General features: G+C 63.1%; 53 protein-coding genes, 1 tRNA gene and 1 pseudogene (1 of these 55 only partly in view). 29 read left to right on the forward strand and 26 right to left on the reverse strand.

The genetic code is table 11. From position 1 onward, the window contains the following. A pseudogene (locus ACODSR_RS14390) lies at positions 1 to 155 on the forward strand (IS5/IS1182 family transposase); the annotation flags it as partial. 538 nt (positions 156 to 693) lie between these two features. Here ACODSR_RS14390 and ACODSR_RS14395 read toward each other — a convergent pair. From ACODSR_RS14395 to ACODSR_RS14415, 5 genes are all read right to left on the reverse strand, one after another. Further along, a complete protein-coding gene (locus ACODSR_RS14395; protein WP_489077361.1) occupies positions 694 to 1,737 on the reverse strand; it encodes an acyltransferase family protein in 1,044 nt (347 codons plus the stop codon). Then, the gene (locus ACODSR_RS14400; RefSeq protein WP_489077362.1) at positions 1,734 to 3,206 is read right to left on the reverse strand and encodes a lipopolysaccharide biosynthesis protein; all 1,473 of its coding nucleotides are present in this window, start codon (positions 3,204 to 3,206) and stop codon (positions 1,734 to 1,736) included. Before ACODSR_RS14400 ends, ACODSR_RS14395 begins: the two co-directional genes overlap by 4 nt. 121 nt (positions 3,207 to 3,327) lie before the next feature. Then, positions 3,328 to 3,912 (reverse strand): sulfotransferase family protein, encoded by a 585-nt coding sequence (locus tag ACODSR_RS14405; protein WP_489077363.1) that lies wholly within the window; start codon positions 3,910 to 3,912, stop codon positions 3,328 to 3,330. A gap of 173 nt (positions 3,913 to 4,085) precedes the next feature. Then, positions 4,086 to 5,165 carry a glycosyltransferase family 4 protein gene (locus ACODSR_RS14410; RefSeq protein WP_489077364.1) on the reverse strand — a complete coding sequence of 360 codons (1,080 nt, stop codon included), beginning with the start codon at positions 5,163 to 5,165 and terminating at the stop codon, positions 4,086 to 4,088. A gap of 56 nt (positions 5,166 to 5,221) precedes the next feature. Further along, on the reverse strand, positions 5,222 to 7,162 hold the full coding sequence (locus ACODSR_RS14415; protein ID WP_489077365.1) for an acyltransferase family protein: 1,941 nt from the start codon (positions 7,160 to 7,162) through the stop codon (positions 5,222 to 5,224). Between the two features lie 392 nt (positions 7,163 to 7,554). Here ACODSR_RS14415 and ACODSR_RS14420 point away from each other — a divergent pair, with 392 nt between their 5' ends. Continuing rightward, the gene (locus ACODSR_RS14420; protein ID WP_489077366.1) at positions 7,555 to 11,301 is read left to right on the forward strand and encodes a putative Ig domain-containing protein; all 3,747 of its coding nucleotides are present in this window, start codon (positions 7,555 to 7,557) and stop codon (positions 11,299 to 11,301) included. A 281-nt stretch (positions 11,302 to 11,582) separates the two neighbouring features. Beyond that, positions 11,583 to 13,988, forward strand: coding sequence for a right-handed parallel beta-helix repeat-containing protein (locus ACODSR_RS14425; protein ID WP_489077367.1), 2,406 nt, complete (start codon positions 11,583 to 11,585; stop codon positions 13,986 to 13,988). A gap of 334 nt (positions 13,989 to 14,322) precedes the next feature. On the opposite strand, the gene ACODSR_RS14430 is transcribed toward ACODSR_RS14425, so the two are convergent. Beyond that, positions 14,323 to 14,397: transfer RNA gene (locus tag ACODSR_RS14430), tRNA-Gly, on the reverse strand. Positions 14,398 to 14,758: 361 nt separating this feature from the next. Here ACODSR_RS14430 and paoA point away from each other — a divergent pair. From paoA to ACODSR_RS14450, 4 genes are all read left to right on the forward strand, one after another. Next, positions 14,759 to 15,394, forward strand: coding sequence for an aldehyde dehydrogenase iron-sulfur subunit PaoA (paoA, locus tag ACODSR_RS14435; RefSeq protein WP_489077368.1), 636 nt, complete (start codon positions 14,759 to 14,761; stop codon positions 15,392 to 15,394). Next, positions 15,391 to 16,347, forward strand: coding sequence for an FAD binding domain-containing protein (locus ACODSR_RS14440; protein WP_489077369.1), 957 nt, complete (start codon positions 15,391 to 15,393; stop codon positions 16,345 to 16,347). The genes paoA and ACODSR_RS14440 overlap by 4 nt, the downstream gene beginning before the upstream one ends. Continuing rightward, positions 16,344 to 18,551 (forward strand): aldehyde oxidoreductase molybdenum-binding subunit PaoC, encoded by a 2,208-nt coding sequence (gene paoC / locus ACODSR_RS14445; RefSeq protein ID WP_489077370.1) that lies wholly within the window; start codon positions 16,344 to 16,346, stop codon positions 18,549 to 18,551. The genes ACODSR_RS14440 and paoC overlap by 4 nt, the downstream gene beginning before the upstream one ends. Positions 18,552 to 18,630: 79 nt before the next feature. Further along, positions 18,631 to 20,940: a TonB-dependent receptor gene (locus ACODSR_RS14450; RefSeq protein ID WP_489077371.1), complete on the forward strand. Its 2,310-nt coding sequence runs from the start codon at positions 18,631 to 18,633 to the stop codon at positions 20,938 to 20,940. Here the strand turns inward: ACODSR_RS14450 and ACODSR_RS14455 are convergent. Then, positions 20,924 to 21,874 (reverse strand): quinoprotein relay system zinc metallohydrolase 1, encoded by a 951-nt coding sequence (locus ACODSR_RS14455; protein WP_489077372.1) that lies wholly within the window; start codon positions 21,872 to 21,874, stop codon positions 20,924 to 20,926. The two genes, ACODSR_RS14450 and ACODSR_RS14455, sit on opposite strands and share 17 nt — an antisense overlap. After that, on the reverse strand, positions 21,871 to 22,668 hold the full coding sequence (locus ACODSR_RS14460; protein ID WP_489077373.1) for a quinoprotein dehydrogenase-associated SoxYZ-like carrier: 798 nt from the start codon (positions 22,666 to 22,668) through the stop codon (positions 21,871 to 21,873). The genes ACODSR_RS14455 and ACODSR_RS14460 overlap by 4 nt, the downstream gene beginning before the upstream one ends. A gap of 80 nt (positions 22,669 to 22,748) precedes the next feature. Here ACODSR_RS14460 and ACODSR_RS14465 point away from each other — a divergent pair, with 80 nt between their 5' ends. From ACODSR_RS14465 to ACODSR_RS14490, 6 genes are all read left to right on the forward strand, one after another. Then, complete coding sequence (locus tag ACODSR_RS14465; protein WP_489077374.1) at positions 22,749 to 23,291, forward strand: rhodanese-like domain-containing protein; 543 nt, start codon at positions 22,749 to 22,751, stop codon at positions 23,289 to 23,291. 78 nt (positions 23,292 to 23,369) lie between these two features. After that, a complete protein-coding gene (locus ACODSR_RS14470) occupies positions 23,370 to 23,828 on the forward strand; it encodes a pseudoazurin (RefSeq protein WP_489077375.1) in 459 nt (152 codons plus the stop codon). A 75-nt stretch (positions 23,829 to 23,903) separates the two neighbouring features. Further along, positions 23,904 to 25,424, forward strand: a complete 1,521-nt coding sequence (gene adh / locus ACODSR_RS14475) for an aldehyde dehydrogenase (protein ID WP_489077376.1) — start codon at positions 23,904 to 23,906, stop codon at positions 25,422 to 25,424. 156 nt (positions 25,425 to 25,580) lie between these two features. After that, the gene (locus ACODSR_RS14480; protein ID WP_489077438.1) at positions 25,581 to 25,931 is read left to right on the forward strand and encodes a DUF779 domain-containing protein; all 351 of its coding nucleotides are present in this window, start codon (positions 25,581 to 25,583) and stop codon (positions 25,929 to 25,931) included. Between the two features lie 64 nt (positions 25,932 to 25,995). Continuing rightward, a complete protein-coding gene (locus tag ACODSR_RS14485) occupies positions 25,996 to 27,138 on the forward strand; it encodes an FIST N-terminal domain-containing protein (protein WP_489077439.1) in 1,143 nt (380 codons plus the stop codon). Continuing rightward, positions 27,135 to 29,354, forward strand: coding sequence for a hybrid sensor histidine kinase/response regulator (locus ACODSR_RS14490; RefSeq protein ID WP_489077377.1), 2,220 nt, complete (start codon positions 27,135 to 27,137; stop codon positions 29,352 to 29,354). The genes ACODSR_RS14485 and ACODSR_RS14490 overlap by 4 nt, the downstream gene beginning before the upstream one ends. Before the next feature lie 17 nt (positions 29,355 to 29,371). Here ACODSR_RS14490 and ACODSR_RS14495 read toward each other — a convergent pair whose 3' ends face one another. The 4 genes from ACODSR_RS14495 to pedF all read right to left on the reverse strand — a co-directional run bounded on the left by ACODSR_RS14495 (position 29,372) and on the right by pedF (position 33,296). After that, positions 29,372 to 30,154: a response regulator gene (locus ACODSR_RS14495; protein WP_489077378.1), complete on the reverse strand. Its 783-nt coding sequence runs from the start codon at positions 30,152 to 30,154 to the stop codon at positions 29,372 to 29,374. Between the two features lie 13 nt (positions 30,155 to 30,167). After that, positions 30,168 to 31,913: a methanol/ethanol family PQQ-dependent dehydrogenase gene (locus tag ACODSR_RS14500; RefSeq protein ID WP_489077379.1), complete on the reverse strand. Its 1,746-nt coding sequence runs from the start codon at positions 31,911 to 31,913 to the stop codon at positions 30,168 to 30,170. Between the two features lie 98 nt (positions 31,914 to 32,011). Continuing rightward, a complete protein-coding gene (locus ACODSR_RS14505; RefSeq protein WP_489077380.1) occupies positions 32,012 to 32,881 on the reverse strand; it encodes a substrate-binding periplasmic protein in 870 nt (289 codons plus the stop codon). Continuing rightward, the gene (gene pedF / locus ACODSR_RS14510) at positions 32,871 to 33,296 is read right to left on the reverse strand and encodes a cytochrome c-550 PedF (RefSeq protein ID WP_489077381.1); all 426 of its coding nucleotides are present in this window, start codon (positions 33,294 to 33,296) and stop codon (positions 32,871 to 32,873) included. The genes ACODSR_RS14505 and pedF overlap by 11 nt, the downstream gene beginning before the upstream one ends. Before the next feature lie 142 nt (positions 33,297 to 33,438). Between pedF and ACODSR_RS14515 the strand changes: the two genes are divergently transcribed. The 11 genes from ACODSR_RS14515 (at position 33,439) to ACODSR_RS14565 (ending at position 41,328) form a co-directional block, all read left to right on the forward strand. Beyond that, on the forward strand, positions 33,439 to 34,404 hold the full coding sequence (locus ACODSR_RS14515) for a PQQ-dependent catabolism-associated beta-propeller protein (protein WP_489077382.1): 966 nt from the start codon (positions 33,439 to 33,441) through the stop codon (positions 34,402 to 34,404). 52 nt (positions 34,405 to 34,456) lie between these two features. Then, positions 34,457 to 35,086, forward strand: a complete 630-nt coding sequence (locus ACODSR_RS14520) for a nicotinate-nucleotide adenylyltransferase (RefSeq protein ID WP_489077440.1) — start codon at positions 34,457 to 34,459, stop codon at positions 35,084 to 35,086. A 12-nt stretch (positions 35,087 to 35,098) separates the two neighbouring features. Further along, entirely contained in the window at positions 35,099 to 35,488 is a 390-nt protein-coding gene (rsfS, locus tag ACODSR_RS14525) for a ribosome silencing factor (protein ID WP_006962280.1), read from the forward strand. A gap of 117 nt (positions 35,489 to 35,605) precedes the next feature. Continuing rightward, positions 35,606 to 36,028 (forward strand): 23S rRNA (pseudouridine(1915)-N(3))-methyltransferase RlmH, encoded by a 423-nt coding sequence (locus ACODSR_RS14530; RefSeq protein WP_489077383.1) that lies wholly within the window; start codon positions 35,606 to 35,608, stop codon positions 36,026 to 36,028. Positions 36,029 to 36,050: 22 nt separating this feature from the next. Next, positions 36,051 to 37,268, forward strand: a complete 1,218-nt coding sequence (locus tag ACODSR_RS14535) for a murein hydrolase activator EnvC family protein (RefSeq protein WP_489077441.1) — start codon at positions 36,051 to 36,053, stop codon at positions 37,266 to 37,268. Between the two features lie 4 nt (positions 37,269 to 37,272). Next, positions 37,273 to 37,623 (forward strand): hypothetical protein, encoded by a 351-nt coding sequence (locus tag ACODSR_RS14540; RefSeq protein ID WP_489077384.1) that lies wholly within the window; start codon positions 37,273 to 37,275, stop codon positions 37,621 to 37,623. A 116-nt stretch (positions 37,624 to 37,739) separates the two neighbouring features. After that, on the forward strand, positions 37,740 to 39,086 hold the full coding sequence (locus ACODSR_RS14545; protein ID WP_294137392.1) for a S41 family peptidase: 1,347 nt from the start codon (positions 37,740 to 37,742) through the stop codon (positions 39,084 to 39,086). 166 nt (positions 39,087 to 39,252) lie between these two features. Continuing rightward, a complete protein-coding gene (locus ACODSR_RS14550) occupies positions 39,253 to 39,738 on the forward strand; it encodes a disulfide bond formation protein B (protein WP_489077385.1) in 486 nt (161 codons plus the stop codon). Continuing rightward, the gene (locus ACODSR_RS14555) at positions 39,735 to 40,289 is read left to right on the forward strand and encodes a demethoxyubiquinone hydroxylase family protein (RefSeq protein ID WP_489077386.1); all 555 of its coding nucleotides are present in this window, start codon (positions 39,735 to 39,737) and stop codon (positions 40,287 to 40,289) included. The genes ACODSR_RS14550 and ACODSR_RS14555 overlap by 4 nt, the downstream gene beginning before the upstream one ends. A 13-nt stretch (positions 40,290 to 40,302) precedes the next feature. Further along, complete coding sequence (locus ACODSR_RS14560; protein ID WP_489077387.1) at positions 40,303 to 40,839, forward strand: hypothetical protein; 537 nt, start codon at positions 40,303 to 40,305, stop codon at positions 40,837 to 40,839. A gap of 72 nt (positions 40,840 to 40,911) precedes the next feature. Then, on the forward strand, positions 40,912 to 41,328 hold the full coding sequence (locus ACODSR_RS14565) for a hypothetical protein (protein WP_489077388.1): 417 nt from the start codon (positions 40,912 to 40,914) through the stop codon (positions 41,326 to 41,328). A gap of 4 nt (positions 41,329 to 41,332) precedes the next feature. On the opposite strand, the gene ACODSR_RS14570 is transcribed toward ACODSR_RS14565, so the two are convergent. The 12 genes from ACODSR_RS14570 to ACODSR_RS14625 all read right to left on the reverse strand — a co-directional run bounded on the left by ACODSR_RS14570 (position 41,333) and on the right by ACODSR_RS14625 (position 50,331). Beyond that, entirely contained in the window at positions 41,333 to 41,488 is a 156-nt protein-coding gene (locus ACODSR_RS14570) for a hypothetical protein (RefSeq protein WP_489077389.1), read from the reverse strand. Positions 41,489 to 41,576: 88 nt separating this feature from the next. Then, a complete protein-coding gene (locus ACODSR_RS14575; protein WP_489077390.1) occupies positions 41,577 to 42,383 on the reverse strand; it encodes a Rossmann-fold NAD(P)-binding domain-containing protein in 807 nt (268 codons plus the stop codon). 85 nt (positions 42,384 to 42,468) lie between these two features. Further along, on the reverse strand, positions 42,469 to 42,828 hold the full coding sequence (locus tag ACODSR_RS14580) for a HesB/IscA family protein (protein WP_489077391.1): 360 nt from the start codon (positions 42,826 to 42,828) through the stop codon (positions 42,469 to 42,471). After that, entirely contained in the window at positions 42,828 to 43,280 is a 453-nt protein-coding gene (locus ACODSR_RS14585) for an SUF system Fe-S cluster assembly protein (RefSeq protein ID WP_489077442.1), read from the reverse strand. The genes ACODSR_RS14580 and ACODSR_RS14585 overlap by 1 nt, the downstream gene beginning before the upstream one ends. Next, on the reverse strand, positions 43,280 to 44,458 hold the full coding sequence (locus ACODSR_RS14590) for a cysteine desulfurase (protein WP_489077392.1): 1,179 nt from the start codon (positions 44,456 to 44,458) through the stop codon (positions 43,280 to 43,282). The genes ACODSR_RS14585 and ACODSR_RS14590 overlap by 1 nt, the downstream gene beginning before the upstream one ends. 182 nt (positions 44,459 to 44,640) lie before the next feature. After that, on the reverse strand, positions 44,641 to 45,393 hold the full coding sequence (locus ACODSR_RS14595; protein WP_489077393.1) for a SufD family Fe-S cluster assembly protein: 753 nt from the start codon (positions 45,391 to 45,393) through the stop codon (positions 44,641 to 44,643). 128 nt (positions 45,394 to 45,521) lie between these two features. Further along, positions 45,522 to 46,265: a Fe-S cluster assembly ATPase SufC gene (sufC, locus tag ACODSR_RS14600; protein WP_489077394.1), complete on the reverse strand. Its 744-nt coding sequence runs from the start codon at positions 46,263 to 46,265 to the stop codon at positions 45,522 to 45,524. Positions 46,266 to 46,433: 168 nt separating this feature from the next. Then, complete coding sequence (locus ACODSR_RS14605; protein ID WP_489077395.1) at positions 46,434 to 46,889, reverse strand: hypothetical protein; 456 nt, start codon at positions 46,887 to 46,889, stop codon at positions 46,434 to 46,436. Next, entirely contained in the window at positions 46,890 to 47,294 is a 405-nt protein-coding gene (locus ACODSR_RS14610) for an endonuclease domain-containing protein (RefSeq protein WP_489077396.1), read from the reverse strand. Between the two features lie 104 nt (positions 47,295 to 47,398). Further along, positions 47,399 to 48,886 (reverse strand): Fe-S cluster assembly protein SufB, encoded by a 1,488-nt coding sequence (gene sufB, locus ACODSR_RS14615; protein WP_489077397.1) that lies wholly within the window; start codon positions 48,884 to 48,886, stop codon positions 47,399 to 47,401. Next, entirely contained in the window at positions 48,883 to 49,293 is a 411-nt protein-coding gene (locus ACODSR_RS14620; protein ID WP_489077398.1) for an RrF2 family transcriptional regulator, read from the reverse strand. Before ACODSR_RS14620 ends, sufB begins: the two co-directional genes overlap by 4 nt. A gap of 93 nt (positions 49,294 to 49,386) precedes the next feature. After that, entirely contained in the window at positions 49,387 to 50,331 is a 945-nt protein-coding gene (locus ACODSR_RS14625; protein WP_489077399.1) for a helix-turn-helix domain-containing protein, read from the reverse strand. 351 nt (positions 50,332 to 50,682) lie between these two features. On the opposite strand from ACODSR_RS14625, the gene ACODSR_RS14630 reads away from it, so the two are divergent. Next, entirely contained in the window at positions 50,683 to 51,726 is a 1,044-nt protein-coding gene (locus tag ACODSR_RS14630; protein WP_489077400.1) for a quinone-dependent dihydroorotate dehydrogenase, read from the forward strand. A 12-nt stretch (positions 51,727 to 51,738) separates the two neighbouring features. On the opposite strand, the gene yczR is transcribed toward ACODSR_RS14630, so the two are convergent. Further along, positions 51,739 to 53,202, reverse strand: coding sequence for a MocR-like transcription factor YczR (gene yczR / locus ACODSR_RS14635; protein WP_489077401.1), 1,464 nt, complete (start codon positions 53,200 to 53,202; stop codon positions 51,739 to 51,741). Positions 53,203 to 53,292: 90 nt separating this feature from the next. Between yczR and yczE the strand changes: the two genes are divergently transcribed. The 3 genes from yczE (at position 53,293) to ACODSR_RS14650 (ending at position 55,666) form a co-directional block, all read left to right on the forward strand. After that, a complete protein-coding gene (yczE, locus tag ACODSR_RS14640; RefSeq protein WP_489077402.1) occupies positions 53,293 to 53,892 on the forward strand; it encodes a membrane protein YczE in 600 nt (199 codons plus the stop codon). A gap of 69 nt (positions 53,893 to 53,961) precedes the next feature. Continuing rightward, a complete protein-coding gene (locus ACODSR_RS14645; RefSeq protein ID WP_489077443.1) occupies positions 53,962 to 55,143 on the forward strand; it encodes an NHL repeat-containing protein in 1,182 nt (393 codons plus the stop codon). Positions 55,144 to 55,159: 16 nt separating this feature from the next. After that, positions 55,160 to 55,666 (forward strand): DUF1993 domain-containing protein, encoded by a 507-nt coding sequence (locus ACODSR_RS14650; RefSeq protein ID WP_489077403.1) that lies wholly within the window; start codon positions 55,160 to 55,162, stop codon positions 55,664 to 55,666. A gap of 3 nt (positions 55,667 to 55,669) precedes the next feature. On the opposite strand, the gene ACODSR_RS14655 is transcribed toward ACODSR_RS14650, so the two are convergent. Continuing rightward, positions 55,670 to 56,152, reverse strand: coding sequence for a hypothetical protein (locus ACODSR_RS14655; RefSeq protein WP_489077404.1), 483 nt, complete (start codon positions 56,150 to 56,152; stop codon positions 55,670 to 55,672). A gap of 86 nt (positions 56,153 to 56,238) precedes the next feature. On the opposite strand from ACODSR_RS14655, the gene gyrB reads away from it, so the two are divergent. Then, a protein-coding gene (gene gyrB / locus ACODSR_RS14660; RefSeq protein ID WP_489077405.1) for a DNA topoisomerase (ATP-hydrolyzing) subunit B crosses the window boundary here: on the forward strand, positions 56,239 to 57,003 show its start. Its footprint extends 1,725 nt past the window's final position; 765 of the gene's 2,490 nt are visible here — the first part of the coding sequence; the start codon lies at positions 56,239 to 56,241; its stop codon lies off the right edge, out of view.

Consider the following 57,003-nt stretch of genomic DNA (forward strand, 5'->3'; position numbering starts at 1 on the left):
GCCTCGTCGAAACGAAAATGCACTGCTTCAAGCTGCTTGGTCAGCGCGTCATGGCGCGCACTTTCGATCGTCAGATAACCGAGCTCAAAGTCCGCGCTGCAATCCTCAATCGCTTCTCGCAAATCGGTACACCCAACACCATCCGCGTGGCGTAGTAATCTCAAATAAAGCCTGCATCAAACCCGTCAGGAGTTGTGCAACAAAGCCACTGCCATAAGACATCTCCTGTTGGTTTAATTTTGCTCAACTGCTGCGCCCGCGAATTTATTTCACTGCTTCAAGCGGTTATAGCCAGAGACGTTTGCTGCCTCATTGTCCGCGGGGCGTTAGTAACTTGGTAACTATAGCGCGTCAATGCTTCGCCATTACGCTATTGCGAGATTGCCTCTATTTGAGACAGTAAGCAGAAGAGCCTATAGTTTCCCCGACAAAGGCCCGCCCCTCCCCGACATCAGGCCTGTCGACTCGGCAGCAACAGCGTGGGACTGGATGATGATGTTGGAAACGGCCTTATAGGCGGGATATCAGGCAATGCCTAAGCCAAGCCTGGCCTGGCTTTAACCATGATGCACGACGCCTTGACTGTAACAATTCTGTATTTTTGGAGTTGTCAAGTCATTTCATGACTTTTCGCATCTGCAAAATTTACATGAAAAAAAAATTAACGCCGTTCTGAACTGCATCTTTTGCGCACTATGCCGACTGTACCGATCGCGACGAATCCTTGCCGAGTCCGGTAATAGCCAGCAGGTTGAGGCGAGCGGCGATAGCATAGCCGATCAGCGAAAAGACAAGGCCGGACGCCGACACAATCAGGATTCGCAGGTCCAGATTCAAATCCGGCGCGATTCGATGCAGCACGACGCGCGATGCCGTCATCGGCAAGATATGCAGGACATAAATCGGCATCGACCGTTGGCCGATCCACCCCAGCACCCGGCCCACGCCATGGCCCGCAATCCCCCTGGCCAGAGCCAGCAGCAGGATGATCCCGGCAAAGCCGCCCGGCACCAGCCAGCCGGAGTAAAGATCGATCCCTTTTTCAAAGCCCAGCCAGATCGTGACACCAAGCACGACCAGTGCGAACGGCCACCCCTTGCCTGTCATCTGCGAGCGGTTGGTGGACAAGATGACGCCCGCAATGAAGAATATCCCGAAATGACAGTAACGCGCGAAATTCTCCCGCATCGGAAAGACATCGACCAGGCCACAGGCCACAACAGCGATCAGCAGCCAGAAGGATATGTTCCTGGTTACCGCCATACACAGGAAGAACAGGAATAATGCTCCCAGAAACCAGAAATGCATCGCGGGGAAAATCAGGATACGCCACAGCCCGTCCATGGGGACAGTTTTGTTCACATAGGACGCCATGATGTTGTTGATCAGGATATAGATGAGCGACCAAAGCACGGCCGGCCACCAGGTCGTCGCCAGCTTGTCCAGCAGGTAGGCGGTCCGGCCTTTTTTCAACGCGCGCGGCACCCAATAGCCCGACGCTACGAAGAAAAAGGCCATGTGAAATATATAGACGCTATAGTCGAGCAGCGGCCAGAGCGATCCCGCGCCCGCTGTCCCGGCGTTCAGAAAACCACGATAGGCATGGAAGATCACGACAAGCAGGATCGCTATGCCCCGCCCGACATCCAGATGGGCCAGTCGCGGTCGCTCCGACGCGCTCCGGGCGGGGTTTGCCTCCCCTTGCTCCGCGGAGGCCTCAATCGCTGGGCCGCTCATTTGCCCGACTCCATATTACCGCTCTTTTTCCGACCGCCCCCCATAAGGTCCGCCAGATGGCCCCGCATCCACAACAGGAAAATCAGCGCGGTGGCAATGATAAGGTACAGCATCTTCGCGCCCTCCCATGTCCAGTCGAACGCCATGTCGGTTCGAAACGACATGGCCAGCGCCGGCAGGAACACGATCATGAGGCCGCACAGGGACGATGACAGGGTAAGTTCATTATCTTCATAGCGGTGCACGACCGCCCGCCCGGCCATAAGCCCGACGATGGAAACCAGCGCGACGGCCCAGGCGACGCCCTGTACGCCCCATTGGCCGCCCGCAAAATAGGCCGCGGCCAGGGAAGATGCGGACGTTGTGATGGTGACAACCGAAACAGCGACGGTCCGCTTGAGGAATAACAGCTGGCGTTGTTGGAACTGCGACTGGATCTGGACATAGGACGCCAGCAATAGCGGTCCCAAAATCGGCAATGTCGCCGAATAGCCTGGCGGCAGGACAAGGTGGATGATGTCGGGCAGGAACAGGATAGCGCCGATATAGACGGGCGTGACCACACCCAGCAACATCTGGCGAATCATATGCAGCCGCGCTTTGACATCGGCGCCCTGACTGGTCCTGAGCCGCATATATTGCGGATTGAGCCACATTTCGATCGAATCGGTGAGCATGGTCAGCATCGCGACCATCGAACTCCCCAGAAAGAACATGCCGACATCGGCCACCGACATGACGCTCGCAACGATCAGCCGCTGCGCGGGGATGCGCCCCCACTCCGCCAGCTCGCGCGGCAGAAGCGGCAAGCCATAGCTATACAGAGCCGTGATCTCCGATCGCCCCGATCGGCCCGACGCAGGCAACTGGTTGCGGAACAGATAGGAACGGATCGCCGCGCCAAAAACCGCCGACCCGACCGTTGCCAGCAAAGCCCCCTGCAAACCCCAACGAAACTGGAACACGAACAGGAACGACAACAGGATCAGCGCCGCCATCTGCACCAGGCGATAGGTCGCGAACATGCCCGGCTTGTCGAGCGTGCGCGCCACGATATCGAAAATCTTGCTGCTGCGCATGACATAGGCGTAAACCAGCATCAGCGGCAGATAGGGCCAGGTGGGCAGATGATTGCCGACCAGATGGTCCCACACCAACAGGCATATCAGGCCCGCCACGATGACCAGCGTGAACCCGATCAGCCGCGTCAGCCGGATGACCCGCGACAAAAAGGCCTTCCCCGCATCCCCGTCCTGCTTGAAATCGAAATATTGGCGCAGGATCGCCTGGGTGACGCCCAGATTGGTCACAACGTCGATCAACGCCGCGATCGTAATCAAAATGGCGTAGGAACCAAGTTCGCCGGGCGTCAGCCGATAGGCATAGAGCAGGGTCAGGACGCCGCTCGCGCCGCGCGTTACCACGTTGACGAAGCCATATGTCAATATGGACGCCAACCAATATGGCATCTGCCGTCGCCGCGCTGTCGTCATCGGATGTGCCCCTGCTACCCCTACACCGGCCGTGCAAAAGCCGGTTCATCCGATCGATTGACGACCCGCTATGCGGGCTGGCCGTGATCCTGCCGCCTCATGCGGCCTCATTCACATTCGCTTTGCCCCACCAGGCAAGCTCGACCCCCAGCCGTTCGCTCAATATCTGCGGCGCCTTGGGATCTTCAATGTCATATTCGAAGAAATTGGGGTCCGACCCCAACAGCCGGCGACAGGCGTCATAATGGCCCTCGATCCAGGTCAGCAATTCGCTGTCCTTGGCACCAAAGCCCTTGGGCAGGCCGGGAATGTCGGATGCGACGAAGCGCTTGCGCATGTCCAGCCAGCGATTCATGCTCGATACGACCTTGACCGGGTCACGATAGTTCAGCGCGAGCAGGCAATCGGGATGATAGCGCCGGATCGCCGCGATGATCTGGAAATCCAGGTTGGGCCAGTAATTCAGCTTGTGCCGCGGCAGGCACACGTCGGCCTGGGTGATGCAATCAATGTCCGCAAAGTCACGCAAGGGATCTTCGCCCGCCATATAAGCGTCATAGATCATCTTGCCCAAGAACTTCTCGCCCTGCCGCCAATGGAGCGTGGACATACCACTGGCTTCCAGCGCCTTGTTCAGCGTAGTCGTGCCCGACTTGGGAAAGCCAATGACGAACAGTTTCATAAAGCCGCTCCTGATTTCCTAGTGCTGCAATGTCGTACAGGCCTATGCAGCATCCCCCACCCATCTGCTATACGCACGCAGCGGTGCCATGCAATCGCCATTCATCCCTTCGCGGCGAATTTGATCTGCCGGAAGGCCGCATCGGATGAAGTGGAAGATGAGGCGACATGGAGTCACCGCGCCCGCAGCAACGCATTATAGGAACGCATCATTGCGGCGAAGGTAAACAGGGCGGCACGCTCCGCAATGACGGCATCCAGGTCATCGCCACCCCCGTCATTCGCCATCGCCCGCGCCCAGGCAGCCGGATCGTCGAGCGGGAGGACCTGCCCGGCAGCGCGGCCATCATCCCCGACGACGGTTTCCACCTGTTCTGCGATGTCGCTGACCAGGCAAGGCAGACCGGCATGTAGCGCTTCCAGCAACGCATTGCTTTGCCCTTCAAACCGCGATGGCTGGGCGAAAATATCGATCGCCGCCAGCAGATGCGGCACTTTTTCGCGCGGAACGTCGCCCAGCAGGTGCAGGCGATCCAGAACCCCCGCGCTGTCCGCCAATGCTACGACCCGTTCGCGCAGGCTGCCGCTGCCCGCCAGCACCAGATGGACATGGGCAGGGCATTGGGCGAGCGCCTCAACCAGCAGTTCGGGATTTTTCTGTTCCTCCAGCCGGCCAAGCGCGCCGACTAGCCGGCCTTGCGGCGGCAAGCCGAACAGCGCGCGCGCCGCGCCCTTGTCCATCGTGCTGCGCGGCCAGTCCTTCAGCCCATTATGGATGACGACGGCCCGATCGCGCAGCCATCGGGGGTAGGCCGCGCATCCCGCCAGCATCGCACGGGACACGCCCACGACATCGGTATAGCTGCCCACCCATGCCGACAGGCGGTCGGCCCCGCGCATGACCGGCGAATAAGTGGCGCGCGGCACGCGGAAGGACATGATGCGGCGACGGATTCCGGCCAGCCGCGCGACATTCGCGCCGATCACCGATGCCAGCGGCAGGAACATGATGATGACGTCCGGCCGGTTCGCGCGCAGACATCGCCATAGCCGCACGATGATCCGCAACATATCGACGGGGGTGCGCGGAACGTGGCTCAGCAGCAGTTTGGCGGGGTAGTCCGCGCCGTTCATGGCCTCGCGGTGATACAGGAATACGGCCTGCACGTCATGGCCGCTCGCCTCCAGCCCGGCGGCCAGGCGAAGCGCCGCGATCGGGGCGCCCGACGCATGGGTCATGGTCGTCAGAACCATGACCTTCTTGCCCCTCGTCGGCTGATTATCCTGCGCGGAATGCAACGGGACGCTGGTCATCGGAACCAGAATTGCGGGGCGACCTGCGCGACGATCAGGCGCGATGCCTGCGTGGTCAGATGGCCTTCGTCAAATTGAAGGGGAATATGCTTGCCCGCCCATACACGGCATGGGCCGCCCGGACAGATGGCCTGCTCCATCGAAATATAGCGCGCGCCCGCGCCTTCGACCGCCGCCAGCATGGCCTTGTCCAGTCCCGGTCCCGGCTCACCCCGGAAACGGCCGGACGATGCGCCGCTTTCATCGGGCCAGGCCTGCGCCAGAATTTTGGGCAGGGGCAGTCGATATTCGACGCTGGGGCCAACCACCGTGACAGGTACGCCCGACCCGATCCGCGCGATGGTTTCGCCGATGCGCCGCGCATCACCCTTTTTCCAGCGCGCCGAAATGATGACGCCGTCAAGCTGACCACCATGGGCGGCAACGAAATCGAACGCTTTGCTGATCACCTTCGTGCAACGCTCCGGTCCTGCAAATCGGCCCAGCGGCATACAGCCTGATGCATTGGCCTGAAGGAAATGGACGTCGGGAAATGCGTTGGTCAGTCCGCTATACAGATGCGCCGCATGGCTGTCCCCGATCAGCAGGACGTTGCGCGTGCCGGTGCGCAGCGACAGGCATTGGGCCGCATCATAATCCTGCGCACCAGCGCCGCTGGCGATGAAACAGCTGCCATTGCGCATGTCGGCGCGTGGCGGCGTCTGAAAGGCCAAAATCTGTTCGGGAACGGCATAATCCGGCCACATCGCCTGGCGCGCCGGGGCGATCAGCAATGCGAGCGCCGTCACGGCCACAAAGCTGGCGGCCGCCCAGCCATAGACATGCCCCATGCGGGAATCGGCCCCATGGGGCTTACGGAAGGGCCGTTCGACATACCGCCATGACAGGATGGCAAGCGCGGTGATGATGGCCAGCAGGATCAGCTTGTCGACCCTGTCTAGTTCACCGGTCCGTGACGCATAGAATACGATGACCGGCCAATGCCAGATATAGAGCGAATAGGATATCAGGCCGACAAAGCGCGCCGGTGCCAGGGACAGCAGGCGGGACGATAGCGTCTGGAAACTGCCCCCGGCATGGATCAGCGCCGCCGCGCCAAGGCAGGCAGGCGCCGCCAACAGGCCGGGAAAGGGCATTTTTTCCGAAATGAACAGGATCGATCCGATGATCAGCAGCAGCCCGCCGCCCGCGACGATCTCGGCCAGCCGCCGGCTGCGGATGACAGGCACAACACCGATCGAGATCAACGATCCCAGCATCAGCTCCCACGCCCTGAAAGGCAGTAGATAAAAGGCGGCTTCGGGCTGAAGCTTGACCATCACGACCGACGCCCCGAAGCTGATGATCGTCAGGGCCACGAACACATAGCGCTGGACGGTAAAGCCAAAGCGCAGGATCAGTACCAGCAAGAGCGGCAGGACGATGTAGAACTGCTCCTCCACCGACAGCGACCAGGTGTGCAGCAGTGGCGATGTCTTGGCCCCGGCATCGAAATAACCGGACTTTGCGTAGAATAATATGTTCGACACGAAGAAGATCGAACTGACCACCGTTCGCCCGATCTCCCGCCCTTCGCTCGGAAAATAGAGCAGCAGGGCGCCAATGCACACGAACAGATAGACCGGGATCAGCGCGGGGACGATACGTCGGATGCGGCGTTCGTAAAAACGCGCGATACTGTATCGGCCATTGGACAGGTCGTCATAGATGATCTTCGTGATCAGATAACCGGAGATCACGAAAAACACGTCAACGCCCACGAAGCCGCCGGGGAACAGACGGATCGCACCCAAATGAAAGAATAGCACGGGCAGAATTGCCAGCGAACGCAGTCCGTCAATGTCCTGGCGATACTTGATCATAGCCCCACCGTCCCGCTGGTTCCGCGTGCGCGCCTTGATCCGGCCCGGCTCCGCGCCGTCATCACCCTTTGCCATAAGATGTCGCGGCGCACCATGGCAACTGCGCGGATATGCGTGCCGAGCGACAACAAGCAGGGCAAAGTACTGCCTGCCCCTGCCAAAGTGCCGTAGCGAACGCATTTTTCATACAAAAACTCACGAAAATCCAAACAGATAATTTCCGACGACCGATGTCGCGGAAGCGGTAGCGCGGTGGACCCGTATCAATACAGGACAGTATAATGACGTTTTTGCGACGAACAGATTTTGCTGCGCTTGCGTTGGTCTTAACCTTTGATTAGCCTTTTTTGGCAAGAGAAATGTCGCCGCTTTCCAGAGGTCTGGAAAGGACATCCTGTGCAAGAAAATAAAGCGATTAGAGGCATTTGCGCCTCATTCGGCTTAAAATCCAGATGGGATAGACAGGCATGACGACAGACGGGCAATTTGAATTCGATATTGTCCCGCCCGACTATGTCGCTGAACAGGATGGCGAAACCAGCACCGACACAGGCACGGGGGAGCCGGAAGGCGATTCGCCGCCGCCCCCGCCCCCGCCCGAAAACAGCCCACCTCTCGTCAACGGCACGATAGATGATCAGCTGACGGGTCAGAATACACTCTATTCGCTCGTCATACCTGCCACTTTCTTCATCGATCCCGATGGCGACCCGCTGACCTACAGCGCCACGCTGTCCGACGGGTCCGCCCTGCCTGACTGGCTGACCTTTGCGTCGGACACGATGACGTTCAGCGGTCGTGGCCCGACTGACGGCCACCATGACTATACGATATTTCTGAACGCCAGCGATCAATCGAGCAGCGCGACGCTCGCCTTCAACCTGACAGTGTCCGATCGCCCCACCGTCGTTGGGACCCTGCCCAATCTGGTGATCGAAGAAGATAGTTTCTTTTCCGTGACGATTCCGGCGGCTGACCTGTTTTACGATCCTGACAGCATATTGACCTTCAGCGGCGGCGTGGGGGCTGACGTCAACAGCTGGTTGAGCTTCGATCCCGCGACGCTGACCTTTTCGGGTCAGATGCCGCAGGATTTTTCCAACTGGTTCAACCTGACCATCTTTGCGTCCGACGGACCCAACCGGGCCCAGATCATTTTCCGCGTCGACGTTAACGACACACCCGACGCGCCGCTGGACCTGAGCCTGCACACCACTTGGGTGAATGAATTTTCAGAGATCGGCACGCCGGTGGGCGAACTGTTCGTGGACGATCCTGACAAGGGCGACACCCATGTCTATTCCCTGGTCGACGATGCAGGCGGCGCCTTCGCCATCGTCGGCGACCAACTGGTCGTAAACAGCGCGCTGGACGTTCGTGCCGGAACGCAACGCTCCGTAGTGGTCAAGGTCGAGGATTCGACCGGCTTCACGTTCCAAAAATCCATCGACGTCACGATCAAGGCCGCGCAGGACACGATCATCTTCAGCGAAGCGCCGCCCGCCACCACCATATTGTGGGTAGCGACGACCGGCGACGATGCAGCCGGGACCGGCAGCGCCGAATCGCCCTTCGCCACCATCCAACATGCGATCGACAATGCGGGGCCCGGCACCGACATCATGGTGCGCGCAGGAACCTATAATGAAGCGCTGAACCTGACCGTCGATGGCAGCACCGATGCGCCGATCCGGTTGATTTCCGCCGATGGCCAGGGCGCGGCGATCATAGCGCCGCCCGCTGTCGCCGAAACCAGCGCCATTTCCGGCCGGGGTGTCGGCAATTGGGTCATTGACGGCTTTACGGTGCAGGGATCGGACACGATCGGCACCTATGGCGTCAATCTTGTCAGCCGGAATTTCGGTGCCAACGCCGCGTACCAGGAAGGATATGCAGGCGACAAGGTCGAAAACATCCTGCTTATCAACAACAATTTCACCGATTGGGGCATCGACGCGATCCACATCGCCCAAAGCTTTGGCGTCCAGATCATCAACAACAGCATCATCGGCGCCCATGAACAGGGTATCGATTTCGTCGGCACGTCCAAACTGCTGATCCAGGGCAATGTCATCGACGAAATCACGGCCAAGGATGAATGGGACGAACTGGACGGGCGCGATTACACTGGCGATTCAGCGATCACCGTGAAGGGCGGCTCCACTTTCATCGAAATCCGCAACAATGTGATCGGTTCGACCGAAGGCCCGGCGATCAAGATCGGCGGCCCCACCGGCATCGCCTATCTGCCGATCGAAGTCGGCGCGGACGGGGACGGCGCGCATTTCGTCGATTATGAAGTGAAACATGCCGTGGTCAGCGGTAATACCGCCGTCGATTATCCGACCTCGCTGCTGTTGCAAGGCGCCCAGGACGTGTTGGTCACCGACAATCTGTTCAACACGGTCAATATATCCAACGTCGCGCGGGGTGCCGGGACCAGCCTCTATGGCGTAGCGGAACAATATATCCCCAGGGGACTGACCGGCTTTTCCGACGATATCAGCTTCGCCAACAACATCTTCATGGGCAAGGCGCTCTTTACCAATGCGCCTGCGGCCACGACCTATGACCTGGGTGGCAACGCCGCCTTCGATCCGCTCGCCACATATGACCCGGAACAATATGGCTTTGTCGGCGGTGTCGATGGCGGCATCGCCGTGGCGCGCGACCAGATCATCGGCAAGACGGGCGACGATATTCTCTATGGCGACCGGTCGGGTCATGCGACGGCGGATTATATCAGCGGCCAGCGCGGTGCGGACATCATGCATGGCGGTCTGGGCGACGACATTTACGTGTTTGACGACCGGAACGACCAGGCGATCGAAGCGGCAGGTGGCGGCCATGACGCGGTCATCCTGACCCGCAATGCGTCGGTGTACAAGATCGGCACCAGCTCGATCGAGGATGTCTATACGCTGCGTGAACAGGACACGGCGATCAGCGGCAGTGCTGGCCGCAACCGGCTTTACGGCAATAGCGGCAACGACACATTGCGTGGTGGGGCCGGGGATGACGACCTGTTCGGCGGGGTCGGCAATGATAATCTGGACGGCGGCGCGGACCATGATCGCCTCTATGGCGGCGTGGGTGACGATCGCCTGACCGGAGAAGCGGGCGATGATATATTGGACGGCGGCGCGGGACGTGACGTGATGCGCGGCGGCGACGGCAAGGATATTTTGATCAGCTATGATGCCGACGGCTTGATAGATGGCGGCCACAACATCGACACCATCTATCTCGACCGGTCGACCGCCACGACCGATATCTTCGTCGACATCAGCTATACCAGTTCGTTCAACGCCAATAACAGCCCGATCCTGGAACTGTTCGACGGCACCCGCATCGTCAATGTCGAAGCGCTTCAGATCGCGAGCGGCAGCGGATCGGACATGCTGCGCGGTGGTGCCTATGCGGACCAGATTTCGGGCGGCGATGGCAGTGATGTGATCGAAGGCATGGACGGCGATGATCTGATCTATGGCGGCAATGGCGACGATGTCATCTGGGGCGGCAATGGCATCGACAAAATCGACGGCAGTCGCGGGTTCGACTGGATCGACGCGGGCGCCGGCGATGACATCGTGACCAGCAATGATCCTGACCTGATGCTTATCGGCGGCGCGGGCAAGGATACGCTGACGCTCAACCGCTCACAGTTCAGCGAAGCGCAGAGTGTCGATCTTTCGCTTCAGGAACAGGCGGGGGGGGTCGTGACGCTGGCCGACGGCACGCAGATTAGCGGCTTTGAAACTATCAACTATTCGGCGGGATCGGGCGACGATATCATCACATTGGGTTCGGGCTCCGACCGGCTGACTGGCGGAAAGGGTCGGGATATATTGACCGGCGGCAATGGCAATGACGTCATATCTGGCGGTGCCGACGATGATATCATCTATGGCGGCATTGGGCGGGACAAGATTTCGGGCGATGCCGGGGCTGACACACTTTATGGTGGATTGGGGGAGGACACGTTCCAGTTCAAGGTCGGTCAGGTTGAGGCCGACATAATCGCTGATTTCGAAGGGGCTGGGTTGGCCACCGGCGACAGGCTGGAATTTGCAGGCTATGGCCCTGGTGCGACACTGACCTATAATGGCGCCAGTCAGTTGTGGACCATCGCGACGGCGGACAACAGCATCCAGAACAGTTTTCAGATCCTCAACGTCACCGCGCTGAGCAGCGCCGACTATATCATTTTATGATGGCGTAGTGGTGCGGGACCATGGGCGCGCGGTGCGCGTCCATGCGATTGCCTGGTTCCGCATGACTATCATGGCCGACAATGTCTCACTCAATAGAACAGCACAATGTCCATGGAAATTGCCATGGACATACTGTAGATATTCAGACACCATCCGGCATCACAACCAATAACGGATTGCCGCGAAATATTTTTATAATTAATGTGTAGTTAACTCTACCATATTACGCGACGTTCAGTCGCTCCCGTCTATCCATGCCTGATAGCGGGAGAATTTTTTTCATGACTGAAGATCTCTGGGGCGACGTTGCGCCCACAAAAATAATGTGGGTCGATGGGGACGCGAGCTACAGGGGGAAGCCGAACGGATCGGTTGAAAAGCCGTTCACGACGATACAGGCAGCGGTCGACGCTGCAACCCCCGGCACCGCCATCATGGTCAAGGCTGGCGACTATATCGAAAATGTCTCGATCCCACGCAATGTCAGCGGAACCGATAGCGCGCCCATCTGGCTTATTTCGGCAGACGGCCCGCAAGCCGCCCATATCACGGCCAAAAGCGACACGCTGGCGACGATCGGCGGCGGGGGCACCGAAAATTTCATCGTCGATGGCTTTCATATCACCGGCGGCAAGAACGGCATCCAGTTCAGCCAGAACGGGAATGACTATACCGACACCATCAAGAATATCGTTATCAAGAATAACGTGATCGATAATGTGGTGCAGGATGGCGTGAAGGCAAATGGCGGCTCCAATGTCGTCGTCACCAACAATGTCATCACGGGCGGCATCGACGAAAGCATCGACTTCATGTCGATCATCCACGGCGTCATTTCCCATAATGACGTCAGCGGCAACACGGGCACCAGCGCGGCGATCTTCGCCAAGGGCGGCTCGTCCGACATCCTGATTTCCAACAATTACGTCCATGGCGTAACGGCGGACGGCATATCGGTTGGCGGCTGGACCTCCTATAATTACAAGATGCTTGAGGGTTATGATGCGTTTCAGGCATCGGATGTCACGGTGATCGGCAACCGTGTAGAAGATGTCGGCAAACGCCCCCTCGCCTTTCGTGGCGCCGTGGATTCGGTTGCGACGGGCAATTATCTCGAAGCCGCCCAAGGCTATTACACCGCTGTTCTGGTGGGCAATTCGGCTGACACAAAATATGGCACCTTCACCAGCCATAACATCAGCGTGACGGACAATTTCATCACGCGCGACACGAAAACGCTGTTCATAGAAGCTGGCAGCGACACCGTGACCTTCTCTGAAAATGCCGTTGCGACGATCACCGCCGCGACGACGGGCATATTGGGCAGCTTGCAGGACGTTCTCGACAAATTGGCTGGCGAGACGACGCCGCCGGCGCCCAGCGTCCCCCAAACACCTAGCGTACCTGAAGCGCCAGCGGCACCCCAAGTGCCGAGCCTGCCAGAGCCAGAGGCTTCGGCTCCTGCGGGTCTGAGGTTCAAATGGGCCGAAGGCGGCGAAACCGGCCGCGTCGCTGTCAATCAGGGTACGGACGACAACGACCTGTTAATTTTCAAACGCGGATTGCTTGCTGGCGGGTTAGGTGACGACAAATATATCGTCAGCAATATCGAAGCGGCCAACATCGTGGAAAAAGCAGGCGGCGGCATCGACACGATCGTTGCGACATCGCGTTATATGGTGATGCCCGACCATAGCGACAATCTGGAAATAACCAGGACAGAAGGTGCTGTGGGCATCGGCAATGATGGCGACAATATCCTCCGGGGCAATGTCGGCGCCGACTTGCTGATCGGCGGCGGGGGCCATAATCTGCTGACCGGTGGCGCGGGCAATGACCTATTCCTGGTTGGCAAGACGGACGCAGTAACTCGCATCACCGACTTCAGCGCGGGGGACGTGGTCCACCTGGCGGGGGATGAGTTCGCCAGCTTTAGTGCGCTAAATGGAGCCATGCAACAGGTCGGCCAGGACACGGTGGTTACCTTGTCGGGCGGTCGTCAGATCATTCTCGACAACAAGGACATGAACAGCCTGACCGCCACCGATTTCGACATGCAGGACGCCGGCAGCGCATCGAAGGGCGCGACCGCCACTCATAGAGTGAGCTTCGACAACCGGGTCAACAGCTATATCGGGACGGACGCCGATGACAAGATGTCGGGCGACGGCTCCGCCATCCTGCGCGGCGGGAAGGGTGACGATAGTTATGCCATCAACAAAATGGGCGGTTACATCATCGAACATGCCAATGAAGGCACCGATACTGTCCTTCTCTACCGGACGAGCTACACGATCGACACCAATGTTGAAAATGTCATCGTCAACACGAAGGAAGCCACGAGCGTCATCGGCAATAGCCTGGCCAATCGGATTCTCGGCAATCGCGGCGATGATGTTCTTGTCGGCGGCGGTGGGGACGACTTGCTCTATGGCAAGGGCGGCGCAGACACGTTCGCGTTCCAGTCGCTAGGCGATGGTCATGACACGATCGGTGACTTCGAGTTCCAAAAAGACCATATCGACGTCAGTGACATTCGGCAGGATAACCCTGCGGTGACGTTCTCCAGCCATCTTGGCCCCGACGGCCTGGACATCATCGCGACGCTGGGCGGTCAATCCTACACGTTCGCCACCCTGGCCGGTGCCAAGAAAGCCTATGCGCTGGACGAAATATTGGTGGGCTGATCCATATCGATCAGAGTTGACCGAGCTGGTGTGAACAGCGCTCGAAGCTGTCCGACGAAGCACTGAGCGTCCTGCGGTCGCTTCGCGACAACGCCCTTTTGATAGGCGCGGATATGGCCTTCCATGACGCGGCCTTGGCGACCTTGGCGGCTTAGAGCAGTCACCACACATCTTCACAGGGCCGTCCGGGGCGACTGGACGGCTCTTTTTCTTTGCCCACGGCGGGCACTCCCAGCCCGTTGCGCGGCTCCCTTAGCCGCTCTCCCGAACGCAAAAACGGATGCCGCGACCATCTCGCGATGGCCGCTAACTTCCTCTAATTTCTTAGGAAAACTGGAGCGGGCGAAGGGATTCGAACCCTCGACCCCAACCTTGGCAAGGTTGTGCTCTACCCCTGAGCTACGCCCGCTCGGCGCTTGATGGAGACGCTGTCCCCGTCGGGTGAGGCGGGCAACTAGCAGCGCTTTTCAGGATGGGCAAGGGGAGAATTGCCAAGACCATGAAATTCCTTCCGACCCCTTCAAGGATGGCGGCTTCGCGGGGCTTTGCGCGTACCGCGCCCGATGGCCGTGCCAACTGCGCCGCCGCGAAACCGCTATTGCAGCCGATTGGGTGATTCGCGTCGTACAAAAACGCCTGCGTGGCATTTTGCAACTTTGCCTGCCGGGTCATTCTGTTAATCTTGCCATCCGATCCCATATTTCGACCAAGCGGCGGATCATTTGTCGCGTCCCTTCGTATGACAGACCGAACAGGAGGAAGCACCCGCCATGCCGTCCGATCATCTCACACGCCGCTCCCTGTTGCAGGCTAGTGCGGCGATCGCCGCCGCGGCACCTGCGCTGGTACCCGCCGGTGCCGCCGCCGCACGGCCGACAGCCAAGGAAGGAACCGGGATGATCCCCGTGGAATTGACCGTGAACGGGCGCGAGGTGCATCTGCAGCTTGACCCGCGCACCACCCTGCTCGACGCGCTGCGTGAGCATCTGCATCTGACCGGGACCAAGAAAGGCTGCGATCAGGGCCAGTGCGGCGCCTGCACCGTCATTGTCGAGGGACGGCGGATCAACAGCTGTCTGACGCTGGCGGTCATGCATGATGGTGACAAGGTGACGACGATCGAGGGGCTGGGCACGCCCGACAAGCTGCACCCGATGCAGCGCGCCTTCATCACCCATGACGGCTATCAGTGCGGATATTGCACGCCGGGGCAGATCTGCTCGGCGGTCGCGGTGCTGGACGAGATTGCAGCGGGCATCCCCAGCCATGTCACGCCTGATCTGGACAAGGTATCGCTATCCGACAGCGAACTGCGTGAGCGAATGAGCGGCAATATCTGCCGCTGCGCCGCCTATCCCAACATCATCGCCGCCATGAATGATGTGGCCGGGGAGACGAAGGCATGAAACCCTTTACCTATAGTCGCGCGACCAGTGTCGCGGATGCCGCCAAAACCGCGGCCTCGACGCAGGGCGCGCGCTTCATTGCGGGCGGCACGAACCTGCTGGACCTGATGAAGCTCCAGATCGAAACGCCGACCCATCTGATCGACGTCAATCATCTGGGCCTCGACCGGATCGAGCCGACGCCCGACGGCGGCCTGCGCATCGGCGCGCTGGTGCGCAATACCGATCTGGCCGCCGACAAGGCGGTGCGCCGCGACTATGGCGTGCTGAGCCGCGCGCTCTTGGCCGGTGCATCCGGGCAATTGCGCAACAAGGCGACGACGGCGGGCAATCTGCTCCAGCGCACCCGATGCCCCTATTTTTACGACACCAACATGCCGTGCAACAAGCGCAAGCCGGGCAGCGGTTGCGGCGCGATTGGCGGGATCAGTCGTAGTCTGGCGATATTGGGGGTGAGCGACGCCTGCATCGCCCAGCATCCCAGCGACATGGCGGTAGCGATGCGGCTGCTGGATGCGCAAGTCGATACGGTCGGCGCAGACGGCGTGGCGCGTGCCATACCGATTGCCGATTTTCATATGTTGCCCGGTGACACCCCCCATGTGGAAACAGTGCTGAAAGGCGGCGAGATCATCACTTCGGTCACGCTACCCAGGCCAATCGGTGGCACCCATGTCTATCGCAAGGTGCGCGACCGCGCGTCTTACGCCTTTGCGCTGGTGTCGGTAGCAGCGGTGTTCGGCAAGGATGGCGGCAGCCGCTTTGCCTTTGGCGGGATTGGCGCGAAGCCATGGCGGACGCCCGCCACAGACGCTGCCGCCTCGTCGGGGGCCAAGGCCGTGGCAGAGGCGGCGCTGATCGGCGCGCGCACTACCCATCATAATGACTTCAAAAAGACGCTGGTCGAACGGACGCTGGCGTCGCTCTATCGGCAGAAGGAGGCCCGGTCGTGAAGTTCGATACGCCCGCCACCACCAATCCCATCGACAAGGGCCGCGTCGTCGGCGTCGCCCATGACCGGATCGACGGCCCGGCCAAGGTCACCGGTAACGCACCCTATGCCTATGAGCGGCACGATGCGGCGCCCAATGCGGCCTATGGCTGGATCGTCGGATCGGCGATCGCCAAGGGGGCGATTGCGGCCATGGACCTGCGCGCCGCAGAAGCAGCGCCTGGCGTGCTGGGCATCGTCACCCACGCCAATGCCGGGAAACTGGGCAAAGGCAATTATAACACCGCCCCGCTGCTCGGCGGCCCGGCGATCATGCATTATGATCAGGCGCTGGCATTGGTTATCGCGGATACATTTGAAAATGCGCGCGCCGCCGCCAAGCTGGTGCGGATCGACTATGCGCCGCAGGACGGAAAGTTCGATCTGGCCGCCGAACAGGGCAACGCCGTCAAACCGCCAGACGGTGGCTTCAGCGGACCAGCCGACAGCGCCGTTGGCGATTTTGACGGAACCTTTGCCAAGGCCGCCGTCAGGATCGACCAGCGCTACACCACCCCCGATCACAGCCATGCCATGCTGGAACCGCACGCCACCACGGCGGCATGGAACGGCGACAAGCTGACGCTATGGACCGCCAACCAGATGATTGCCTGGAGCGTGGGGGAAGTCGCCAAGACGCTGGGCATACCCAAGGCCAATGTCCGGCTGGTATCACCCTATATTGGCGGTGGCTTCGGGGCCAAGCTGTTCCTGCGCGCCGACGCGCTGCTCGCGGCATTGGGGGCGAAACACATCGGGCGGCCGGTCAAGGTCGCGATCGCCCGCAGCCAGATCCCCAACAACACCACCCATCGCCCGGCGACGATCCAGCGCATCCGCATCGGCGCGGACAAGAATGGTTTGATTGACGCCATCGGCCATGAAGTCTGGTCGGGCGATTTGCCTGGTGGTGGCACCGAGACAGCGGCGATGCAGACGCGACTGCTCTATGGTGGCGCGCACCGCATGACCGCGCACCGGCTGGCGACGCTTGACCTGCCTGAAGGCAATGCCATGCGTGCGCCGGGCGAGGCGGTCGGCCTGCTGGCGCTGGAAGTGGCGATGGACGAACTGGCTGAAGCCTGCGGCGTCGATCCGGTCGAGCTGCGTATTCGCAACGACGTGCAATATGATCCCGAAGCCGGGACGCAGCGCCCCTATTCCAGCCGCAAGCTGGTGGAGTGCCTGCGCGCCGGGGCGGACCGGTTCGGATGGGCCAAGCGCAACCCCAAGCCCGGCAAGGTTCGCGATGGTCGCTGGCTGGTCGGCATGGGCGTGGCGAGCGCCTTCCGCAACAACCTGGTCGGCAAATCGGGCGCGCGGATCGGCGTGGATGGCGCGGGCAAGGTCATCGTCGAAACCGACATGACCGACATCGGCACCGGCAGCTACACCATCATCGGCCAGACTGCGGCGGAAATGCTGGGCGTGTCGCTGGACGATGTCATCGTGCGGCTGGGCGACAGCCGCTTCCCCGCATCGGCTGGCTCTGGCGGGCAATGGGGCGCAAACAGTTCCACTGCAGGCGTCTATGCCGCCGCGATGGCGTTGCGGGCAAAGCTGGCGGAGAAAGCGGGCTATCCCGTCGATCAGGCGCAGTTTGACGATGGGCTGGTGAAGCTGGGCAACCAGTCGCAGACGCTGGCCGCGCTGGCGGGACGCGACGGGCTGTGGGCCGAAGATAGTATCGAGTTTGGCGATCTAGACAAACGTTATGTCCAGGCGACGTTCGGCGCGCATTTCTGCGAGGTCGGGATGGATATCGACACTGCCGAAGTCCGTATCCGCCGCATGGGCGGGGCGTTTGCCGCCGGGCGCATCCTCAATCCCAAGTCGGCGCGTAGCCAGGTGATCGGCGCGATGACCATGGGGGCGGGATCGGCATTGATGGAGGCGCTGGAGGTCGATACCCGCTTTGGCCTGTTCATCAATCATGACATGGCTGAATATGCCGTGCCGGTTCATGCCGACATACCGGAACAGGACGTGCTGTTCATCGACGAGCTGGACGATAAAAGCTCACCGATGAAAGCCAAGGGTGTGGGCGAACTGGGCATTTGTGGCGCAGGGGCCGCGGTCGCCAATGCGATCTACAACGCGACCGGGTTACGGCTGCGCGACTATCCACTGACCATCGACAAATTGCTGAAAGCGCAAATGAGCTGACGCGCAACCGACCCAAGGTCTAATAGAGCGCCGTCCACCCGCCCCCTAGCCTTCCTCCCAAACATAAAGGGAGGACGGCATGAAGGGCGTGACGGTGTTGCTGGCGACCAGCGCGATGGCGCTGTGTGGCGGCGTCGCGAGGGCGGGCGAGACGGAGGCAGCGCGCCAGCCGATCATCGTCACTGCGCCGGGCGGCGGCATCGACAGCGACGATGGCCTGTCGCTGTCCGCGGCCGACATTGGCAAGGGCGGCAGTCCCGATCTGCTCGGCGCGCTGGTCCGCAATTTTGCAGGCGTCACCTTGCTGGACGCGCAGAACAACCCGTGGCAGCCCAATCTGGTCTATCGCGGCTTCGTCGCCTCGCCGCTTCAGGGGCAGGCGCAGGGGATCGCCGTCTATCTGGACGGCGCGCGCTTCAACCAGCCCTTTGGCGACACGATGCAGTTCGACCTGCTGCCTGAAGCCGCGATCGCGCGGATCGGCCTGCTCGACAAAAGCGCGGTCTATGGTCTCAATGCGCTGGGCGGGGCGCTGCTGATCGACACCAAGACAGGCTTGAGCGATCGGGGGCTGGAGACCAGCCTGTCCCAGGGCCGGTTCGGCATGACCGAAGCCAGCATCGCGGCTGGAGCCGCGCGTGGCGATTTCAACGCCTTTGCTGCCTTCCAATATACGCGCGACGACGGCTGGCGCGCCTTTTCGCCATCGACGCTGTATAACGGCTATCTCGATCTTGGCTTCGACACGGCTGGCGGTGGCTTGCACCTGAAGCTGGTTGGGGCCGATACCGACCTGACCGGCAATGGCGTGTCCCCGGTCGAACTGCTCACGATCGATCGGCGCGCTGTGTTCACCTGGCCCGACAATAGCGCAAGCCGCTATGGCCGGGCCAGCCTGCATCCCTGGGTTGCGCTGTCGGACAGGACGCGGATCGAAGGGACGCTCTATGCCCAAAAACTGACGCTGCGTAACCTCAACGGAGATGCTGCCGACATTGAAGGCTGCGAGGACGAGGATGAGGCCGGGCTGCTGTGCCTGGAGACGGTGGGCGACGACGAGGGTGAGGAGGAACAGGCGGTCCTGACCGATGCCAATGGCGATCCGATCACCGACAGGCTAGGCGGTGAAGGCTATGGCGTCCTTAATCGCGGGCGCACCGCGACGCGGGCGATGGGCGCGCTGGTGCAGCTGATCGACCAGCGCGCTTTGGGTGCGGGCGACAATCATCTGGCGCTTGGCTTGAGTTACGACACAAGCCGCACCCGCTTCGACACGTCCACCGAGCTAGGCGCGATGACCGATGAGCGCAGTGTCGAAGGGCTGGGACCGGTCATCATCCAGCCCGACGGCGCGATTGCGCCGGTGGGGCTGGTCGCCCATACCGATTATTGGGGCGTGTTCGTGCAGGACCGGCTGCCGATCACCCCGCGCCTGTCGGCCGAAATCGCGCTGCGCTACAACCGGGCGCGGGTTGTGTTGCAAGACCAGATCGGCACTGCGCTCAATGGCCAGCATCACTTTGCCCGGCTGAACCCCGGCATCGAGTTCGACTATCGACTGTCCGATGCACTGGTGCTGCGCGCGGGCTATGCACAAAGCAACCGCGTGCCGACCCCGGCCGAACTGTCCTGCGCCGATGAAAATGCGCCGTGCAGCCTGACCAATTTCTTCATCGCCGATCCGCCGCTCAAACAGGTGGTCGCCAAAAGCTGGGAGGCGGGCGCGAAGGGCAAGGCCCAGCTTGGCGGCTTTGCGATCGACTGGCTGCTGTCGGCCTGGCGCACGGACAATCGCAACGACATTCAATATGTCGCGTCGGAAATCCGGGGGCGTGCCTATTTCCGCAATATCGGCAGCACAAGGCGGCAGGGCGTGGAAGCGACGATCCGCGCGAGCCGGGGCGGTCTGAGCGCTGGCCTGAGCTATGCCTTCACCGACGCGACCTATCGCGCGCCGCTCAGCCTTTCCAGCCCGGCCAATCCGACATCGGACGAGGACGGTTTGATCGCGGTCGAACGCGGCGACCGCCTGCCCGGCATCGCCCGACACAGCGCGACACTGAATTTGGACTATGCCGGGAGAGGCTGGACGGTCGGCGGCGATGTGATCGCGCGAACCGGCCAATATCTGGTTGGGGACGAGGGGAATGATACGCCGCGCCTCGCTGGCTACGCCATCGTCAACCTGCGCGCGAGCGTGGAGGTGGTGCGCGGCGTCAGCCTGTTCGGCGAACTCCGCAATGCCTTTGACCGGCGCTACGCGACCTTCGGCACGTTCAGCGAAGTCGACGAGGTCGAACTGGAGGAGGTGCCGGACGCATCCAATCCCCGCGCCTATGGGCCGGGCGCACCGCGCCGCTGGCAAGTGGGGGTCAGGGCGCGCTTCTGACGTCGATGCGCGGCAGCAGCGCCGCTTCAAGGCCCGGATAAAGGTGCGAGACGCTGCGCTGCATTTCGTAGCGGGCGACGGCCATGCGGGCGAAGCGGGCGGGAATCGGCAGATCGCCCGCCTCCACCATGTCGAACCCATCGCGCACCGCTTGCGTCAATGCGCCCTCCAGCCAGTTAAGCCAGTCGCGGGTCTGGGCTATGGCTGCGATCCCGGCCGGATCGATCGGCCCATGGCCGGGCAGGAGAGCGCCATGGGGCAGCAACTGCAACTGGTCGAGACTGGCGCGCCAGGCTGGAAGCACTGCGGTCGGCGTGCTGGGGGCACGATCGTGAAACACCAGATCACCACCCAGCAGCATGCCGGTCCGCTCGTCCAGCAGCGCCAGATCCGCGCTGCTATGGCCGGAGAGTGCGAGCAGGCGTAGCGATCGACCGCCAAAATCCTCCTGCGCTGTCATGATCGCCCGCCCCGGCAGGATCAGGTCGGTGCCGCGCATCCAGTCGCCCAGCAACCGGTACATCCCATCGGCATAGCCCTGCCCTTGCGCCGCCAGCGCGGCGATCGTGCCGGGCAGCGCAGCAACGATGGCCGGGTCGAAGGCGGCCAGTCCCATGCCATGATCGGGATGGAGATGGCTGACATAGACTCGCACGATGCGCGCGCCGGTCAATCGCTCGGCCACCTGCCGCAGGGCGCGGGCATAGCGCAGCGATGGGCCGCATTCCCACAACACTGTTCCGGCGGGCGTTGCGATGATGGCGATATTGGCGATCGCCCCGCCATTATGGGCTTCGATCGGCTCATCAGCGCCGCATACCATCCAGATGCCATCGCCGATCGCCACTGGCGTGATGACATAGTCTGCCGCGCGAGCGGGTGCAGCCGCCAGGCTCGCCATTCCGCCCAGCATGGCGCGGCGCGACAATGTCATCGTCCACCTGGCATGGGTGACTGGCGCGCCAGCGTCAGCGCGGCGCGATAGTCGCGACCGTTGGTATCACGCGCCGCAACGCGCAGCGCCGCCTCCGCTGCGCTGTCCACCAGCAGCGTGATTGCAGGATCTTCCGAGACCGATGCCCAAATGTCCATGTCCCCCAGCAGACGGTCGGCCCCGTCGATCACCGACAAGGCCTCCAGATGATAGGTGGCGATATTTTCCACAAGGCCAGTATCCATCGGATGGCGAAAACTCAGCCGCACCCGGCTTTGGCCGTTCGCCATCGGCCAGACTTCGCCGCGTATCTCGCCCAGATGATCGGCCCAGTCGCCCTTGACCCGGCTGACCGGCGGTGCGGAACATCCCCCGCCAGCGGCATCGACCCAGCCGCCTGACACCAGCCATTGTCCGCTGTCGAGTTGCACTGCGCCACGCACAGGGGTGCGCTGGTCCAGCTTGATCCGGGTCGCGATATAGGGCGCGGCATGGGCGGGGCGATAGTCGATCGCGACGGGTATGGGATTAAGATCCGCCAGCAGGATCATCCGCCTGACCCCCACAATGCCACGCGCGTCGATGACGACCGGAAAGGCGCGCTGGTTTTCCGCGATCATCGGAAAGGAGACGATCACCCGCGGATCGAAGCGCACCGGATCATCACCGAACAGGGTGCGGGCATGGGCGCTCCACATCGGTGAACCCAACGGATCGGCGGGCGGTATGGCCCCGGCACTGGCAGGTGCCAGCATCAGCATGAGTGCGACCCAAAGCCTCGTTGCCCTGCGCATGACCTTCTCCCTTATGACAGGTCTAATCCCGCGCGCGACGCGCTACCATTGGTCCTTGGGTCATAGGCCGGGAGACGATCATGCGCCGCTTCATCATAGCCGCCCTGCTGCTGGCGTCGCCGGGCCTGGCGCAGGAGCCGTTGTTCGATGCCGAAGGCTATCGCATCGCGCATTATCGCGCGCCGGTGCGACAGCCGCCCGCAGGGGTCGGGCGAATCGCACCAGCGGCGGCGGCGCAATTGATGTCCAACCGGGACGCCATATTCATCGACGTCCTGCCCGCCGAAGGTGGCCATCGCGCGCCCGATGGCCGCTGGCGGCTGGCGTCCGCCCATATATCCATCCCCGGCGCGCGCTGGTTCCCCGAAGCAGGGCGCGGCCAGCCCGATCCTGTCATCGCGCAAGCCTTTGCCAAGGGCATGGCCCGGCTGACCGGGCGAAAGCGCGGTCGAATGCTGATCCTCTTTTGCCGCGCCGATTGCTGGATGGGCTGGAATGCCGCCAAAAGGCTGCGCGCGCTGGGCTATGACAATATCTGGTGGCTGGCGGAGGGAACCGATGGCTGGCGCGACCTTGGCCTGCCGCTCGCCCCGGTCCAGCCCGATGACGGCATCGCCCCATAGGACCAAAGGCCCATTGTGCGCCGTCACGCTCCAGCGGCACTCTCCTCCCAATCCAACGGCCATGAGCCGTGCGATTCCATGGAGAGTGATGTGATCGACCTGCGCCTGTCTGGTGGCCTTGCCGCTGCCGCCCTGATCCTCTCGCCGCTGCCCGCCGCGGCGAAGGACATTGTCGTCCATATGAAGAATCAGGGTGCCGAAGGGGCGATGGTGTTCGAGCCGTCCTTCATAAAGGCAGCGCCCGGAGACACGATCCGTTTCAAACCGAGCGATCCCAGCCATAATGCCGAGACGATGGCCAACATGCTGCCCGCAGGCGCGACGCCGGTGAAGGGCCTGATGAACAAGGAGATGGTCCTGACCGTCGCCAAGCCAGGCCTCTATGGCATCAAATGCATGCCTCATTATTCGATGGGCATGGTCGCGCTGGTGCAGGTGGGCAAGGTGTCCGCCGCTGAACTGACCGCGGCCAAGGCGGTCAAGCTGCCGCCCTTTGCCGCCAAGCGCATGACGGCGGCCCTCGCGAAAGTGAATTAGACCCAAGGTGCAATGGCCCGGCCCCGGTCGCCGCGCCATGTTTTCAGCCAATTTCGACACTATAGGAGTAGGGCAATGCTGCAACAGGCGATGGAGCGGTTCACCGGCAAGACGCTGATCCGCGACCAATATGACAATTATATCGGCGGCCAGTGGATCGCGCCGGTCAAGGGCGGCTATTTCGAGAATATCTCGCCCGTGACGGGACAGGTCGTCGGCACGATCGCGCGCGGTACGGCTGAGGATATCGAGCTGGCGCTGGACGCCGCGCACGAGGCAAAGGATGCTTGGGGCAAGACCTCCTCGACCGACCGGTCGAACATCCTGCTGAAGATCGCCGACCGGATGGAAGCGAACCTCGATCTGATCGCGATGGCCGAGACGATCGACAATGGCAAACCGATCCGCGAGACGACCCATGCCGACATTCCGCTGGCCATCGACCATTTCCGTTACTTCGCAGGCTGTGTCCGCGCGCAGGAAGGGTCGATCAGCGAGATCGACCATGACACGATCGCCTATCATTTTCATGAACCGCTGGGCGTGGTCGGCCAGATCATCCCGTGGAATTTCCCGATCCTGATGGCGGTGTGGAAGCTGGCCCCGGCACTGGCGGCAGGCAACTGCATCGTCCTCAAGCCCGCCGAACAGACGCCCATGTCGATCCTGGTGCTGCTGGACATTATCGGCGACCTGCTGCCGCCCGGCGTGCTGAACGTCGTCAACGGATTTGGCGTGGAGGCGGGCAAGCCGCTCGCCAGCAACAAGCGGATCAGCAAGATCGCCTTCACCGGCGAAACGACGACCGGCCGCCTGATCATGCAATATGCGTCGGAAAATCTGATTCCCGTCACGCTGGAGCTGGGCGGCAAATCGCCCAACATCTTCTTTGCAGACGTGATGGATGCGGATGACGATTATTTCGACAAATGCCTGGAAGGCTTTGCGATGTTCGCGCTCAATCAGGGCGAAGTCTGCACCTGTCCCAGCCGGGCGCTGATCCAGGAATCGATCTACGAAAAATTCATAGAGCGCGCCATCGCGCGGGTGAAGGCGATCAAGCAGGGGAGCCCGCTCGATCCGGCGACCATGATCGGCGCGCAGGCGTCGAACGACCAGCTGGAAAAGATCCTCTCCTATATCGAGATCGGTCTGGCCGAAGGGGCTGAACTGCTGACCGGCGGCGCGCGCGCCCATCTGGATGGGGAACTGAGCGAAGGCTATTATGTCACTCCGACGGTCCTGAAGGGCCACAACAGGATGCGGATTTTCCAAGAGGAGATTTTCGGCCCGGTGCTGGCCGTCACCACCTTCAAGGATGAAGCCGAAGCGCTCGCCATCGCCAATGACACGCTATATGGCCTGGGCGCTGGCGTGTGGACCCGCGACGGCAGCCGAGCCTATCGCATGGGCCGGGGCATTCACGCCGGTCGCGTCTGGACCAACTGCTACCACGCCTATCCCGCCCATGCGGCATTTGGCGGGTTCAAACAGTCGGGCATTGGTCGCGAGAATCACAAGATGATGCTGGACCATTATCAGCAGACCAAGAATCTGCTGGTCAGCTACAGCCCAAAGGCGCTGGGCTTTTTCTAACGGGTCGCACCGAAGGCGCTTGCCTCTCCCCTTCGAGCGCCTTCGTCCCCGGCGGGCGTCCCTAATGGACGTCCGCCCCATTTTTTGAAGGAAGGCCTGGCTGTGACGATCCTGCTTCCGCCCCGCATATTGGCGACCGACGCAGCGCTGGCGCTGATGGCGCAATTGGCTGCGAAGCACGGGCCGTTAATGTTCCACCAGTCGGGCGGCTGTTGCGACGGTTCCGCGCCGATGTGCTTTCCGCGCGGCGAGTTCAAGGTCGGCGCGCAGGACGTGCTGCTGGGCCATGTGGCGGGCGATGTCCCCGTGTGGATCGGCGCGGCCCAGTTCGACTATTGGCGCCATACCCAGGTGACGATCGACATGGTGCCGGGACGGGGCGCGGGCATGTCGCTGGAAAGTCCCGAAGGGGTGCGCTTCATCGTCCGGTCCCGTATCTTTACCGACAGCGAAAACGCGCTGCTGGAGGCGGCAGGCGATCCGCCGCGGGGCGACGCCATCGCCTGACGTGACAAATGCGCAGCACAGTGCATAACCCCTGAAAAAGGGGGATGCGATGGGAGAGAGCAAGATGAGCATGGAGGCGGCGGATATTGTCTTTGCGTCGAGCCACATGCCTGATCCGGCCGACGCGATGGCACAGGTGGCGCGCGCGCTGGGCGATGCGCCGCTGGCCGGGATGCTGCTCTTTTGCTCGCACCGTTTCGATCGCGATGCGCTGGCCCGTGCGGTCAACCGCCATGGCGAACAGGTCGTCGCCATCGGCTGCACCAGTTCGGGTGAGCTGACCGAGGCGGGCTATGACGAGGATAGTCTGAGCGTCATCGGTTTTCCTGCCGCCAGCTTCCATATGGTGTCCCATTGTTTCGATGATATCGACGCCTTCGATTCCGTTGCCGCGCGGGAAGCCGTCCGGTCGCTCGCGGCGGTGGCCGAGCGCGACAGCCGCCATCTGGGTGATCGGGTCAATCATGTAGCGCTGTTCCTGGTCGATGGCCTGTCCCATCGCGAAGAATTGCTGACGATGACTATACAGGACGCGCTGGGCGACGTGCCGCTGATCGGCGGATCGTCGGGTGACGGGCTGGATTTCCGCGAAACCGCGATCTTCCATGGTGGCCGCTTCCATCATCGCGCCGCCGTGATCGCCATCCTCTCGACCCCCCGGCCGCTCCATGTTTTCAAGGGTCAGCATTACCGCCCCGGCGCGGCCAAGATGGTGGTGACCGGCGCGATCCCGCAGGACCGTGTCGTCACCGAAATCAACGCCGAACCCGCCGCCCAGGAATATCTGCGGCTGGCGGGCCATGCCGGCGAAGCGCTCGGCCTGGCCTTCTACGCCGCCCATCCGCCGATGGTGCGGGCGGGCGGCGACTATCATGTCCGCTCGATCCAGAGTGCCAACCCGGACGGCAGCCTGACCTTCTACTGCGCCATCGACGAGGGCATCGTGCTGACCGTGGGCGAGCCGGTAGACCGCATCGCAGGGATGGAGGCGATGTTCGCCGACATCGCCGCCCATGTCGGCACGGTCGACCGGATCATCGCGTTCGATTGCGTGCTGAACCGGATCGACGCCGAACAGCGGCAGATCAGCCGGGCCGTGTCCGAACTCTACGGCCGCCACCGCGTCATCGGCTTCAACACCTATGGCGAGCAATATCATGCGCTGCACGTCAACCAGACCTTCAGCGGGCTTGCGATCGGCCGATGAGCGTCCCGGCTGATCCCGACAGCGAGCTGGACAGGTTGCGCGAAGAAAACCGCAAGCTGCGCAAGATCAACGCCGCGCTGATCGACCGGGTCGAACGGTCGAGCGATATGGCCGGTAACGCCTTTTCGATGTTCGAGACCGCGATCACGCTGGAAGCGATGGTGCGGGAGCGGACGGGTGAGCTGGAGGATGCGCTGGGTCGCCTGGCCACCGCCAACGCCGATCTGGCGCAGGCCCATGCCAGCGCCGACGCGGCGCAGACCCGGCTGCGCGACGCGATCGATTCGATCAATGAGGGCTTCGTCCTGTTCGATGCGGAGGACAGGCTGGTCCTGTTCAACGAAGCCTATCTGGGTTTCTGGCCCGAAATCGCTGATCAGGTCCGCGAAGGCCTGTCCTTTGACGAAATCGCCCGGCTGGCCGCCGCACATCACCGCACGCCCGGATCGCTGGTCGCGCCTGATCGTTGGGTATCGGACAGGCTCGCGCGCCACAGCGTCGCCGATGGCGGCCATGTCCAGGCGCTGTCGGACGGGCGCTGGGTCCAGATCAACGAACTGCGCACCAGCGAAGGCGGCATCGTCGGCATCTATACCGACATTACCGAGGTCAAGGCGCAGGATGCGCGCAACAGGGCGCTCGAACTGGCCGAGCGCAACCTGATCCTCCAGTCGACGCTCGACAATCTGTCCGAAGGCGTCTGCCTGTTCGACGCGCAGGGACGGGTCGCGGCGTGGAACGAGGCGCTCCAGCATCTGCTCGACCTGCCGGGCGACTGGGCGCAGGAGGGCGGCAGCCATGGCGCGCTGGTGCGCTGGTGCCGCGATCGGCTGGGCATGGCCGATGGCGGCTGCCTCGACTGGCGGGGCGATCGGCCGGGCGGCGAGCCACTGCACGCGCTGGTCCATGCGGGAACACGCAGTTTCGAGCTGCGCAGCACGGCGCTGGAACGGGGCGGGCAGGTGATCGGCTTTACCGACGTGACCGCCATGTTGCGCGCGCAGGCTGGTTTGCAGGAAACCGCCGAGACGCTGGAGCGCCGGGTCGCCGAGCGCACCGCCGAGCTGGAGACCGAGATTGCCGAACGCCGGGCGATCGAGGCGCAGTTGCGCGACGCCAAGACGGCGGCGGAAAAGGCGAACCTGTCCAAGACGAGCTTTCTAGCGGCCGCAAGCCACGACCTGCTCCAGCCATTAAATGCCGCCCGGCTGTTCGTTGCGGCGCTGGGCGACCGGCGGCTGGCGCTGCCGACCCGCGCACTGGTCAACCAGACATCGACGGCGCTCGATTCGGTAGAGGATCTGCTGGAGGCTCTGCTGGAGATCAGCCGTCTGGACGCAGGCGCGATCCAGCCGGAGATTGGCGACTTCCGGCTCGACCGGCTGCTCGACACGCTGCGCGTCGAATTTGCGCCGATGGCGCGCGCGGGCGGGCTGGAACTGGCGATCACCAGCGAACCGGCCTGGGTGCGTTCCGACATCAGGCTGCTGCGGCGCATCCTCCAGAATTTCCTGTCCAACGCGCTGCGCTATACCCAGCAGGGGTCGGTGCGGGTTGATTGCACAACCGGACCGGATGGCGTGCGCATCAGCGTGATGGACAGCGGCCCCGGCATTGCGCTGGACAAGCAGGAGATGGTGTTCGAGGAGTTTCGGCGACTCGACACCCGCACCAGCGGCAAGGGGCTGGGCCTCGCCATCGTCAAGCGGGCGAGCGACATGCTGGGCCACCCGATCACGCTCGATTCCGCGCCCGGTCGCGGATCGACCTTTGCGATTTGCCTGCCTGCGGGCGAGCCGGTGGTCGATCCCGACAGCGAGCCGAACATAGTCGGGCGTGATCGCACCATGCGCGGTCTTAACGTGCTGGTGATCGACAATGAACGGGCGATCCAGACCGGCATGACGACCCTGCTGGCAGGCTGGGGCTGTACGGTGCAGGCGGCGGGGGGCTTTGCCGATGCGATCGCCCTGTTCGCAGGCGACGCGAAGCCCGACATCATCCTGATCGACTATCATCTGCATGACGGAGAGACGGGCGACCATGTGATCGACCGGTTGCGCGCCCATTTTGGCGGGCCAGTGCCAGCGGTCATGATTTCGGCCGATCGCGGCAAGGATCTGAAGGTCCGGCTGGATGCCTGCGGCATTCCGCTGCTGAGCAAGCCGGTCAAGCCTGCGCAGTTGCGCGCCTTGTTGCGGACGATCCTGAAATAGACCGCCTGTCGCGCTGGTCAGTCGACGCGGAAATGCACCCGGTTTGCCTTGATCACCGCCTGGGTGCGGCTCAGTACGCCGAGTTTCTGGAGGATCGCCGACACATGCGCCTTGATCGTGGTCATCGACACGTTGAGGTCGTGGGCGATCTGCTTGTTGAGGCGACCATTGACCAGATGGCCCAGCACGGTTTTCTGCTGCGGCGTCAGGCTGTCGATCCGGCGGGTGATGTCATCCTCGTCGGCGGAAGGCGCCGCGCCCTCACCCATGGTTTCGGGCAGGTAGATTTCGCCCGACACCACGCGGTGCAGGGCATCGACGATGGCGCTGCGCTTCAAGGATTTGGGGATGAACCCCGCCGCGCCCGCGGCCAGCGCCTCCTGCACGATCGCGCGGTCGAACGCGCCCGACACCATCACCACCGGCAGGATCGGAAAACGGTCACGCAGCAGCTTGAGGCCGTCGAGCCGCCGCACATCGGGGATGTGGAGGTCGAGCAAGATGAGATCGAAATTATCTTGTTTTTCCAGTGTGTTGATAGCTTCTTCAAGGCTGGCAGCCTCGAATATCTCGATATTGTCGAAGCTGATCGCGATCACGCTGCGCAACCCGTCGCGCACCAGCGGATGATCGTCGACGATCAGCACCCGCTCCATGATCGCTTCGCCGCCCATATATTGGCCCATATCCTGCCCCCGGCCCGAATGATCGGCCAAGTCATGGGACGTGGCAAGCCGCAATAGGCCAGGCGGCGGTGCCGGAACCTGCATTGCATAGCTGCCGCGTCCCATGACGATCATGACCGTAACTCCCCTATGATTTCGGCAGCTTGAACACCCAGAGCGCACCGCCCTGATTAATGTCCTTGAACGACTTGGCGACTTCGCCGCCCCACAAAGGCACAGCGCCGCCCCAACCGGACATGACGGCGACATATTGTTCGCCATCCTGTTCCCAGGTGACGGGTGATCCGACCACGCCGGACCCGGTCTGGAATTTCCAGAGTTCCTGGCCCGTCCTGGCGTCGAACGCCTTGAGGAAGCCTTCGGGCGTGCCGGTGAACACCAGATTGCCGCCGGTGGTCAGCACCCCGCCCCAGAGCGGTGCCTTATTCTTATATTCCCAGACGATCTTGCCGGTCTTCGGGTCCATCGCCCGCAAGGCACCGATATGGTCCTCCGCGATCGACTTGATGGTGAAACCTGCGCCCAGATAGGCCGCGCCCTTTTTATAGGCGATCGGTTCGTTCCAGATGTCCATGCCCCAGTCGTTGGACGGGATGTAGAAGAGGCCGGTGTCATGGCTGTAGGCCATCGGCATCCAGTTCTTGCCGCCCAGGAACGAAGGCGAGGCGAATACCGGCTTGCCCTTGGCATCGCCCGGCGCTGGCGGACGGCCTTCGGGGATGACATTGGGCTTACCGGCCTTGTTGAAGCCATTGGCCCAGGTCGTCTGCATGACGAATTTGTTGGCGCTGATGAACTTGCCATTGGTGCGGTCGAGGACGAAGAAATAGCCGTTGCGGTCCGCCTTGGCCCCCAGCTTCATCGGCTTGCCGTTGATCGTGGCGTCGAAGGGGATGAATTCATTGACCCCGTCAAAATCCCAGCCGTCATGCGGGGTCGTCTGATAATGCCATTTGATGACGCCGGTGGCCGGGTCGATCGCCAAAGTAGAGGCGGTGTAGAGATTGTCGCCGGGGCGCAGATGGCTGTTCCAGGGTGCCGGGTTGCCGGTGCCAAAGAAGAGCAGGTTGGTGTCAGGATCATAGGTGCCGCCCAGCCAGGTCGCGCCGCCGCCGCTTTTCCACAGATCGCCCTGCCAGGTTGCGTTGAGCTTGCCGGTGATGCCATTATCCTGGCCCTTGAGCGTGCCCATATGGCCTTCGATCACCGGGCGGTGCCAGATCAGCTCGCCGGTGTTGACGTCGCGCGCATCGACCGCGCCGACGACGCCGAACTCGCCGCCCGAATTGCCGGTGATGACCATTCCGTTGACGATCAGCGGCGCGGCAGTGGCGCTATAGCCTTCCTTATAATCGGCAATCTGCTTGTTCCAGATCACCTTGCCCGTGTTGCGGTTGAGCGCCACCAACCGGGCGTCGAGCGTGGCGAAGATGATCTTGTCGCCGTAAATCGCCGCGCCGCGGTTGACCACGTCGCAGCAGGGCATGATGCCGTCGGGCAGGCGGGCGTCATATTGCCATTTTTCCTCGCCGGTGCGCGCGTCGAAGGCGAACAGGCGCGAATAGCTGCCGGTCACATAGATGGTTCCGTCATAGACGATCGGCTGCGCTTCCTGTCCGCGCTGCTTTTCGCCGCCCAGCGAGGCGGCAAAGGCGGGCACCATTTTCGACACGTTACCGCTGTTGATGGCATTCAAGCTGCTGAAACGGTGCGCCTGCGGTCCCATGCCATAGGTCAGCACGTCGCCGGTCGATTTGGCGTCGTTCATCAGATCCGCGTCAGTCGGCCCGCCCTGCGCCACCAGCGGCGTTGCCGCGATCGCCAGCGTCATTGCGGCAACGCCCGACAGCGCCCGCATGATCGGTCCCTTCATAACCATCCTCCCTGTGTGAACGGGCGCATTGGGCGCCCCCGTTTATGTGCAGACTATGCTGTGTGGGTGACGCAGCAATTGGACCTTAGGTCGGCCCATCACCCCGCCGCGTTTGCCGGGGTCCATGCGACGCCGTAGCGCGCGAACAGCGCCTTCATCTCGCCACTCGCTGCCATGGCAGTGACGATTTCCTCCACTGCATCGCCCAGCGTGCGGCTGTTTTCCTTTACCGCCATGCCGATGTCCCAGCCGGGCGAGGTGAAGGCGGGCAGCGGTCCCTTGCGCAAGGCAACGCGGCCAGCGCCCGCGCGGTGCAGCCCATGTTCGATCTGCGCCCTGCTCGCCAGGACAGCGTCTGCCTGCCCGCCCGTCACTGCCGCTACCGCCGCCGACCCGGTCGGATAATGGACGACGTCCTTGGCCAATATGCCACCGAACGAGCCGATGAGATAAAAGTCGGGAATGGAGTCCAGTTCGGCGGCCAGCTTGCGGCCACGCCATTCGGTCGGCATCCCTTCCAGCGCCACCGCGCCGCCGACACCGGCCAGCGCGAAGCTTTCGCGATAATAAGGCGCTACGATCGCAACCTGACCGTTGCGGGCCGCGAAGCTGCGGTCGAAGGGGACGTGCAGCATCAGGTCGCCGGGCATGAAGCCCAGCAGCCCGCCCTTCCACACGCCGTTGCGCAGATCATCGTCGACGCTTTCGTCTGCGACCAGTTGCGCCACATCGGCGCGCACGCCCAGCTTGGCCGCCATCGCCTGCGCCAGATCGGCGTCGAGGCCGACGATCCTGCCGTCCTCCTCCCACGACCAGGGGCGGTTGTCCTGATAGACCACCACCCGCAATGTGCCGAGCGCCTTGACCTTCGCCAGCGGGGCTGCGCCGCCGCGGCCCGCCGCCAGCGCAAGCGCCGCGCCTGCCCCGCCGATCAGCGCGCGGCGGCTGAGCGTCGCCCTATCCCTCATGCTTGGTTTCAAGCCAGGCGCGGATCGCCCAGCCCGCCTTCTGGCCCAATATGTCGCCAAAGGGTGGCATATAGACTTTGCCGTCATGGCTGGACCCGTGGCGATAGCGTTCGGCAAACCACTGGTCGCCGGTTTCGCCTGCCTCCAGATAGCGCAGGTCCGGCGCGATCCCGCCGGATTCAGCGTCCAGCCCGTGGCAGCGCGCGCAATTCTGGCCATAGGCCGACTGGCCGATCTCGATCGCCTTGGCATTGCCGCTATAGGGGTTTTTTTCGAGCCAGGCCTCGCCGATTTCGGGCAGCGCGGTCGTGTCGACCGCCTGAGGCGTGACGTCGCCATGTGCCAGCAGCGCGCTCGCCCCGGTCATGCCCAAAGTGGCGATGGCACCCAGCAGCGCGATCCGTCCCAGTTTCATATGCCTCATCCTCTCACGCGGATTCTTGTTGACCCGGAATATCGGACAAGGCGGTCGCGCAGCCCATTGGCCATTGGTACAATCCCGCTCACGCCTGGCGGCCGATAGGATGGCCGACAAAGAGGCGAGAGGATCAGGGTTTATGAAGCGCATCGGCATGGCCGTCTGGGCCGTCTGGCTAGCGCTGCCGGTCGCGGCGCAGGGGGAAACCCTCTATGTCTCCAACGAGCGGGGCGACAGTGTGTCGGTGGTCGATACGCTGTCAGGCCAGGTGACGGCGACATGGGCCGTGGGTGGCCGCCCGCGCGGTATCACCCTGTCGAAGGATGGCCGCTACCTCTATCTGTGCACCAGCGCCGACCATGCGGTGCAGGTGATCGACCGTGCCACGGGCAGGCTGGTCGCCGAATTGCCGTCGGGTCAGGACCCGGAGCAATTCTTCCTCTCGCGCGACGGCGCGACCCTGTTCGTCGCCAATGAGGATGATGCCGCGCTGACCGCCATTGACCTGGCCAGCCGCACCGTCGCCTTTCAGGTCGATGTCGGCGGCGAGCCGGAAGGGGTGGCGCAAAGCCCGGACGGGCAATGGGTTGCGGTAACATCCGAGGAGGACGGAGTCGTCAACTGGATCGACGTGGCCAAGCGCGCCATGGTGGCCGAAACCCCGACCGACCAACGGCCACGCCATGTCGAATTTACCGCCGACGGCGCGCAATTATGGGTCGCGGCGGAAATTGGCGGCACGGTCCAGATTATCGACACGAAAAGCCGTGCGGTGCGCGAGACGATCCGATTTGCGATTCCGGGCGTTGCGGCGCACCGCATCCTGCCCTGCGGCATCCGCTTCACCCCCGATGGCAAGACCGCCATCGTCGCGCTGGGTCGGGCCGATCATGTCGCGCTGGTCGATGTCGCGACCCGCACCGTCCGCGCCTATGTGCCGGTGGGCAAGCGGGTGTGGCATGTGGCGGTTAGCGGTGATGGCGCGCAGGCTTATACCGCCAACGGCCTGTCCGATTCGGTTTCGGTCATCGACCTGGCCAAGGCACAGGTTGTCGCGACTATCGCGGTAGGCGCAGCGCCCTGGGGCATCGTTGCCGCGCCTTGATGGCCAAGGCTGCGCGATTGCAGCCGCCTGCGCCAGATGGCATGGCGGGATGATGACACGCATTGGCCTGCTCGGCGGCTCCTTCAACCCGGCCCATGGCGGGCATCGCGCCATTTCGCTATTCGCGGCCAAGGCGCTGGGGCTGGATGAAGTCTGGTGGCTGGTGTCGCCCGGCAATCCGTTAAAGCCCCGCGCAGGCATGGCCCCCCTGCCCGCCCGGCTGGCCCATGCGCGCACGGTCGCGCGCCGCGCCCCGATTCGCGCCACCGCGATCGAGGCGCAGTTGGGTACGCGCTACACCGCCGATACGCTGCGCGCCCTGACCCGTCGCTACCCGCGCAATCGCTTCATCTGGTTGATGGGGGCCGATAATCTGGCGCAATTTGCCCAATGGAAGGACTGGCGCGGCATTGCCCGGCAAATGCCCATTGCCGTGATCGCCCGTCCGGGCTATGATGATGTGGCCCGTGGCTCTGTGGCCATGAGCTGGCTGCGGCGCTTCGTCCTGCCCGCTTGCCAGAAAGCAGGCTGGACGAATTGGAGACCGCCGGCGCTCGTGCTATTGCGCTTTCGCCCTGATCCAAGATCGGCGACCCTGTTTCGGCAGGCGAACCCCCTCTGGCATCGCGAATATGAACAAGCACGTGTGCGGGACCCGCTCACGCGTCGGCTGATCGTCTAGAATGGAGCTTTTTTGACCAGACCCCTTATTGCCAACGATACGGCCGCAGCGGCCGATAGCGTGGCTGCCCTGCACGCCCTCGTCATGCAGTCGCTCGACGACGACCAGGCCCAGGAAACCATCTCCATCCCCCTCGAAGGCAAGAGCAGCATCGCCGATTATATGGTGATTGCAAGCGGTCGTTCGTCGCGTCAGGTCGCGGCGATCGCCCAGCATCTGGCCGAGCGGGTCAAGAAAGGCACCGGTCGTTCGTGCCGCATCGAAGGGCTGCCGGTCGCCGACTGGGTGCTGATCGACGCGGGCGACGTGATCGTCCATCTGTTCCGGCCCGAAGTGCGCAGCTTCTACAATCTGGAACGGATGTGGGGCTTTGTCGACGCACCGGTCGCGGGGACGGCGTAACCTGACACCGTTCGGGCTGAGCGTAGTCGAAGCCTTCCACTGAGCGTAGCGAAGTGGCTTCGCCTGCGGCTCAGCCGAACCCTTCGACTTCGCTCAGGGCGAACGGATCAAGGCTGAATGCTCCTCCACATCATCGCACGCGGGAAGATCGGGCGGTCGCCCGAAGCCGATCTGGTCGACCGCTATGTCAAGCGGCTGACCATGCCGCACAAGATAACCGAAATGCCCGATCGGGGCGGCAAGCTGCCGCCGCAAGCGCCCGGCACCGTTACGGTGATGCTGGACGAAAAGGGCAAGCAGCTGTCCTCGATGGACTTTGCCCGCAGGATCGAGGGCTGGCGCGACGCGGGGACGCGCGAATGTCGCTTCCTGATCGGCGCGGCTGATGGGTTCGATGACGCGGACCGGGCGAACGCCGACCTGCTGATCGCCTTTGGCGCTATGACCTGGCCGCACATGATGGCGCGCGCGATGCTGACCGAACAATTGTGGCGGGCCTGCTCCATCCTTGCCAACCACCCCTATCATCGCGAAGGATAGCCCGGTGAAACGGGGCAGGATCATGATCGCGATGCTGGCGGGCCTTGGAGCCTTGGCCGCATCGCGCCTGCCCGCCGCCGATGACGGGGCGATCATCCTGCCAGGCACCGCAGGAACCACATTGCAGCAGGAACAGGCCGCACTGAAGGCCGCGCGTCGCCAGTCGGACGAGGCGCGCGATCGGTCCGTCCGGCTGGATCAGCAGGCCGGGGCCGCGCGCGACGAGGCGGAACAGGCGCGTCGCCGCGCCGCCGCTATCGCCGCACGCATCCAGCAGGCCGAAGCCGACATAGCAGGCGCGCAGGCGCGCATCGCCATCGTCGCGCGAATGCAGCGGACGCAGGCGGCGCGCCTGGCGGCCAAGCAGGAGCCGGTGGTGCGTCTGACCGCCGCGCTCCAGATGATGGCGCGTCGCCCGCTGGCGCTGGCGCTGGTCCAGCCGGGATCGGTCACCGACGCGGTGCATATGCGCGCGGTGCTGGGGCAGATACTGCCCGTGATCCGCCAGCGCACGGCGGGGCTGCGCGCCGAACTGGAGCGCAGCCGGGCGTTGCGCGCCACCGCGCAACAGGCCGCCGACGCGCTGGCCCGCAGCCAGCAACAGCGCAAGGAACGGCAGGCGCAGCTCGCCGCACTGGAAACGCAGAAGCGGATCGCAGCGCGTGATTATCGCAGCAATGCGGGGCTGGAGAGCGAACGCGCGCTGGCGCTGGGCGAACGGGCGCGCGATATTGTCGACCTGATGGACCGGCTGGAGGAAGCAGGCGACCTGCGCGAACAGCTGGCCGCCCTGCCCGGCCCGCTGCTGCGTCCCGCCCGTCCCGATCAGACCGGCGCCCCTGCCCCAGACCGCGCCGTGGTGCTGACCGGCCCGCCCCCCTATCGCCTGCCGGTCGTCGGCCAACTCGTCACCGGCATGGGTGAGGTGAATGACGGCGGTGTGCGATCGCGCGGATTGACGCTGGTGACGCAGCCGGGCGCGCAGGCCGTCGCGCCAACTGCCGGGCGCATCGCTTTTGCCGGTCCCTATCGTGGCTATGGGCAGATATTGATCATCGACCATGGGCAGGGCTGGACCACGTTGATCACCGGCCTGCACCGGGTTACCGCGCAAGTGGGCGACAGCGTGCGGCAGGGCGATCCGGTCGCCATCACCGGTTCAGGGCGCCCGACCATCACCATCGAACTACGCCGCAACGGGCGGCCGGTGGACATTGTGCCGCTGGTGGGACTGAGGTGAAGTCATGACTTTTTCTGAACTCATATTGGCACTGCAGGCCGCAGGTATCGATCCGACATCCTATGTTATCGGCAACGATGTGGATATTTCCGAAACTTACGTCATAAAAAGGCAACCGGTCCGCTTGGCCGATAATCTGCCGCTGATCGATATGTGGATCACATATTACGCTGAACGAGGGCTTCAGTCAGGATCGCGATCCTTCCGAACCGAAGATGAAGCATGTCGCTTTTTCCTTGGCTGGCTCATGGGCGATTCAACGGTGCAACAAAGTCAGGATGCTGCCCGGCGCCTTGCCAAACTAGGTGGCAGCGACCCGGATGCCAAGTTGCCACCTCGCCGCCGCTTCTTCTAAATCTGCCCATTAACCCGACGCTCATCGACGCTGCGCAACACTCGTCGAAGCGCGCTTTTGCGTCGGGACGCGAATCGGCTTATGATGGGTCGCAGATGCCGGAATCAAGGACAGCCATGAAATCCACCTTCCTCCAGGGCGCACTTGCGCTTGGGGCGCTTGCGCTCATTCCCGCCACCACTGCGGCGCTCGCCGATGGGGAGGCGTCGAGCTACAAGGCGCTCGATGAATTCATGGACGTGTTCCAGAAGGTGCGCAGCGACTATGTCGAGAAAGTCGACGACGAGAAACTGATCAAGGGCGCGATCGACGGGATGCTGGCCAGCCTCGATCCGCACTCCTCCTTCCTCGACGCGCGCGATTTCCAGAATCTGCGCACCCAGACCGAGGGCAGCTATGGTGGCCTGGGCCTGTCGGTCACGCAGGAGGATGGCGCGGTCAAGGTGATTGCGCCGACGCAGGATACTCCGGCCTGGCGCGCGGGGATCAAGGCGGGCGATTATATCACCCATATTGACGGGCAGCTCATTTATGGCGGCACGCTGGACGAGGCGGTCGACAAGATGCGCGGTGCGCCAGGCACTTCGCTCAAGCTGACCATCGTGCGGTCGGGCCGCGACAAGCCCATCGACCTGACGCTGACGCGCGAGATTATTCAGCTCAAACCCGTGAAATGGGAAGTGAAGAACGGGATCGGCGTCATCAACATCGTCAGCTTCTCTGCCAATACCGGGGCCGATGTGCGGCAGGCGATCCGCAGCATCGACAAGTCGCTGGGCCACAAGCCGACCGGCTATGTGCTGGACCTGCGCTCCAACCCCGGCGGCCTGCTGGACGAAGCGGTGTCGGTCAGCGACGCATTCCTGGAGCGCGGCGAGATCGTGTCGCAACGCGGCCGGGCGAAGGGCGATGTCGAACGTTATTATGCCAAGCCCGGTGACGACGCCAAGGGTCTGCCGGTGATCGTGCTGGTTGATGCAGGATCAGCGTCGGCGTCGGAAATCGTCGCGGGTGCATTGCAGGACCAGCATCGCGCGCTGGTGATGGGCGAACGCAGCTTCGGCAAGGGCAGCGTGCAGACGATGTTGCCCCTGAGCAATACCACTGCGCTCAAGCTGACGACCGCGCGCTATTATACGCCATCGGGCCGCAGCGTGCAGGAAGGCGGCATCCAGCCCGATATCCGCGTGCCGCAACTGTCCGACCCCGATTATAAGAACCGTCCCAAATATCGCGAAAGCGACCTGCGCCGCCATTTGATCAACGAGATCAAGACTGACGACAAGTCGCTGGAGGAAGATGCCAAGGACGATCCGCGCTTTGCCATGTCGGCCGAGGAGCTGAAGAAGAAGGGCGTGGAGGATTTCCAGCTCGACTATGCGCTCAAGACAATTTCGCGGCTGGCCAGCACGCCGGGTGCGACCATCGCGCAGGCGACGGCGCGGAAGCCGGGGGCGAAGTAAGGGATTCTCTATCATCTCCGTTCGCCCTGAGCGAAGTCGAAGCCACTTCCCCCGGATCAAGTCCGGGGTCAGTGATGGGCTTCGACTTCGCTCAGCCCGAACGGATGGTGTGGGAGTCCCGCAAGTTCAGCATGACGAAAGGTGCCGGGGGGTTTAAGCGGGGGTGATGAGCAAACTTCCCCTCGCCCGCGCGCTGGCGCTGTTGATTCCCGTCGTGCTGCTGGGCGGTGCCTATGTGTCGCAATATGTGGGCGGGCTGCATCCGTGCGAAATGTGCTGGTGGCAGCGTTATCCGCATATGGTGGCGATCGGGCTGGCGCTGCTGGCCTTTGCAGCGAAGGGCAACCGCGGCACCAGCGCGATGTTCACGACGCTGGCGGCCATCGCCATCGCGGTGAGCGGCGGCATCGGCCTGTTCCACGCCGGGGTCGAATATGGCTGGTGGGAAGGGCTGACCGCCTGCTCCACATCGCCGACCGGGGGCAGCGCAGCCGACATATTGACCCAGATCATGGCGACTCCGATCACCCGCTGCGACGTTGCGCCTTGGAGCCTGCTGGGCATTTCGCTGGCGGGTTATAACGGCCTCTTGTCGGTGGGTGGTGCACTCGCCATCTTGATGCTGCTGGCCCGCAAAGGACGCAACGCATGAGCGCGAAGCAGGATTTCCCCCGCCCCGGTCGCCGCAGCAAGCCCGCCGATCGCGCCTCCATGCTGCGGGTCGATCAGGCGGGTGAATTTGGGGCCACGCGAATCTATGCCGGGCAGTTGGCCGTCATGGGCGATCGGCATCCCGATGCGCGCATTATCGCAGGGATGGCCGCGCAGGAGGAACGCCACCGCCAGACGTTCGACGCGATGATCGCGCGACGCGGCGTGCGCCCGACCGCGCTGGCTCCGATCTGGAATGTCGCGGGCTTTGCGCTGGGCGCGGTGACGGCGGCGATCGGTCCCAAGGCGGCAATGGCCTGCACTGCCGCGATCGAGACGGAGATCGATCGCCATTATGGCGAACAATTAATGCAACTGGGCAGTGACGACCCGGAACTCTCCACCGCCATTGCGGATTTTCAGGCAGAGGAAGTCGAGCATCGCGATGCCGCGCTGGCGCATGGTGCGCAGCAGGCCCCTGCCTACCCCCTCTTGTCGGGCGCCATCCGTTTGGGATGCCGGGCCGCCATCGCGCTATCGAAGCGCATCTGAAAAGGACCGACGGATGACAAGGATACCGATGATCGCCGCGCTGCTCTTGACGGGCGCTGCCATGCCCGCGCTGGCGCAGCCATCGAGCGCCCCGACTGCGGCTGCCACGCCGACGACGGAGAAGGTCAACCTCGTCATCGTCTATGGCGACGACGCCTGCCCGCAAAGCCAGGGCGACGATATCGTTGTGTGTGCGCGCAAGGGCGAGGCAGAGCGCTATCGCATTCCCGAACCGCTGCGCGGCGACCCCAATGAACCGAGCAAGCAGGCATGGGGCGAGCGGGTGCGGTCGATGGAATATGTCGGCCGGTCCGGCACCGAAAGCTGCTCGCCGGTTGGCGGCGGCGGCGCGACCGGCTGCTTCGCGCAGCTTGCGCGGCTGGCCAAGGCGGAGCGGCAGGCGCTCGACAATGCGAGTTGGAAGGATCTGGTCGAGGCAGAGCGTGGCAAACGGCTGTCGACCATCGACGCCGACAGCGACGCGATCGAAGCGCGGGTCGTGGCGGAGGAAAAGGCCAAGGCGGCTGCGGCCCCGGCTTCGCAACCCTGACGGGTCCGGGTGCCGGGCGGCGTCTGGATGACGACTCCCGCCTTTGGGCAAGGCGGGACATGACAGGGGCGAATGAAGGATTTTCCGGTGATGCGCCTGTCGATGTCCATAGTCCTGATCGCGGCGACGCTGGTGCCGGTGATGCCCGCGCTGGCGCAGCCCGAACCGCCGCCGGAGCGCATTTTCAACCTGATCGTCTATGGCGATGATCCCTGCCCCAAGGGCAAGGATGACAGCGAGATTGTAGTGTGCGCGCGCAAGCCGGAATCCGAACGCTATCGCATTCCCAAGAAGCTACGTGAGAAGCCAGCCGTGGCGGGTGGCCCCGGCTGGGGCAGTCAGGTGGCGACGATGGAGCAGGTCCAGCGCCAGACTTTGCCCGGCAGTTGTTCGGCGATCGGCAGCAACGGCTTTACCGGCTGCACCGCCCAGATGCTGCAACAATGGTTCGCCGAACGGCGGATGCAGGAATCGAAGGGCGAACCCTGATCCGCTACCGGCCAAGTCCCGGCTGATAGCGCTGCTTGGCCGCGTTGACCTTGTCGATCAGGCTGGACAGTGGTTCCGGCGCAGACATTGCCCGACCGGGGTGCGACAGGCTGCTCATCCGCTGGCTGAGTGTGCAAAATATGTGGTCGATGCGATCCATCTGTCTGTCCCCGGACAAGTGATGGCCCGCTATCGCGGTCATGTGGTTAACAAGCGGTATCGACCGCGGCACTTTGCGCCCAACCGAATCAGGCGTCCGCCCAGTGGCAGGCGGCGAGTCCCTGCACATAGGTCGGGTAACGTGGCGACCAGCCAAGCAGCCGTTTGGCGCGACCATTTGCGACGCGGCGGTTCTCCGCATAGAAGGCTCTCGCCATGGGGGACAGGGCGGCCTGTTCCAGTGTCAGCAGCGGCGGATGGGGCAGGCCCAGCATGTCGCAGGCTGCCTCTATCACCCAATTTTGTGCGCAGGGCAGGTCGTCGGCCAGATTATAGATGCCCGGTAGCCCGTTAAACGAGGCGATGATCCCGGCGACGATGTCATCGACATGGACCCGGCTGAAAATCTGGTCGGGCAGGTCGATGCGATGCGCCTTGCCCGCGCGGACCCGGTCGAGCGCCGAGCGGCCCGGACCATAGATGCCGGGCAGGCGGAAACGACGGACATCGCTGCGCAGGGCACCCCAAGCGAGGTCTGCCTCCGCGCGGGCGGTGCGGCGGCCGGTGCCGACCGGGCTGCCCTCATCCACCCATGCCCCGCACGCATCGCCATAGACGCCGGTGGAGGAGAGATAGCCGATCCAGCGCGCCGGGGCGGCGGCTATGGCGGCGCCGTAGCGGGCCAGCACCGGATCGGTGTCGCCTTCGGGCGGGACGGAGGAGAGGATATGGGTGGCGCTGGCGATGGCGGCGCGAACGGCGGGTTCGTCATCGAAGGCCAGCGTGGTCGCGTCGCCGTTGCGGCGGGTGGCGGTGATGTGCCAGCCTTCCCCGGACAGGCGGGTGGCAAGGCGGGTAGCGGTATAGCCCAGGCCAAAGGTCAACAGATGAGGCAAAACATACCCTCCGTTCGTTTCGAGCGAAGTCGAGAAACTGCGCACGATGTTTCTCGACTTCGCTCGAAACGAACGGCGGTGGAGATTAGACCGTGAAGCTCTCGCCGCAGCCGCAGGCGCCCTTGGCATTGGGGTTGGCGAAGGTGAAGCCGGCGGTGAAATCATCCTCCACCCAGTCCATCGTCGATCCGACCAGATAGAGGACCGACGCGCCGTCAATGTAGAAGGTGCCGCCGGGCGTGGCGATCTTCTCGTCGAATTTCGCTTCCTCGCTGACATAGTCGACCGAATAGGCGAGGCCCGAACAGCCGCGCTTGGGCGTCGACAGCTTCACGCCGATCGTCCCCTGCGGCGCGGTGGCCATCAGGTCGGCGATGCGCTGCTCCGCGCTCGGCGTCAGGATGACGGCGGCGGGGCGGGCACGGGTCTTGGTCTCGGTGGTCATCACAGCATTCCCAGTTCCAGCTTCGCTTCGTCGCTCATCTTGGCCGGGTCCCATGGCGGGTCCCAGACCAGATTGACCTGCGCGTCGCCCACGCCCGGCACCGCGCCGACGCGCAGTTCGACTTCGCCCGGCATGGATTCGGCGACCGGGCAGTGCGGGGTGGTCAGCGTCATGGTGACGACAACATGATTGTCGGGCGATACATCGACGCCGTAGATCAGCCCCAGATCATAGATGTTGACCGGGATTTCGGGGTCGAAAATATCCTTGAGCGCGTCGATCACGCCGTCATAGACATTGCCGCCCGGCTCGCCCGCAGGCGTTTCGGCCGGCTTGGCGGCGAGGAAGCCGTCGAGATAGTCGCGCTGGCGCGGTGCCTCTTCGACGCGCGCCTTGGGCGGGGCGTCCACAGCCTCGACCTCTTCCACCATGATCCTGCGCTCTTCGCTCATCATCCAAAAATCTTTCTTACCCGCTCAAGTCCGCGCACCAGCGCGTCCACATCGCTTTCATCGCTATAAATGCCAAAGCTGGCCCGCGCGGTCGCTTCCACGCCCAGATGGCGCATCAGCGGCTGGGCGCAATGATGCCCGGCACGGATCGCGACGCCCGCTTCGTCCAATATGGTGCCGACATCGTGCGGATGCACCCCCTCGACCTCAAAAGACAGGATGCCCGCGCTGTCGTCCGGCCCGAACAGGCGGACACTGTTGAGATCGGCCAGCGCCGCGCGCGCCTTTGCCACCAGCGCACATTCATGCGCGTGGATCGCGTCCAGCCCGTGTCCCTGCACATAATCGATCGCCGCCGACAGGCCGATCACGCCGCTGATATGCGGCGTCCCCGCCTCGAACCGGGTCGGTGCCGGGGCGTAGGTGGTCTTTTCAAACGTCACCTTGTCGATCATCGACCCGCCGCCCTGATAGGGGGGCATGGCGTCGAGCAGTTCGCCCCGTGCCCACAGCACGCCGATGCCGGTCGGGCCGTAAAGTTTATGCGCGGAAAAGACGTAGAAGTCGCAATCGAGCGCCTGGACATCCACAGCGAGGCGCGGCACCGCCTGACAGCCGTCGATCAATATCCGCGCGCCGACCATATGGGCGATGTCGGCAGCGCGGCGGCAATCCAGCACGCTGCCCAGCACGTTGGACACATGGGCGAGCGCGACCATGCGATGGCGGGGCGTGATCATCGCGCGCATGGCGTCCAGGTCGATCCGGCCATCATCGGTCAGCGGCACGACGTCGATATGGGCGTCGACCTTTTCCGCCACCATCTGCCACGGCACGATATTGCTGTGATGTTCGAGGGTGGAGAGGAGGATGCGGTCGCCCGCCTTGAGCTGTTCGCCTGCCCAGCATTGAGCGACCAGGTTGATCCCCTCGGTCGCGCCACGGACATAGACGATTTCGCTGTCAGACTTTGCCCCGATGAAGTCGGCAACCTTGCGCCGGGCCGCTTCATAGGCGAGCGTCATATTGGCCGACCGCGCATAGACGCCGCGGTGGACGGTGGCATAGTCCGGGCCATAGGCGCGGGCGATGGCGTCGATCACCGCGTGGGGCTTTTGCGCGGTGGCGGCGCTGTCGAGATAGTGCCAGTCGAGAACGCCGGGGAAATCGGCGCGCAATCCTTTTAGCCCCTCCCTTTTAAGTTCAAACGAGTCACGTGCCTCGTTTGAAGGGTTGGGGTGGGTCGCGAGCGAAGTGAGCGCTGCGACGTCAGAGGTGGCTGCGCCAGCGATTGCTGAAGAAGCAATCGCACCCACCCCTTCCCCCTCCCTTGAAAGGGAGGGGCTTATTTTGTTGTCACTCATACCAGCGCCTCCAGCTTGGCGATGGCGGCGGCTTCGAGCATTTCGCGCACGGCTTCGTCCGCTACGCTATCGAACACGCCCGCCACGAAGGAGCGCAGCAGCAGCGTTTTGGCGGTTGCCGGGTCCATGCCGCGAGAGGCCATGTAGAAAAGCGCCGCCTTGTCGAGTTCGCCCACGGTCGCGCCATGGGCGCATTTCACGTCGTCGGCGTAGATTTCCAGTTCCGGCTTGGCGTTGGCGGTCGCGGTGCGGTCCAGCAGCATGGCTTTGACCGACTGGAAGGCGTCGGTGCGCTGCGCGTCGCGGGCGACCGCAATCTTGCCCAGATAGCTGCCGGTCGCGCGTTGCGACAGGATGGAGCGGATGGTCTGGCCGCTGGTCGCGTCGGGCTGCGCATGGGTGACGCTGGTGACGATTTCCAGCACCTGATCGCCGCTGCCCAATATGGCACCGCCCAGCTCGAAATGGCTGCCCTTGCCGAGCGTGACGTGGATCGTCACCCGGCCCAGCTTGCCGCCAATGTTCAGCACATGAAAATCGCAGCGCGCGCCATCGCCCACGGTCACGACATAATCATGCACCGCCGCCACGCCATCAGCAGCGTCCTGCAACAGATGATGGTGCGCGCCGTCGCCTGCCGCCACGTCGATTCGCACCGGCGCGGGCAGCGGCCAGACGCTCTGGAGCGCTGAAAAGTCGCTATAACGCCAGCTTTCGTCGCTGCTTGTAGGTAGGTCCAACATGCTCATCGCTTTGTTTTCAATGCCTTGCGGTTCAAACTAGTTCAAATTCGCCCATATGCGCGGTATTATTTGTATAAGTCATTGTAATTGAATTATATTATTCCATATTTTGCCGCGATAGGACAGAGATTGCGTTATCCGACCACCTCGGCATACCCCTCACGTTCCAGCTCCAGCGCCAGTTCCGGGCCGCCCGACTTCACGATCCGTCCACCCGCCAGCACATGGACATAGTCCGGCTTCACATAGTCGAGCAGCCGCTGATAATGGGTGATGAGCAGCACGGCCTTGTCAGGCTTGCGCATGATCGCGTTGATGCCCGCGCCGACAATCTTGAGCGCGTCGATGTCGAGGCCGGAGTCGGTTTCGTCGAGGATCGCAAGCTTGGGATCAAGAATGCCCATCTGCACCATTTCGGCGCGCTTCTTTTCGCCGCCCGAAAAGCCGACATTCACCGGGCGTTTGAGCATGTCCATGTCGAGGCCGAGCAAAGCGGCCTTTTCCTTGGCGAGGCGGATGAATTCGCCGCCATTCAGTTCCTTTTCCCCGCGCGCGCGCTTCTGGCTGTTGAGGCTTTCGCGCAGGAATTGGAGGTTGGACACGCCGGGGATTTCGACCGGATATTGAAAGCCCAGAAATAGTCCAGCGGCGGCGCGTTCATGCGGGTCCAGATCGAACAGGTCGGCGCCGTCGAACGTCGCGGTGCCGCCGGTCACCTCATAACCCGGTCGCCCGCCCAGCGTATAGGCCAGCGTCGATTTACCCGCGCCGTTCGGCCCCATGATCGCGTGGATTTCCCCCGCGTTAATCTGGAGCGACAGGCCTTTCAGGATCGCCTTGCCGTCAATTTCGTTGGTGAGCGTGTCGATATCAAGCATGGATCATTCCCGGCAGTGCAATTCTCAAAATCCTCCCCTTTAAGGGGAGGGGGACCATCGCGTAGCGATGGTGGAGGGGTGTCGCCCCATCGTGAGGGTGACACCCCTCCGTCTGGCCTTCGGCCAGCCACCTCCCCTTAAAGGGGAGGATGAAGGGCGACGCCTGCTTCAATTTTCGTGCGCACGCTGGAGCGTGCGGGCGGTCCAGAAGGCCATGTCGCGCACATCGCCGGGGGCCGGGAACAGCGTGTCGATATGGCGCTTGATCGGCATATAGGGCCACCAGTCGGCTTCCCCCTCCGGCGGTCCCTTTTCGAGCAGCGCGACGACGAATTCGCTGACCGGACCCATGCGGGCGAGGTTGGGGGCTTTTGCCTTGTGGAACGCCTTGTCCTTGCGCAGTTTCTCGGTCATCGCGGCGTCGGATTTTTGCAGGGCGTCGCGGCTCTGCGCCTCGAACGCGTCAAGATCGCCGAAATCGGCGCGCGCGCGGGGTTCCAGCTCGCCCTCTTCCAGCTCATAATCCTCGGTCAGGATACGGATCGCGGCGGTCCATGACTGGCCATTACCAACATCCTCCGCGAAATCCGCGAGGGCATCCTGTATGTCGTCTTCGTCGCTCATCTAGTCACTCGTCTTTTCGTTGATCTCAGAAAGCCCCTCCCCTTCAGGGGAGGGGTTGGGGTGGGGCGTGCGCCGATCGGGGAGGCTTTCGAGACAATCGAGCAGCGCTTGTCCCACCCCTTTCAGATTGCGCATCACGTCATCATTCGTGACCCGAAAGACGTGATAGCCAAGCCTTTCCAACTGATCAGTGCGCCGCGCGTCAGCCGTTTGATTGCCGTGAGTGTGGCCGTCAACTTCCACGACCAGCGCTTTGCGCGGGCACAGAAAATCAGCGATGGCGTTGCCGATCACGGCCTGGCGACGGAATTTATAGCCTCCAAGCTGCGAACGGGCGAGAATGCTCCACAACCTGGCTTCTGGTTCGGTCGGATTGCAACGATTGGTGCGGGCGTATGTTGCCATCGAATCGAGCCGCCCGGCCGAGACGCCCCACCCCCGGCCCCTCCCCTGAAGGGGAGGGGAGTCTATCTGGATTGCCCAGTCGTTAAGGTCGGTCTGGTGACCCACTAGCCCACGCTGCCTTCCAGCGAAATGCCCAGCAATTTCTGCGCTTCGACCGCAAATTCCATCGGCAGTTGTTGCAGCACTTCGCGGGCGAAGCCGTTGACGATCAGGCCGACGGCGCTTTCCTGGTCGAGGCCGCGCTGCATGGCGTAAAAAAGCTGGTCGTCGCTGATCTTGCTGGTGGTCGCTTCATGTTCGATCTGCGCGGACGGGTTGCGCACCTCGATATAGGGAACGGTATGCGCGCCGCACTGGTCGCCCAGCAGCAGGCTGTCGCACTGGGTGAAGTTGCGCACGCCCTCCGCGCCCGGCGCGACGCGGACGAGGCCGCGATAGGTGTTGTTGCTGCGGCCTGCGCTGATCCCCTTCGACACGATGGTCGACCGCGATCCCTTGCCGTTGTGGATCATCTTGGTGCCGGTGTCGGCCTGCTGCATATTGTTGGTCAGCGCGACCGAGTAGAATTCGCCGACGCTGTTTTCGCCGTTCAGCACACAGCTTGGATATTTCCAGGTGATGGCGGACCCGGTTTCGACCTGGGTCCAGCTGACTTTGCTGTTCTTGCCCTGGCACAAGGCGCGCTTGGTCACGAAATTATAGATGCCACCCTTCCCGTCCGCGTCGCCCGGATACCAGTTTTGGACGGTGGAATATTTGATCTCCGCATCGTCCAGCGCGACCAGTTCCACGACGGCGGCGTGCAGCTGATTTTCGTCGCGCATCGGCGCGGTGCAACCTTCGAGATAGGAGACGTAGCTGCCCTCGTCCGCGACGATCAGGGTGCGTTCGAATTGCCCGGTATTTTCCGCGTTGATGCGGAAATAGGTGCTGAGTTCCATCGGGCAGCGGACGCCCTTGGGGATGTAGACGAAGGTGCCGTCGGAAAAGACTGCGCAGTTCAGCGTGGCGAAGTAGTTGTCGTGCATCGGCACGATCTTGCCCATCCACTTCTTCACCAGATCGGGATATTCGCGCACCGCTTCGCTGATCGAGCGGAAGATGACGCCGGCTTCCTCCAGCTCCTTGCGGAAGGTGGTGGCGACGGACACCGAGTCGAACACAGCATCGACGGCGATACGGCGGCTGCCCTTGACGCCGGCCAGCATCTCCTGCTCGGCGATCGGTATGCCGAGTTTCTTGTAGGTGGCGAGGATTTCCGGGTCGACCTCGTCCAGGCTGTCCAGCTCCACCTTCTTCTTCGGCTCGGCGTAATAATAGGCGTCCTGATAGTCGATCGGCGGGACATTGAGCTTCGCCCAGTCGGGCGGCGTCATCGTCTGCCACATCGCAAACGCCTTCAAGCGCCAGTCGAGCAGCCATTGCGGCTCGTTTTTCTTGGCCGAAATGAAGCGGACCGTATCCTCGTTCAGCCCCTTTGGCGCGAAATCCTGCTCAATGTCCGACGCCCAGCCATGTTCATAGGTGGACGCGCGGTCGGCGGCCTCCTGTGCCTCGGCATTGCGGGCTTCTCTGGTGGTTACTTCGGTCATGCCAATTCTCTCGTCAAACTCGCGATCGTCACCCCGGCCAGCGCCGAACGGATCGCCATGTTCGCCACATTCATGTGCGGGCGGATGCGGCAGTCCTGCTCCAGCGTGCAGTCATGCGCGCCGGTGTCGGCACAGGCGGTCATGGCGATCGGTCCCTCGACCGCCTCCACCACATCGGCCAGCGTGATCGTGGCGGGCGGGCGCGACAGGCGCACACCGCCGCCGGTGCCGCGACTCGATTCGAGGAGGCCCGCGGCGGACAGGCGGCTCACCAGCTTTTGCGCGGTCGGCAACGGAATGCCAGTTTCCGCACTGAGCATCGTGGCGTTCAGTTTCGCATGGCCGCAATGGCGCGCGGTGGCCGACATCAGGACCACGGCATAGTCAGCGAAGCTGGACAATTTCATGCGCGTTGCGAACCATTCTCAAATCAGACCATATTCGTCTGATTGGGCATTTGGTCCCCCGCGCGCCATTTATCAAGGCTTTTTTGGGGAAACTCAGCTCAACCGGTTGAGCGTCGCGACATCTGCGCCCAGCGACCGGCGCAGCAAGGTCAGTTGCGCCACGGCGGACGGTTCGGTCTGCAACTGGTGCGGGGTCAGGCCGATGAAATGCTTGATCTCGCGGATGAAGTGCGACTGATCGTAAAAACCCGCCTCGTCGCACAAGAGTTGCCAGCTTTCCCGGTCGAGCGCGATCTTGGCCGAACAGCGTAGCGCCCGATATTTGCGCGCCAGCAGCTTGGGCGGCGCGCCATAATATTTGTTGGTCAGCCGGGCGAGCTGGCGCGGCGACAGGCCGGTGGTTTCCGCCAATATCTCGATCCGCGGCGATCCTTCGTCCATCAGCCAGGCGTCGACGGCATGGAGCAGCGCCCAGGTCGCCTGGCGCGGCGGCTTGATCATCGTCCCCAGTTGCGCCCAGCACAGAGCGGCCATCGCATCCGCCTGATCATCATTCAGCGCGCGCAGGTCGTGGAGCAAGCGCGCATAGGCATCACCCCGTTCCGCCGCCAGATCGCACAATCGGTCCGCGAGCAGGCTGGTATCACTGCCATGCAGCGCCAGCCAGCCGGCGGGCAGCAGCGAAATGCCCACGACCCGCGCGGGCCGGTCCAGTTCAAACCGGGTCGCACCCATGGTCGGCCCCAGCAGGCAGACGTCGGGCGTCGTCATCGCCACGCCGTCCTGAAAATGATATTGGCCCCCGCCATCGAGCATGAAGCGCAGTTGCGGCACGTCGGCACGGGTTACGTCGGCATAATGGTCGGCCGATACAGTGAACAAATAAAGAGAGCCGAAATAGGCGCGCAAATGTTCAGGTGGCGCAAAGTAGCGCAGCCGCACAGGCCCCTGCGCGGCGGCCACGGTATAGGATAGCGGCCCGCGTTCGTCCGGCAGAGCGACACAGCCCCCGGTCCTGTCGATGTGATGCGACCCCATATTCTTACCCCAGTTGGGATTTACTATGCGCCAACATCGTGCGCGCGCAAGCGGGATGGATAATAAACTGTAACTTTTGTTCGCTTGTGTCGCACTGCACAAAAAAATGGCCCGGCAATTTGCATTGCCGGGCCAGTAAAAGGTCTCATCGGCTGGAAGCCTAAGAGCCTTCGGGTCGCAGGGACGCTTTACCCCCGAATCGCGGCAATATTATTGGACGGATCGGACATTTTTCAGCCGAAAACGATCTCAATCATGACGTTTCCTGTTATGAAATGACGTTAGGAAGGGGCTGTGGCTATGCTGCAACAGCGACTCGACGGATAGCCCTGCCGCTGGCATAGCGCGGCCATGCCCTACCGTCTGATCCGCCCGCTGCTGTTCGCCCTTGATGCCGAGCGCGCCCATAATCTGTCGATCGCCGCGCTGCGCCTGATGCCGACTCCCGGCCCGCTGAGGCCGGACCCGATGCTGGCGAGCAAGATCGCGGGGATCCCCTTCCCCAATCCGGTCGGTCTGGCGGCAGGCTATGACAAGGAAGGCCGAGTCGCGCACAAGATGCATGGCCTGGGCTTTGGCTTTGCCGAGCTGGGGACGCTGACCCCGCTGGCCCAGCCGGGTAACCCTACCCCCCGGCTGTTCCGGCTGGTCGAGGACAAGGCGGTGATCAACCGTTTCGGCTTCAACAATGGCGGGCAGGGCGCGGCGGCGGACCGGATCGCGCGCTATCGCCGTCCGGTGGGTGAAGGGCCGGTCATCGGCATCAATATCGGCGCGAACAAGGATGCGACCGACCGGATCGCCGATTATGTTACCGGCGTGCAGGTCATGGCCCCGCTGGCCGACTATCTGACCGTCAATATCTCCTCCCCGAACACGCCGGGCCTGCGCGCGTTGCAGGATCGCGGCGCGCTGGATGAACTGCTGGGCGCGGTGATGGCGGCGCGGGGCAAGCTGACCACACCGATTTTCCTGAAGGTCGCGCCCGATCTGGAGCCGGCGGATATGGAGGATATTGCCGCTGCCTGCCTCGACCATCGGATCGACGCCCTGATCGTGTCCAACACCACCATCACCCGCCCGACGCTGCGGTCGGTTCATGCAGGCGAGACCGGCGGGCTATCGGGCGCGCCGCTGACCGACCTGTCCTTGCAGAAACTGCGTGATTTCCGACGGTTGCTGGGCGCACGACTGCCGCTGATCGGCGTTGGCGGCATTGCCAATGCGGAACAGGCCTATGCCCGCATCCGGGCGGGCGCATCGCTGGTCCAGCTTTACAGCGCGCTGGTCTATGAGGGACCGTATCTGGCGAAGCGGATCAATCACGGCCTCAAGGCGCTGATGGCGCGCGACGGCTTTTCCACCATCGAACAGATTGTCGGCATCGACGCCTGACAGGCCCCGCCGTCAGATCAGTCGGTCCGCCTCCAGCGCAAGCGCCAGCGAATCGCGCGCCCTGGGGGTGCGGGCGTGAAGATGGGCGTCGGCCTGGACCAGCCGTTCCACGCCGGTCGCGAGTTGCGCTTCGGGCAGGGTGAAGGGCAGGCGCAGGAAGCGTTCAAACGCGCCGCTGACACCAAAGCGCGGCCCGGCGGCGACACGAACACCCAGGCTTTCGGCCAGCGCCGCGAGTGCGGTCGCCTCCGCACGGGGGAGTTCGGCCCAGAGCGAGAGGCCGCCAGCGGGCGATTCGACTCGCCAATGGGGCAGATGCTGTTCGAGCAGCGCCAGCAGATGGTCGCGCCGCCCGCGCAACATATCGGCACGCGCGCCCAGCCCTTCGTCGGCGTCGATCAGATGGGCGACGGCCAACTGTTCGACCACGGGACTCGCCATGTCCATCGTCGTGCGCAGGCGACCTAATGCCGCGACCGTCTGCGGATCGGCGCGAATCCAGCCCACCCGAAGCCCGCCCCAGAATATCTTGCTCGCCGATCCCATGGTGATGACCTGCCGCCCCGAAGGATCATGGATCGCGACCGGCGGTGGTGGGGCGAAGTCCAGCCCCATCGCCACCATGGTTTCGTCGATCACCAACGGGGTGTGGCTGCGGGTGGCGGCAGCGACCAGCGCGCGGCGAGTCGCCGGGTCCATGCTGCGCCCGGTCGGGTTGTGGAAATCGGCGATCAGATAGGCAAAGCGCGGCGCGGTCTGGCGGAAGGCGGCGTCCATTGCGTCGATATCCCAGCCATGGGTCGGCAGGCCGACCGGCACCGGCACGACATGGGCGCGCTGCAACGCCTGAATCGCGTTATGATAGGTCGGATGGTCGATCACGACGCGATCCCCCGGTCCTGCAAGCCAGTGGAGCAGCAGCGAAAAGCCCTGTTGCGCGCCATTGGTGATGATGATCTGGTCCGGCTCGGTCGGGCAGCCACGCCGGTCGAAATGGGCGGCGACGGCGCGGCGCAGCACGGGCAGGCCAAGCGGATCATAGCCCAGATCGCCCAGATATGCGGGCAGCGCCTCGACCGCGGCCTGCATGGCACGACCGACGCCCGGCGCAGCGGGCAGGGCGGCATGGGTCCAGTTGAGCAGATTGCCGCCAGTGATCATGTCGATGTCCGCCTGGGGCGGCTCGACACGGCCCGGCGGCAGGCGGGTGACGCTGCCCGACCCCTGCCGACTTTCCAGATAGCCCTCGTCCCGCAGCCGGTCGAACGCCGCCGCGATCGTCGTGCGCGACAGGCCAAGCGCGGCGGCCAGTTCGCGCTCACCCGGCAGGCGGACGTTAAGACCGACACGTCCGTCCAGCACCAGCATCCGCAGCGCCTGCGCCAGTTGGCGATAGGCGGGCTGGGCGCTGTCCTGCGCGCGCCATGCGCCGAGCAGGCGGAGCAGGGAGGGCGGGCGAAGGAAGGAAGTGGACATGATGATCTGATCCAATTTGCGGATGGTCATAGCCATTTATGTCCAAATGGTCCTTTTGGAAAAGGCCAATTGTGACGAAGAAGCCTGCCCATGATGATCCACCGCCTTTTCCAGCTTTTCTGGGGCCTTGGCCTCTATGGTTTTTCCATGGCGCTGATGCTGCGCGCCAATCTGGGCCTCGACCCGTGGGACGTGCTGCATCAGGGGATGGCGCCCCGGCTGGCCTTAAGTTTTGGCATGACGGTCAATCTGGTCGGCGCGATCGTGCTGCTTTTGTGGTGGCCGCTGCGCCAGCGGCCGGGCATTGGCACGGTGGCCAATATCGTCGTGATCGGCACGGCAGTGGACCTGTCGCTGATGCTGCTGCCGACGCCGGAGGGATTTGCGATGCGCGCAGCCTGGTTGGGTGCGGGAATCGTGCTGAACGGGATTGCCGGGGGTGCCTATATCGGTGCGGGGCTGGGACCGGGGCCGCGCGACGGGCTGATGACGGGATTGTGTCGTCGCACGGGTCTGCCGGTCAAATGGGTTCGCACAGGCATAGAGTTGGCCGTGCTGGCGATCGGCTGGCTGCTGGGCGGGACGGTGGGCGCAGGCACGGTTCTTTACGCGATGAGCATTGGCTGGATCGTCCACCATGCCCTGCCCTGGTTCCGCATCGACGCGCCGGAGCGTGCGGCGCTGGCCTGAAGGGAGATTGACCGGAGCGGCCATCCGGGCATGATCGACCGGTCCACCCCCGACACCGGAGCCGTCCCGATGCGCCCCCTGATTGCCGCCTGCCTGCTGATATTGACCAGTGCCACGACCGATAACAGCGCACTTGCCCCGCTCGCTTTTGAGCAGGTTGCGCCTGCGGGTACGAAAATGCCCCGGTTCAAGGTCGATGCGGCATGGCCCAATATGCCCGGCGATCTGTTGCTGGGACAGGTGAGCGGGGTGGCGGTCGCGCCCGATGATTCGGTCTGGGTCGTGCATCGCCCGCATAGCCTGACGGCGACGGACACGGGCCTGGCCCAAAGCCCGCCTATCGCGGTCTGCTGCAAGCCAGCCCCGCCCGTGGTCCATTTTGGCAGCGACGGTCGCTATCGGGGCGGCTGGGGCGGGCCTGGCAGCGCGCCGAGCGTCGATGGAGTCAACCAGTGGCCAGCCAGCCTGCACGGCATCTTTGTCGACGCCGCTGGCACCATCTGGTTCGGGGGCAATGGCAAGGACGATCATGTCGTGCTGAATTATCGCGCCGATGGCACTTTCATCAGGGCTTTCGGCCAGCGCGGCAAGACCGGCGGTAATGATGCGACCGACCAGCTGGGCAACCCGTCCGACGTCAACCATTCCGACGGCATGGTCCTGATTTCGGATGGTTATGTGAACCGTCGGGTGATCGGATATGATGCCCGGACCAATGGCTATAAGGGGCGCTGGGGCGCCTATGCCAAGCCGCCGATTGCGCCAACGCGGCAGGGCGCGTTCGACCAGAGCCACGCCGTCGATCCCGGCAAGATCGCCGATCCCAAGGCGCAGACCTTCGCCGATATCGTCCATTGCGTGGTGCCGACACGGGACGGCCATGTCTATGTCTGCGATCGCAACAATAATCGGGCGCAACTGTTCAGGCGGGGCAAGGATGGCGGCCTGACCTTCGTGCGCGACCTCGTGATCGCTGGCGAGACGGGCGGCACCCATACGGTCACCGACATCGCTTTTTCGCCCGATCCCGACCAGACCTATCTCTATGTCGCGGACATGATGAACGGGCGCATCTGGATCTTGCTGCGCAAGACGCATGAGGTGCTGGGCGCGATTGGCCGGGTCGGACGGCAGGCAGGACAATTTACCTGGCTGCACAGCATTGATACCGACAGCGACGGCAATATCTATGCAACCGAGGTCAATACCGGCCGGCGCGTGCAGAAGCTGGTGTTCACCGGCATCCAATAAGAGGGGGACGCGAGCCATGGCGACCGCATTATACGATCTGACTGTTCCCATGTTCATCCGCGGGCTGAACGCGCTGTCGGGGTTGCTCGACAAGGGGGCTGCTTTTGCAGTCGAAAAGGGCATCGACCCCGCGACGCTGACCGGCGCGCAGCTGATCGCGGACATGAAGCCGTTGACCGCGCAGGTGCAGTTCGCCTGCGATACCGCCAAGGGGACGGTGACGCGGCTGGGTGATCTGGAGCCGGTGGCGATGGCGGACACGGAACTGACATTCGACGAGTTACAGGCGCGCATCGCCAAGACGATCGCGCTGCTGGAAGCGGTGCCGCGCGAGAAGATTGACGGGCGGGAGGATGCCGCCGTGGTGCTGAAGGTGCCGGGTGGCGAGATTCCCTTTACCGGCAGCAGCCATGTGCTGACCTTTTCCCTGCCCAATTTCTATTTCCACCTGACCATGGCCTATGCGCTGCTGCGTCAGGCGGGCGTGCCGATCGGCAAGATCGACTTTCTGGGCGGGGTTTAGGATTTAGCCGGCGATCAGCCGGACATAGGCGCTGGCCACCCAGCCGCTGACGCAGGGACCGTCATAGGGCTGCTTGCGGTCGATCGGTGAGGAGACGCCGCAATCGGCGGCGTCCGTGCTGTTGTCGGCGGCGGGCGCGGGGGCCAGCACCACGCCCAGCCATTTCTGGTCAAGGCTGCGGGTGCAGATATAGGCGCGGTCGCCCTCGGCGAGGCTGGTCAGGATTTTCGCGTCGCCAAAGGGGGCGGCGCGCAGCGGCAGGCCGTTTGGTCCCGTGCGGGCCACCTGCCCCATGCCGCCACAGGCGTCCATGCGCGGGCCATCCTCGCCAATCGTTACCGTGCGGGCGACCGGCGCGTCCATGCGGCTTTCGGGGACTTCGGCGCGGGGCGCACCGGCCAGCGAACTGTTGGGCAATTCGTCCAGCACCTCCCGGCTGTCGGAACAGGCGGCGAGCAGGAAAAACAGGGCGATGGTGCGCGACATGGCACAGGGGATAGACTGGTCCGGCGTGCGGGGGAAGGCACCATGTTTCGCTTTAGTTTCAGCGAGGCTTTCCCTATATGCTCGGCATGAGCGACGAACCCCAGAATAGCCCGAACAATAACGAATATGGCGCGGACAGCATCAAGGTGCTGAAAGGGCTGGATGCCGTGCGCAAGCGGCCCGGCATGTATATTGGCGATACCGACGACGGATCGGGCCTGCACCATATGGTGTTCGAGGTCAGCGACAATGCGATCGACGAGGCGCTGGCCGGGCATTGCGACCGGATCGACATCACCCTGAACCCCGATGGCTCCGTCAGCGTGATGGACAATGGCCGGGGCATCCCGACCGGCATCCACACCGAAGAAGGCGTGTCGGCGGCCGAGGTCATCATGACCCAGCTGCACGCGGGCGGCAAGTTCGAGAATACCAGCGACGACAATGCCTATAAGGTGTCGGGCGGCCTGCACGGCGTGGGCGTGTCGGTGGTGAACGCGCTGTCCGACTGGCTGGAGCTGAACATCTGGCGCGACGGCCAGGAACATTGGATGCGGTTCCGCAACGGCGACGCCGAAGCGCCATTGAAGGTGCTGGGCCCGGCGGCACCGGGGCAGAAGGGGACCAAGGTCACCTTCATGTTCTCCACCGACACGTTCAAGAATGTGACGGACTATGACTTCGACAAGCTGGAGCATCGCTATCGCGAGCTGGCGTTCCTCAACAGCGGCGTGCGCCTGTTCCTGACCGACGCGCGGCATGAGGAAAGCAAGACGGTCGAGCTATATTATGAGGGCGGCATCGCGGCCTTCGTCAAATATCTCGATCGCAACAAGGCGGCGATGATGCCG

The organism is Sphingobium sp. FG125, from assembly GCF_057809795.1.

Excerpts from the sequence above, each read along its gene's own strand:
- ACODSR_RS14425 (WP_489077367.1), top strand. The coding sequence starts at position 11,583 with ATGACTGAAGATCTCTGGGGCGACGTTGCGCCCACAAAAATAATGTGG.
- ACODSR_RS14415 (WP_489077365.1), bottom strand. The coding sequence starts at position 7,162 with ATGGCAAAGGGTGATGACGGCGCGGAGCCGGGCCGGATCAAGGCGCGC.
- ACODSR_RS14520 (WP_489077440.1), top strand. The coding sequence starts at position 34,457 with ATGACACGCATTGGCCTGCTCGGCGGCTCCTTCAACCCGGCCCATGGC.
- ACODSR_RS14570 (WP_489077389.1), bottom strand. The coding sequence starts at position 41,488 with ATGGATCGCATCGACCACATATTTTGCACACTCAGCCAGCGGATGAGC.
- ACODSR_RS14650 (WP_489077403.1), top strand. The coding sequence starts at position 55,160 with ATGGCGACCGCATTATACGATCTGACTGTTCCCATGTTCATCCGCGGG.
- ACODSR_RS14400 (WP_489077362.1), bottom strand. The coding sequence starts at position 3,206 with ATGCCATATTGGTTGGCGTCCATATTGACATATGGCTTCGTCAACGTG.
- adh (WP_489077376.1), top strand. The coding sequence starts at position 23,904 with ATGCTGCAACAGGCGATGGAGCGGTTCACCGGCAAGACGCTGATCCGC.
- ACODSR_RS14610 (WP_489077396.1), bottom strand. The coding sequence starts at position 47,294 with ATGGCAACATACGCCCGCACCAATCGTTGCAATCCGACCGAACCAGAA.
- ACODSR_RS14450 (WP_489077371.1), top strand. The coding sequence starts at position 18,631 with ATGAAGGGCGTGACGGTGTTGCTGGCGACCAGCGCGATGGCGCTGTGT.
- ACODSR_RS14560 (WP_489077387.1), top strand. The coding sequence starts at position 40,303 with ATGACAAGGATACCGATGATCGCCGCGCTGCTCTTGACGGGCGCTGCC.
- ACODSR_RS14625 (WP_489077399.1), bottom strand. The coding sequence starts at position 50,331 with ATGGGGTCGCATCACATCGACAGGACCGGGGGCTGTGTCGCTCTGCCG.
- ACODSR_RS14485 (WP_489077439.1), top strand. The coding sequence starts at position 25,996 with ATGAGCATGGAGGCGGCGGATATTGTCTTTGCGTCGAGCCACATGCCT.
- ACODSR_RS14500 (WP_489077379.1), bottom strand. The coding sequence starts at position 31,913 with ATGAAGGGACCGATCATGCGGGCGCTGTCGGGCGTTGCCGCAATGACG.
- ACODSR_RS14530 (WP_489077383.1), top strand. The coding sequence starts at position 35,606 with ATGCTCCTCCACATCATCGCACGCGGGAAGATCGGGCGGTCGCCCGAA.
- ACODSR_RS14505 (WP_489077380.1), bottom strand. The coding sequence starts at position 32,881 with ATGAGGGATAGGGCGACGCTCAGCCGCCGCGCGCTGATCGGCGGGGCA.
- ACODSR_RS14410 (WP_489077364.1), bottom strand. The coding sequence starts at position 5,165 with ATGGTTCTGACGACCATGACCCATGCGTCGGGCGCCCCGATCGCGGCG.
- ACODSR_RS14585 (WP_489077442.1), bottom strand. The coding sequence starts at position 43,280 with ATGAGCGAAGAGCGCAGGATCATGGTGGAAGAGGTCGAGGCTGTGGAC.
- ACODSR_RS14470 (WP_489077375.1), top strand. The coding sequence starts at position 23,370 with ATGGAGAGTGATGTGATCGACCTGCGCCTGTCTGGTGGCCTTGCCGCT.
- ACODSR_RS14455 (WP_489077372.1), bottom strand. The coding sequence starts at position 21,874 with ATGACATTGTCGCGCCGCGCCATGCTGGGCGGAATGGCGAGCCTGGCG.
- ACODSR_RS14490 (WP_489077377.1), top strand. The coding sequence starts at position 27,135 with ATGAGCGTCCCGGCTGATCCCGACAGCGAGCTGGACAGGTTGCGCGAA.
- ACODSR_RS14620 (WP_489077398.1), bottom strand. The coding sequence starts at position 49,293 with ATGAAATTGTCCAGCTTCGCTGACTATGCCGTGGTCCTGATGTCGGCC.
- ACODSR_RS14465 (WP_489077374.1), top strand. The coding sequence starts at position 22,749 with ATGCGCCGCTTCATCATAGCCGCCCTGCTGCTGGCGTCGCCGGGCCTG.
- ACODSR_RS14540 (WP_489077384.1), top strand. The coding sequence starts at position 37,273 with ATGACTTTTTCTGAACTCATATTGGCACTGCAGGCCGCAGGTATCGAT.
- ACODSR_RS14440 (WP_489077369.1), top strand. The coding sequence starts at position 15,391 with ATGAAACCCTTTACCTATAGTCGCGCGACCAGTGTCGCGGATGCCGCC.
- ACODSR_RS14580 (WP_489077391.1), bottom strand. The coding sequence starts at position 42,828 with ATGACCACCGAGACCAAGACCCGTGCCCGCCCCGCCGCCGTCATCCTG.
- ACODSR_RS14495 (WP_489077378.1), bottom strand. The coding sequence starts at position 30,154 with ATGATCGTCATGGGACGCGGCAGCTATGCAATGCAGGTTCCGGCACCG.
- ACODSR_RS14595 (WP_489077393.1), bottom strand. The coding sequence starts at position 45,393 with ATGAGCATGTTGGACCTACCTACAAGCAGCGACGAAAGCTGGCGTTAT.
- ACODSR_RS14645 (WP_489077443.1), top strand. The coding sequence starts at position 53,962 with ATGCGCCCCCTGATTGCCGCCTGCCTGCTGATATTGACCAGTGCCACG.
- pedF (WP_489077381.1), bottom strand. The coding sequence starts at position 33,296 with ATGAAACTGGGACGGATCGCGCTGCTGGGTGCCATCGCCACTTTGGGC.
- ACODSR_RS14480 (WP_489077438.1), top strand. The coding sequence starts at position 25,581 with ATGGCGCAATTGGCTGCGAAGCACGGGCCGTTAATGTTCCACCAGTCG.
- ACODSR_RS14605 (WP_489077395.1), bottom strand. The coding sequence starts at position 46,889 with ATGAGCGACGAAGACGACATACAGGATGCCCTCGCGGATTTCGCGGAG.
- ACODSR_RS14565 (WP_489077388.1), top strand. The coding sequence starts at position 40,912 with ATGAAGGATTTTCCGGTGATGCGCCTGTCGATGTCCATAGTCCTGATC.
- sufB (WP_489077397.1), bottom strand. The coding sequence starts at position 48,886 with ATGACCGAAGTAACCACCAGAGAAGCCCGCAATGCCGAGGCACAGGAG.
- ACODSR_RS14655 (WP_489077404.1), bottom strand. The coding sequence starts at position 56,152 with ATGTCGCGCACCATCGCCCTGTTTTTCCTGCTCGCCGCCTGTTCCGAC.
- ACODSR_RS14550 (WP_489077385.1), top strand. The coding sequence starts at position 39,253 with ATGAGCAAACTTCCCCTCGCCCGCGCGCTGGCGCTGTTGATTCCCGTC.
- ACODSR_RS14515 (WP_489077382.1), top strand. The coding sequence starts at position 33,439 with ATGAAGCGCATCGGCATGGCCGTCTGGGCCGTCTGGCTAGCGCTGCCG.
- ACODSR_RS14535 (WP_489077441.1), top strand. The coding sequence starts at position 36,051 with ATGATCGCGATGCTGGCGGGCCTTGGAGCCTTGGCCGCATCGCGCCTG.
- ACODSR_RS14405 (WP_489077363.1), bottom strand. The coding sequence starts at position 3,912 with ATGAAACTGTTCGTCATTGGCTTTCCCAAGTCGGGCACGACTACGCTG.
- ACODSR_RS14545 (WP_294137392.1), top strand. The coding sequence starts at position 37,740 with ATGAAATCCACCTTCCTCCAGGGCGCACTTGCGCTTGGGGCGCTTGCG.
- yczE (WP_489077402.1), top strand. The coding sequence starts at position 53,293 with ATGATGATCCACCGCCTTTTCCAGCTTTTCTGGGGCCTTGGCCTCTAT.
- yczR (WP_489077401.1), bottom strand. The coding sequence starts at position 53,202 with ATGTCCACTTCCTTCCTTCGCCCGCCCTCCCTGCTCCGCCTGCTCGGC.
- ACODSR_RS14395 (WP_489077361.1), bottom strand. The coding sequence starts at position 1,737 with ATGAGCGGCCCAGCGATTGAGGCCTCCGCGGAGCAAGGGGAGGCAAAC.
- paoA (WP_489077368.1), top strand. The coding sequence starts at position 14,759 with ATGCCGTCCGATCATCTCACACGCCGCTCCCTGTTGCAGGCTAGTGCG.
- sufC (WP_489077394.1), bottom strand. The coding sequence starts at position 46,265 with ATGCTTGATATCGACACGCTCACCAACGAAATTGACGGCAAGGCGATC.
- ACODSR_RS14460 (WP_489077373.1), bottom strand. The coding sequence starts at position 22,668 with ATGCGCAGGGCAACGAGGCTTTGGGTCGCACTCATGCTGATGCTGGCA.
- ACODSR_RS14555 (WP_489077386.1), top strand. The coding sequence starts at position 39,735 with ATGAGCGCGAAGCAGGATTTCCCCCGCCCCGGTCGCCGCAGCAAGCCC.
- ACODSR_RS14630 (WP_489077400.1), top strand. The coding sequence starts at position 50,683 with ATGCCCTACCGTCTGATCCGCCCGCTGCTGTTCGCCCTTGATGCCGAG.
- ACODSR_RS14420 (WP_489077366.1), top strand. The coding sequence starts at position 7,555 with ATGACGACAGACGGGCAATTTGAATTCGATATTGTCCCGCCCGACTAT.